The 56,941-nt window shown below is 63.1% G+C and carries 52 protein-coding genes (1 of these 52 cut by a window edge); 24 read left to right on the top strand and 28 right to left on the bottom strand.

Annotated features, from left to right (window positions below):
- Positions 1-377, top strand: partial view of a haloacid dehalogenase type II gene (locus JQ574_RS30860; protein ID WP_212209585.1) — the 3' portion only. 370 nt of this gene lie to the left of the window's left edge; only the last 377 of its 747 coding nucleotides appear in the window; its start codon lies beyond the left edge, outside the window; its stop codon occupies positions 375-377.
- Between the two features lies 1 nt (position 378).
- Complete coding sequence (locus tag JQ574_RS30855) at positions 379-864, top strand: YbaK/EbsC family protein (protein WP_212209584.1); 486 nt, start codon at positions 379-381, stop codon at positions 862-864.
- Here the strand turns inward: JQ574_RS30855 and JQ574_RS30850 are convergent.
- The 4 genes from JQ574_RS30850 to JQ574_RS30835 all read right to left on the bottom strand — a co-directional run bounded on the left by JQ574_RS30850 (position 861) and on the right by JQ574_RS30835 (position 4,264).
- Positions 861-1,250, bottom strand: a complete 390-nt coding sequence (locus tag JQ574_RS30850; protein ID WP_212384143.1) for a hypothetical protein — start codon at positions 1,248-1,250, stop codon at positions 861-863. The two genes, JQ574_RS30855 and JQ574_RS30850, sit on opposite strands and share 4 nt — an antisense overlap.
- A 121-nt stretch (positions 1,251-1,371) precedes the next feature.
- The gene (locus tag JQ574_RS30845; protein WP_212209582.1) at positions 1,372-2,361 is read right to left on the bottom strand and encodes a tripartite tricarboxylate transporter substrate binding protein; all 990 of its coding nucleotides are present in this window, start codon (positions 2,359-2,361) and stop codon (positions 1,372-1,374) included.
- A gap of 92 nt (positions 2,362-2,453) precedes the next feature.
- A complete protein-coding gene (locus tag JQ574_RS30840; protein ID WP_212209581.1) occupies positions 2,454-3,368 on the bottom strand; it encodes a LysR family transcriptional regulator in 915 nt (304 codons plus the stop codon).
- 41 nt (positions 3,369-3,409) lie between these two features.
- Entirely contained in the window at positions 3,410-4,264 is an 855-nt protein-coding gene (locus tag JQ574_RS30835) for a hypothetical protein (RefSeq protein WP_212209580.1), read from the bottom strand.
- Positions 4,265-4,538: 274 nt separating this feature from the next.
- On the opposite strand from JQ574_RS30835, the gene JQ574_RS30830 reads away from it, so the two are divergent.
- The 4 genes from JQ574_RS30830 (at position 4,539) to JQ574_RS30815 (ending at position 8,055) form a co-directional block, all read left to right on the top strand.
- Positions 4,539-5,291 (top strand): SDR family NAD(P)-dependent oxidoreductase, encoded by a 753-nt coding sequence (locus JQ574_RS30830; protein WP_212209579.1) that lies wholly within the window; start codon positions 4,539-4,541, stop codon positions 5,289-5,291.
- Positions 5,292-5,364: 73 nt separating this feature from the next.
- Positions 5,365-6,063 (top strand): pirin family protein, encoded by a 699-nt coding sequence (locus JQ574_RS30825; protein WP_212209578.1) that lies wholly within the window; start codon positions 5,365-5,367, stop codon positions 6,061-6,063.
- 149 nt (positions 6,064-6,212) lie between these two features.
- Positions 6,213-6,812: an NAD(P)H:quinone oxidoreductase gene (wrbA, locus tag JQ574_RS30820; protein ID WP_212384142.1), complete on the top strand. Its 600-nt coding sequence runs from the start codon at positions 6,213-6,215 to the stop codon at positions 6,810-6,812.
- Positions 6,813-7,107: 295 nt separating this feature from the next.
- Entirely contained in the window at positions 7,108-8,055 is a 948-nt protein-coding gene (locus tag JQ574_RS30815; protein WP_212209576.1) for a DUF5996 family protein, read from the top strand.
- Between the two features lie 7 nt (positions 8,056-8,062).
- Here JQ574_RS30815 and JQ574_RS30810 read toward each other — a convergent pair whose 3' ends face one another.
- From JQ574_RS30810 to JQ574_RS30795, 4 genes are all read right to left on the bottom strand, one after another.
- Positions 8,063-8,917: a protein-L-isoaspartate O-methyltransferase gene (locus JQ574_RS30810; protein ID WP_212209575.1), complete on the bottom strand. Its 855-nt coding sequence runs from the start codon at positions 8,915-8,917 to the stop codon at positions 8,063-8,065.
- 150 nt (positions 8,918-9,067) lie between these two features.
- The gene (locus JQ574_RS30805; protein WP_212209574.1) at positions 9,068-9,262 is read right to left on the bottom strand and encodes a hypothetical protein; all 195 of its coding nucleotides are present in this window, start codon (positions 9,260-9,262) and stop codon (positions 9,068-9,070) included.
- A 167-nt stretch (positions 9,263-9,429) separates the two neighbouring features.
- Positions 9,430-10,626 carry a GNAT family N-acetyltransferase gene (locus JQ574_RS30800; RefSeq protein WP_212209573.1) on the bottom strand — a complete coding sequence of 399 codons (1,197 nt, stop codon included), beginning with the start codon at positions 10,624-10,626 and terminating at the stop codon, positions 9,430-9,432.
- A gap of 13 nt (positions 10,627-10,639) precedes the next feature.
- A complete protein-coding gene (locus tag JQ574_RS30795; protein ID WP_212209572.1) occupies positions 10,640-11,590 on the bottom strand; it encodes a hypothetical protein in 951 nt (316 codons plus the stop codon).
- 256 nt (positions 11,591-11,846) lie between these two features.
- Between JQ574_RS30795 and JQ574_RS30790 the strand changes: the two genes are divergently transcribed.
- A complete protein-coding gene (locus tag JQ574_RS30790) occupies positions 11,847-12,938 on the top strand; it encodes a glycosyltransferase (protein ID WP_212209571.1) in 1,092 nt (363 codons plus the stop codon).
- 3 nt (positions 12,939-12,941) lie between these two features.
- Here the strand turns inward: JQ574_RS30790 and JQ574_RS35765 are convergent, their stop codons facing one another.
- The 4 genes from JQ574_RS35765 to JQ574_RS30770 form a co-directional block, all read right to left on the bottom strand.
- Positions 12,942-14,255: an O-antigen ligase gene (locus JQ574_RS35765; protein ID WP_212209570.1), complete on the bottom strand. Its 1,314-nt coding sequence runs from the start codon at positions 14,253-14,255 to the stop codon at positions 12,942-12,944.
- A complete protein-coding gene (locus JQ574_RS30780) occupies positions 14,252-15,253 on the bottom strand; it encodes a glycosyltransferase family 2 protein (RefSeq protein ID WP_212209569.1) in 1,002 nt (333 codons plus the stop codon). Before JQ574_RS30780 ends, JQ574_RS35765 begins: the two co-directional genes overlap by 4 nt.
- A gap of 169 nt (positions 15,254-15,422) precedes the next feature.
- Positions 15,423-16,346, bottom strand: a complete 924-nt coding sequence (locus JQ574_RS30775; RefSeq protein ID WP_212209568.1) for a glycoside hydrolase family 26 protein — start codon at positions 16,344-16,346, stop codon at positions 15,423-15,425.
- Positions 16,347-16,398: 52 nt separating this feature from the next.
- Positions 16,399-18,294, bottom strand: coding sequence for an acyltransferase family protein (locus tag JQ574_RS30770; RefSeq protein ID WP_212384141.1), 1,896 nt, complete (start codon positions 18,292-18,294; stop codon positions 16,399-16,401).
- Positions 18,295-18,806: 512 nt separating this feature from the next.
- Between JQ574_RS30770 and JQ574_RS30765 the strand changes: the two genes are divergently transcribed.
- From JQ574_RS30765 to galE, 6 genes are all read left to right on the top strand, one after another.
- On the top strand, positions 18,807-20,246 hold the full coding sequence (locus JQ574_RS30765) for a lipopolysaccharide biosynthesis protein (RefSeq protein WP_212209566.1): 1,440 nt from the start codon (positions 18,807-18,809) through the stop codon (positions 20,244-20,246).
- Positions 20,247-20,252: 6 nt separating this feature from the next.
- Positions 20,253-21,059: a bifunctional 2-polyprenyl-6-hydroxyphenol methylase/3-demethylubiquinol 3-O-methyltransferase UbiG gene (locus JQ574_RS30760; RefSeq protein ID WP_212209565.1), complete on the top strand. Its 807-nt coding sequence runs from the start codon at positions 20,253-20,255 to the stop codon at positions 21,057-21,059.
- Between the two features lie 2 nt (positions 21,060-21,061).
- A complete protein-coding gene (locus tag JQ574_RS30755) occupies positions 21,062-21,814 on the top strand; it encodes a polysaccharide deacetylase family protein (RefSeq protein WP_249119705.1) in 753 nt (250 codons plus the stop codon).
- Positions 21,815-21,970: 156 nt separating this feature from the next.
- Positions 21,971-24,274: an exopolysaccharide transport family protein gene (locus JQ574_RS30750; protein WP_212209564.1), complete on the top strand. Its 2,304-nt coding sequence runs from the start codon at positions 21,971-21,973 to the stop codon at positions 24,272-24,274.
- Entirely contained in the window at positions 24,267-25,088 is an 822-nt protein-coding gene (locus tag JQ574_RS30745; RefSeq protein WP_212209563.1) for a WecB/TagA/CpsF family glycosyltransferase, read from the top strand. Before JQ574_RS30750 ends, JQ574_RS30745 begins: the two co-directional genes overlap by 8 nt.
- The gene (gene galE / locus JQ574_RS30740) at positions 25,088-26,098 is read left to right on the top strand and encodes a UDP-glucose 4-epimerase GalE (RefSeq protein ID WP_212209562.1); all 1,011 of its coding nucleotides are present in this window, start codon (positions 25,088-25,090) and stop codon (positions 26,096-26,098) included. The genes JQ574_RS30745 and galE overlap by 1 nt, the downstream gene beginning before the upstream one ends.
- 101 nt (positions 26,099-26,199) lie before the next feature.
- Here the strand turns inward: galE and JQ574_RS30735 are convergent, their stop codons facing one another.
- Positions 26,200-27,150, bottom strand: coding sequence for a DUF6492 family protein (locus tag JQ574_RS30735; RefSeq protein ID WP_312014742.1), 951 nt, complete (start codon positions 27,148-27,150; stop codon positions 26,200-26,202).
- Positions 27,151-27,501: 351 nt separating this feature from the next.
- On the opposite strand from JQ574_RS30735, the gene JQ574_RS30730 reads away from it, so the two are divergent.
- Positions 27,502-27,741: a DUF2171 domain-containing protein gene (locus JQ574_RS30730; protein ID WP_212209560.1), complete on the top strand. Its 240-nt coding sequence runs from the start codon at positions 27,502-27,504 to the stop codon at positions 27,739-27,741.
- A 64-nt stretch (positions 27,742-27,805) separates the two neighbouring features.
- Positions 27,806-28,147, top strand: a complete 342-nt coding sequence (locus tag JQ574_RS30725) for a hypothetical protein (protein ID WP_212209559.1) — start codon at positions 27,806-27,808, stop codon at positions 28,145-28,147.
- Here the strand turns inward: JQ574_RS30725 and JQ574_RS30720 are convergent.
- Positions 28,121-32,224: a GAF domain-containing protein gene (locus tag JQ574_RS30720; protein ID WP_212209558.1), complete on the bottom strand. Its 4,104-nt coding sequence runs from the start codon at positions 32,222-32,224 to the stop codon at positions 28,121-28,123. The genes JQ574_RS30725 and JQ574_RS30720 overlap by 27 nt on opposite strands.
- A gap of 378 nt (positions 32,225-32,602) precedes the next feature.
- Here JQ574_RS30720 and JQ574_RS30715 point away from each other — a divergent pair, with 378 nt between their 5' ends.
- Genes JQ574_RS30715 through JQ574_RS30705 form a run of 3 tightly spaced genes read left to right on the top strand, consistent with a single transcriptional unit; the run spans position 32,603 to position 35,855 of the window.
- On the top strand, positions 32,603-33,655 hold the full coding sequence (locus JQ574_RS30715; protein ID WP_212209557.1) for an Ldh family oxidoreductase: 1,053 nt from the start codon (positions 32,603-32,605) through the stop codon (positions 33,653-33,655).
- 31 nt (positions 33,656-33,686) lie between these two features.
- Positions 33,687-35,054, top strand: a complete 1,368-nt coding sequence (locus JQ574_RS30710) for an LLM class flavin-dependent oxidoreductase (protein WP_212209556.1) — start codon at positions 33,687-33,689, stop codon at positions 35,052-35,054.
- Between the two features lie 15 nt (positions 35,055-35,069).
- Complete coding sequence (locus tag JQ574_RS30705; RefSeq protein WP_212209555.1) at positions 35,070-35,855, top strand: fumarylacetoacetate hydrolase family protein; 786 nt, start codon at positions 35,070-35,072, stop codon at positions 35,853-35,855.
- Positions 35,856-35,860: 5 nt separating this feature from the next.
- Here the strand turns inward: JQ574_RS30705 and JQ574_RS30700 are convergent, their stop codons facing one another.
- From JQ574_RS30700 to JQ574_RS30670, 7 genes are all read right to left on the bottom strand, one after another.
- Positions 35,861-36,844 (bottom strand): tripartite tricarboxylate transporter substrate binding protein, encoded by a 984-nt coding sequence (locus JQ574_RS30700; RefSeq protein ID WP_212209554.1) that lies wholly within the window; start codon positions 36,842-36,844, stop codon positions 35,861-35,863.
- Between the two features lie 95 nt (positions 36,845-36,939).
- A complete protein-coding gene (locus JQ574_RS30695) occupies positions 36,940-37,797 on the bottom strand; it encodes a D-amino-acid transaminase (protein ID WP_212209553.1) in 858 nt (285 codons plus the stop codon).
- Between the two features lie 180 nt (positions 37,798-37,977).
- Positions 37,978-38,709, bottom strand: a complete 732-nt coding sequence (locus tag JQ574_RS30690; RefSeq protein ID WP_212209552.1) for an amino acid ABC transporter ATP-binding protein — start codon at positions 38,707-38,709, stop codon at positions 37,978-37,980.
- A gap of 9 nt (positions 38,710-38,718) precedes the next feature.
- Positions 38,719-39,411, bottom strand: a complete 693-nt coding sequence (locus JQ574_RS30685; protein ID WP_212209551.1) for an amino acid ABC transporter permease — start codon at positions 39,409-39,411, stop codon at positions 38,719-38,721.
- A 3-nt stretch (positions 39,412-39,414) separates the two neighbouring features.
- A complete protein-coding gene (locus JQ574_RS30680) occupies positions 39,415-40,146 on the bottom strand; it encodes an amino acid ABC transporter permease (RefSeq protein ID WP_212209550.1) in 732 nt (243 codons plus the stop codon).
- An 80-nt stretch (positions 40,147-40,226) separates the two neighbouring features.
- Positions 40,227-41,078, bottom strand: coding sequence for an amino acid ABC transporter substrate-binding protein (locus tag JQ574_RS30675; protein ID WP_212209662.1), 852 nt, complete (start codon positions 41,076-41,078; stop codon positions 40,227-40,229).
- A 91-nt stretch (positions 41,079-41,169) separates the two neighbouring features.
- Positions 41,170-42,144: a LysR family transcriptional regulator gene (locus JQ574_RS30670; protein ID WP_212275742.1), complete on the bottom strand. Its 975-nt coding sequence runs from the start codon at positions 42,142-42,144 to the stop codon at positions 41,170-41,172.
- Positions 42,145-42,568: 424 nt separating this feature from the next.
- On the opposite strand from JQ574_RS30670, the gene JQ574_RS30665 reads away from it, so the two are divergent.
- Entirely contained in the window at positions 42,569-43,834 is a 1,266-nt protein-coding gene (locus JQ574_RS30665) for a D-amino acid dehydrogenase (protein WP_212209549.1), read from the top strand.
- 14 nt (positions 43,835-43,848) lie between these two features.
- Here JQ574_RS30665 and JQ574_RS30660 read toward each other — a convergent pair whose 3' ends face one another.
- The gene (locus tag JQ574_RS30660) at positions 43,849-44,712 is read right to left on the bottom strand and encodes an alpha/beta fold hydrolase (protein ID WP_212209548.1); all 864 of its coding nucleotides are present in this window, start codon (positions 44,710-44,712) and stop codon (positions 43,849-43,851) included.
- Entirely contained in the window at positions 44,709-45,125 is a 417-nt protein-coding gene (locus JQ574_RS30655) for a hypothetical protein (protein WP_212209547.1), read from the bottom strand. Before JQ574_RS30655 ends, JQ574_RS30660 begins: the two co-directional genes overlap by 4 nt.
- Before the next feature lie 344 nt (positions 45,126-45,469).
- On the opposite strand from JQ574_RS30655, the gene JQ574_RS30650 reads away from it, so the two are divergent.
- From JQ574_RS30650 to JQ574_RS30640, 3 genes are all read left to right on the top strand, one after another.
- Positions 45,470-46,435, top strand: a complete 966-nt coding sequence (locus tag JQ574_RS30650) for a tripartite tricarboxylate transporter substrate binding protein (RefSeq protein WP_212209546.1) — start codon at positions 45,470-45,472, stop codon at positions 46,433-46,435.
- A gap of 179 nt (positions 46,436-46,614) precedes the next feature.
- The gene (locus JQ574_RS30645) at positions 46,615-47,100 is read left to right on the top strand and encodes a tripartite tricarboxylate transporter TctB family protein (RefSeq protein WP_212209545.1); all 486 of its coding nucleotides are present in this window, start codon (positions 46,615-46,617) and stop codon (positions 47,098-47,100) included.
- A gap of 7 nt (positions 47,101-47,107) precedes the next feature.
- Positions 47,108-48,616, top strand: coding sequence for a tripartite tricarboxylate transporter permease (locus tag JQ574_RS30640; protein ID WP_212209544.1), 1,509 nt, complete (start codon positions 47,108-47,110; stop codon positions 48,614-48,616).
- A 13-nt stretch (positions 48,617-48,629) separates the two neighbouring features.
- Here the strand turns inward: JQ574_RS30640 and JQ574_RS30635 are convergent, their stop codons facing one another.
- Entirely contained in the window at positions 48,630-49,466 is an 837-nt protein-coding gene (locus JQ574_RS30635) for an IclR family transcriptional regulator (protein WP_212209543.1), read from the bottom strand.
- A 166-nt stretch (positions 49,467-49,632) separates the two neighbouring features.
- Positions 49,633-51,018: a M20 family metallopeptidase gene (locus JQ574_RS30630; protein ID WP_212209542.1), complete on the bottom strand. Its 1,386-nt coding sequence runs from the start codon at positions 51,016-51,018 to the stop codon at positions 49,633-49,635.
- Positions 51,019-51,201: 183 nt separating this feature from the next.
- Here JQ574_RS30630 and JQ574_RS30625 point away from each other — a divergent pair, with 183 nt between their 5' ends.
- Complete coding sequence (locus JQ574_RS30625) at positions 51,202-52,590, top strand: LLM class flavin-dependent oxidoreductase (RefSeq protein WP_212209541.1); 1,389 nt, start codon at positions 51,202-51,204, stop codon at positions 52,588-52,590.
- Between the two features lie 184 nt (positions 52,591-52,774).
- Here the strand turns inward: JQ574_RS30625 and JQ574_RS30620 are convergent, their stop codons facing one another.
- The 3 genes from JQ574_RS30620 to JQ574_RS30610 all read right to left on the bottom strand — a co-directional run bounded on the left by JQ574_RS30620 (position 52,775) and on the right by JQ574_RS30610 (position 56,311).
- Positions 52,775-54,439: a thiamine pyrophosphate-binding protein gene (locus tag JQ574_RS30620; protein WP_212209540.1), complete on the bottom strand. Its 1,665-nt coding sequence runs from the start codon at positions 54,437-54,439 to the stop codon at positions 52,775-52,777.
- Between the two features lie 124 nt (positions 54,440-54,563).
- Positions 54,564-55,079 carry a GFA family protein gene (locus JQ574_RS30615; RefSeq protein WP_212384140.1) on the bottom strand — a complete coding sequence of 172 codons (516 nt, stop codon included), beginning with the start codon at positions 55,077-55,079 and terminating at the stop codon, positions 54,564-54,566.
- A gap of 104 nt (positions 55,080-55,183) precedes the next feature.
- Positions 55,184-56,311, bottom strand: coding sequence for an alkene reductase (locus JQ574_RS30610; RefSeq protein ID WP_212209538.1), 1,128 nt, complete (start codon positions 56,309-56,311; stop codon positions 55,184-55,186).
- Positions 56,312-56,449: 138 nt separating this feature from the next.
- Here JQ574_RS30610 and JQ574_RS30605 point away from each other — a divergent pair, with 138 nt between their 5' ends.
- Positions 56,450-56,827 carry a winged helix-turn-helix domain-containing protein gene (locus tag JQ574_RS30605; RefSeq protein WP_212209537.1) on the top strand — a complete coding sequence of 126 codons (378 nt, stop codon included), beginning with the start codon at positions 56,450-56,452 and terminating at the stop codon, positions 56,825-56,827.
- Positions 56,828-56,941 lie beyond the last annotated feature (114 nt).

Genomic DNA, 56,941 nt, shown 5'->3' with positions numbered 1-56,941 from the left:
CGCTGGTGAAGAACAGTGGCCTCGACCGCGTGCTCGATGCCACCATCAGCATCGACGCCAATAAGATATTCAAACCGAGCCCGGACGCCTACGCCTTGATCGAAAGCACCCTTCATATCTCGCCGCACGAGGTCCTGTTCATCTCCTCGAACCCGTGGGACGCCTGCGGCGCCAAGGCGTTCGGGCTCAACGTCGCCTGGATCGAGCGGGTGACGCCGGAAGCGATGGCGCTGGCCTGTCTTGAAAGCGAGACGATGCCGCCCTTGACGATGTTCAAGATATTGCGCACCCAGATGGACGAGCTCGGCGTTGCGCCCGATCATCGCATCCATGGTCTCGCCGAGCTTCCCGCCTTGGTGTCTGCCCAAAGGTCCTGAAATGAGTCTTGCCTCCGTTCGCGCCTTCTTCGCCGAGAAGGCGCCCGACATTGCGGTGATCGAATCATCGATGAGTTCAGCGACCGTGGCGCTGGCGGCCGAGGCCTATGGTGTCGAGCCGGCGCGGATCGCCAAAACGCTTTCCTTGCGGATCGGCGAACGCGTGGTGCTGATCGTGGCGGCCGGCACCTCGCGGATGGACAACAAGAAGGTGAAGGCGCTGTTCGGGGGCAAGCCGAAGATGCTGGGGCTCGACGAGGTCGCGGAGATCACCGGCCATGAAGTCGGCGGCGTCTGTCCGTTCGGACTGAAGACGCCGCTGCCGGTCTATTGCGATGTGTCGCTAAAGGCGTTCGATATCGTGGTTCCGGCGGCGGGCTCGACGCACAGCGCGGTGCGCATCACACCCGCGCGCATGGCCGAACTGACCTCGGCCGAATGGGTCGATGTCTGTGAGGTCAGAACCGAAAGCGAAGCGACGGCCTAATCGTCGTCGTCTTGATAGTAGGGTCTCTCATGATAGGGCCTCGGCGGCAGCGGCTGGGGCTGTACCAGTGGTGCTGCACGGCCGCGCGGCGCCATTTGCGGTTGCGGCCCCCGTCCGCCTGGTTGCGCATTCGCCTGCGATTCGAATACGGCGCGGCAGTTGTTCGAGAGCTGCGGCGTATTCTGCCGCAAACACGCCACGATCCGGCTGACATCCGGAACCTGATCGCTGCAGAGACGCCAGACGTCTGGCGTGCAGGCCATCTGTTGTTCCCAGGTTCCCCTGTATTCCTGGGCGAATGCGGTTGATTGCAGGGCGCCAACGCTTCCGATCGCGAGGGCAAGGCTGAGCACGATGCGTGGCGCGGCCGGGTCCGCTCGTTTCATGTCCGGTCCTTTCATTCGAGTGGTGTGGCGATGCGGGTTCCAACTCGCACCGCTCCCAAAACTCTCCAATGAATGCGGCCACCCAACGTTCGCTCAGACAAGAAAATGTGAATAGAGTTCCCTACTCCACCTTGCCGATCTTCTTCACCGCGGCGACCAGCCGCGCGCTGTCCTCAGTGACGAATTTCGCAAATTCCGGCGCGTCCATGTACGCGACCGGGCTGCCGGCGGTCTCGAAAGTCTTGATCACCTCGGGGGCTTTGACCGCCTGCGCCATCGCGCCGCGCAGCTGCGTCATGATCGGCGCCGGCAGCGCGCTCTGCGCGAACAATCCCGCCCAGATGTAGAACTCGACATCCTTGTAGCCGAGCTCCTGGAAGGTGGGCAGATCGGGAAAGCTTGCGATGCGCGCGGCGCCCCAGTTCGCGAGCACGCGCATCTTGCCGTCATCGACCTGCTGCTTCAGCGTACCCGGCGCCGAGGCCACCGCCTGCACCGTGCCGCCGAGCAGCGCGGTCAACGCGGGCGCTGCGCCGCGAAACGGCACGTGCAGCAGTTTGATGCCGGCGCTGGCGGCAAACATTTCCATCGCGATATGGAGCGTGCCATAGGGGCCCGACGAGCCGTAAGGGATCTGGCCGGGGCGCTTTTTGGCGTCATCGACGAAATCCTGCAGCGTCTTCCATGGCGCGGAGGCCGGCACCGCCAGCAGCGTGGGGTCGGCCAGCACGCGCGCAACCGGCGCGAATTGCGAGACTTCGTAGGCCACCGGGCGGTCGAACAGCCGGTCGGCTTCCGGCAGCACGGCCAGCGACGACAGCGTCATCAACAATGTGTAGCCGTCGGGTTCGGCGCGCGCCGCCGCCGCATTGCCGACCGAACCACCGCCGCCACCGGCGCGGTTGTCGACGAGCACAGGCTTGCCGAGGATTCTTTCAAGCGCCTGCGCCACCGGCCGCGCCGCCAGATCAGCCTGCCCGCCCGGCGGAAACGGCACGATCATGGTGATGTTGCGTGACGGATAGGCAGCTTGCGCAAACGCCGCATGCGAGAGCGCGGTTTGCGCCAGCGGCAGCAGCGCGGCGGCTTTGAGGAGTTCGCGTCGGTTCATAGGCATTTCCCCCGGAGTTTTTGTTTTGGTTGTTGGGGGTAGCCTAGCCTAAACTCGATCCCATGGGCAAAGGCCCCGTTCGTCGCGCCGCCTCAGGACGCTTTCCTCTTCCCCTTGGCGAAATGCTTCATCAGAAACTCTGCCAGCACCTCGACGCGGGCGGGGCGCGGGCCGCCGGGGGGCGTCACCAGATGCACCGCGCCTTCCGGCTGCTTCCAGCCCTTGAGGATCACCTCGACTTCGCCGGAGGCGATCGCGTCGCCGACGATGAAGTCGGGCAGATCGGCGATACCGAGCCCGGCAATCACCGACGGCAGCACCGCCTCGCCATTGTTGACGCGCAGCTGGCCGGCCGGGCGCACGCTGGCCTGCTCGCCAGCGGCGTTGGTGTAGTGCCAGACGCCGGGCGTCGAGAGATAGGCGTAGCCGAAGCATTTGTGCTGGGACAGATGCATCGGATGCGTCGGCCGGCCGTGGCGCTTGAGATAGGACGGCGCGGCCACCGTGTAGCGCGGCATCGCGCACAGCCGCCGCGCGATCAGCGAGGAATCCGGCAACCGCGCGATGCGCAGGCCGGCATCAAAGCCCTCGCCGATCAGATCCACCGTCGCGTCGCTTAAGTGCAGGTCGATCGAGACTTCCGGATATCGCTCGAGGAATTCCGGCAATAGCGGCGCTACTGATTTCACGCCGAACGTCATCGGCACCGCGAGCCGCACCAGCCCGCGCGGCGCCGTCGATTGTGACAGCGCCTCGTTCTCGGCCGCCTCGCCGTCGACCAGGAGCTGCGTCGCACGCTCGGCCAGCTTTTGTCCGGCGTCGGTGAGCGCCAGCCGCCGAGAGGTGCGGTTGAACAGCCGCGCGCCGAGCCGTTGTTCGAGCCGGCTTACCGCCTTCGATACCGTGGCCTTGGACAGCGCGAGCTCGGTTGCCGCTGATGCAAACGACCGCAGTTCCACGACCTTCGCAAAAATCGCGAGCGCTTCGAAATCCGGGAGTTTCGGCATTCGGCCGCCTGTCGGATGTGATTGGTCGGGCCTCGCCCAACTCAGGATGCAAGCTTGACGATACCATAGGGATTGAATTTGAAATCGCCTTCCGCGTAATCGGACTCGAAGGACAGTTTGGCGCGGCGCGACTTGAGCGTTGCCTCCAGTCCTTGCCGCGCGATCTCGTCAGCGACCGCATCCATGGTCGCGACGGCTTGCCGTTCACTGCCATGGGATTTCGGCACGAACACTTCGGGCAATCCCGCCAGGTGAAAACCGACGCTTTCCAGGTATTCGTCCGAGGCCAGCGGCCGTTTGGCGAATGCCAGGCGGCAAACGCGGCGCAACGCGAAGTCATCATCGGATTTCAGCGCGGCACTGGCCTGAAGGATGAGTTCGTTCCACCTGACGAGGCCGTGCGCGACACCGGCGCTCTCGCCCTTGACGGCGGTCGCCCCCGCCTTGATGACCTGATGGACGAGCATCAGGGCACCGGTGGAAACGACCATGGCGGTTTCCGACGTCATGGGCGGGCCGAGCACGTACAGCACCGATTGGTGATTTTCCACCGCGTCCTCATCGGCGCTGGAGCGGGCATTGGGATGCACGCGATCCCAGGAAACCCCAAACGAGCGGCTCATGCGCGGATCCGGTTTGTCCTGGGAATAGGTCTGATCGATGCCAAAGCCGGTGGCAAAATCGCGGATAGCCATTGAAGCCGCGTCCGACAGCTTCGTCAGGCCGTTCGCACCGCCAAGGAAGCAAACAACGTGGCGTGGTTTCACCGCCAATCGCCGCGCTTTCGCAGCGGCATCCTGACCGGACGAGGCCGGCGTCCGGCCGCCAGCGTCTGACGGCCCCGCCACCAGCAGCGCTCCCATCAATCCCAATACTCCGCGGCGAACGGCGTTCATGCGCAACTCCTCCATACGGCGCCGAATGACGGCGCCATGCCCCTCCCCGGCGCCGCGCGCCCGAGTGACTGGCATCAGTCTGGGCAAGCCGCCCGGCGGTTCGGTCCAGGAGGCCGATTCCGTTTGTTTGGACGGTCGAAATTGCGGATGTCCGGCACGGGCCGTCTTCCATTAGATCATAAATAGAAACAATGTGTTTCGATAGTTTCTATTTATATACCACGTCGGGAGGCATATCCAATGGCCATCGGAATTCAAGCAACGGAGAAATCCAATGGCCAGGAAACTTTCGGGCAAGGTAGCCCTCGTCACCGGCGGCTCCCGCGGTATCGGCGCAGCCAGCGCCCGCGCCCTCGCGGATCACGGCGCCAACGTCGCCATCAGCTATGTCGCCTCCCCTGACAAGGCCGAAGCCGTCGTCAAGGAGTTGAAGGCCAAGGGTGTCGAAGCCCGCGCCTTCAAGGCCGACCAGGCTTCATCTCTCGAGGTCGAGCAATTGGTCAATGACGTCGCCAAGCACTTTGGCCGGCTCGACATTCTCGTCAACAATGCCGGCGTCGCCGTCAGCGGCGCAGTCGATGATGCCAACGCCGACACCGCGGCACTGGCGCGCCAGAACGCGATCAATGTGCATGGCGTCGTCACCGCGATCCGCGCCGCCGCGAAGCTGATGGGCGAAGGCGGCCGCATCGTCACCATCGGTTCGGGCATTGCGACCCGCGCCTCGTTCCCGGGCCTTGCCGATTACGCCGCCACCAAGGCGGCGATCGTCGGCTACAGCAAGGGCGCATCGCGCGACCTCGGCCCCCGCGGCATCACTGTGAACGTGCTGCAGCCGGGCTCGATCGATACCGACATGAACCCGAAGGACGGCGGCGATTTCGCCGAAGCCCAGCGTACGCAGCACGCGCTGCAACGCTACGGCACCGCCGAAGAGATCGCAGCCGGCGTCGTGTTCCTCACCAGCCCGGACGCCTCGTTCGTTACCGGCACCGTGCTCAACGTCGATGGCGGCTTCGGCGCCTAGTTCAATTCATCCAGGCGAGGCCGGGCGCGTGGCGCCTGGCACCTCGCACAAAACTTAACAAGGAGTATTTCCCATGATCGAACTCAGACCTTTTGCAGAACTCGGCGGCGCCGACCACGGCTGGCTGAAGGCAAAGCATCACTTCTCCTTCGGCAGCCATTATGACCCCGACAATATGGGTCACGGCTCGCTGCGGGTGTGGAACGACGACGAGATCGCCCCCAATACCGGCTTTCCCGCCCATCCCCACGCCAACATGGAAATCATCACCTATGTGCGCGAAGGCGCGATCACGCATCAAGATTCACTTGGCAACAAGGGCCGCACTGAAGCCGGCGACGTGCAGGTGATGAGCGCGGGATCCGGCATCCGTCACGCCGAGTACAATCTCGAACCGACCAATACACGGATCTTCCAGATCTGGATCGAGCCGACCACGCAAGGCGGCCAGCCGACCTGGGGCGCCAAGCCGTTTCCGAAGTCGGACCGTTCCGGCAAGCTCGTCACCATCGCCAGCGGCATTGCCGGCGACAAGGATGCGCTGCCGATCCGCGCCGATGCCCGCGTGCTCGCCACCACGCTGAAGGCCGGCGAGAGCGCGGAATACGAAGCCGGCAAGGCGCGGCACCTCTATCTGGTGCCGGCGGCCGGCAGCGTCGAAGTCAACGGCGTGCGCGTCAACGCCCGCGACGGCGCCGCGATCCGTGACGAGGCCAGGCTGACCATTACGGCGCTGGAAGACAGCGAACTGGTGCTGGTCGACGCGGCGTAGCCCCCACACTCACTCCTCGTCATGCCCGGGCTTGACCCGGGCATCCATCCCGCTCCGCGAGAATCTTCGAAGCCGATGGATTGCCGGGTTAAGCCCGGCAATGACAGCTCCCAATTAACAACCACCTACAACCTCAAAGGAAAGCCATCATGCCCAAAGTACTCGTGCTCTATTATTCCGCTTACGGTCACATCGAGGCGATGGCGAACGCCATCGCCGAGGGCGCGCGCGAAGCCGGCGCTACCGTCGACATCAAGCGCGTGCCCGAACTGGTGCCCGCCGAGGTCGCCAAGGCTTCGTATTACAAGGTCGATCAGGCGGCCCCCGTCGCCAAGGTCGAAGAGCTTGCCAATTACGACGCCATCATCGTCGGCACCGGCACCCGCTTCGGGCGGATGGCGTCGCAGATGGCGAACTTCCTCGATCAGGCCGGCGGCCTCTGGGCCAAGGGCGCGTTGCACGGCAAGGTCGGCGGCGCTTTCACCGCGACTGCGACCCAACATGGCGGCCAGGAGACCACGCTGTTCTCGATCATCACCAACCTGCTGCACTTCGGCATGACCATCGTCGGCCTCAACTACGGCTTTGCCGGTCAGATGAAGCTCGATGAAGTCACCGGCGGCGCACCCTATGGGGCGACCACGATCACCGGCGGCGACGGCAGCCGCCAGCTGAGCGACAACGAGCTCGCCGGCGCGCGCTATCAAGGACGCGTGATCGCGGAGACCGCCAGGAAACTCCATAGCTAACTGCATGGCTGATGCGAGACGGGCGGCATTCTCATTTGAGATTGCCGCCCCATTTATCCATTGGGGACGATGGATTCAGCATGGTCGAACTTCTCTTTATGGCTCAACTGGTGCGCCGTCCGCTGCAGGCGATTGCACGGCGGTGGTGGTGCCGCAGTCTCTACCGCGCCTCGCGCGGCCAGCGGCGATGCCCGGAATGCACCAGATTGTGAAATCGGTCTGACGGTTTCGTGGTACGAAACGGATTCGTGATACGGAATCCACCACTCGCTTTTCACCGATACGGGGTTTAGGCATGAGCAATTTTTCGCAACCCCCGTGGCCGGAATTGCCGACCGCGGCGTGGCGTGACACCTATGCGACGCTGCATCTCTGGACCCAGATCGTCGGCAAGATCAGGTTGAGCAAGACCCCCTGGCTGAACCATTCCTGGCATGTGGCGCTCTATGTTACTCCGCGCGGGCTGACGACGTCGCCAGTCCCGGACGGCACGCGAACGTTCCAGATCGATCTTGATTTCATCGATCACGTCCTGCGCATCTCGACCAGCGATGGCGCGAAGCGGCAGTTTGCGCTTCCGGGAAAATCGGTTGCCAGCTTCTACGCCGCCACCATGATGACGCTGACCGAGCTGGACATTTCCGTCACCATCGACGAAATGCCGAACGAACTACCGGACCCGGTCCGGTTTTCGGAAGATAACGTCCACGCTTCCTACGATCCCGAAGCGATCAAGAGGTTTCTGCAGATTCTCGTAAACTGCGATCGCGTCTTCAAACAATTCCGCACCGGCTTCCTCGGCAAGGCCAGCCCGGTGCATTTCTTCTGGGGCAGCTTTGATCTGGCGGTGACCCGCTTCTCCGGCCGTCGCGCGCCACGTCATCCCGGTGGCGTACCGTATCTGTCCGACGACGTCGCCTGCGAGGCCTATTCGCACGAAGTCAGCAGCGCCGGCTTCTGGCCGGGAAGCGGCGCGATCGATTATCCCGCGTTCTACTGCTATGCCTATCCGGAGCCTGCGGGCTTTCGCGCGACGAAGGTGCGGCCCGACGCGGCGTTCTTCAGCGAAGCGCTCGGCGAATTCATCCTGTCTTATGATGCCGTGCGCACGGCTGATGATCCCGACCAGGCGTTGCTGGATTTCCTGCAAAGCACCTATGAAGCCGCGGCGATTTCAGCGAAATGGGATCGCGACGCGCTGGAATGCGACTTGGGCCAACCCGGCGTGGTGCGGCAGGTCTAGGCGCGGATCAATTCTCGTGGACAGCGTCGGCTTCTGCCGTTGAAAGCCACCAGCCATCGCCGGCAAACCAGCAGGTGTCGTCGACGGCGCCATCGAGCCGGAGCGACCGCACGTCTTCCCACCCCCGCAGAAACGCCTCCGTCAGGCGGCGGCCGGCATCCTCGTCCTGAAGACCGATGCAGCCAATAAACTGTGCCCGGCCACGGAACCTTGCCGGCCAAACCGCACCCTGATCGGGACGTGTGACCAGCAGCATCCCGCCATGCACACCCGCGGGCGCAAGCGGAAACAACAGCCGGCCACCGCGACGCAACGCATCGAGCCACTGTTGGGCTGGCTGGGCCGCACCGGCACACACGTAGATCAAATCCGCTTTCGGCAGATCCGCCGCAATGCCCGATTTTGACTGAACATTCACCTGTGGCAGGTCTTTCAGGTTGTCGCGCGCGCGATCCGCCAGGCCTCCGTCAATCTCATAGGCGTGCACCTGCCCGCGCGGCCCGACGAGTTGTGCGAGGATCGCGGTGTAATATCCCGTGCCCACGCCAACTTGTAGAACCGTCTCACCTTCCTTCAATTCGCAGCCATCGAGCCAATAAGCATGCGCGCTGGGCATTCCGATATTGAGATGTTGCGCGCTATCCAGCGCGACCAGCGTATTTTGATAGATAAACGCCGGATCATCGTTCGGGGTCGTTACGTAATCATGCGCGCCGAGCGCAATCAGCCAGGGCCCCGGGCCCACAAACGGTTCGCGCTTGACTACACGAAAGGCCTGTTCAATCCGGGAATCGCGGACCTTGGCGGCGGCGCAGACAAGGCTGGCATAGAATGAATGCAGATTTTTCGACCGCTCTTGCATGATCAACTTCCCGCATTGCGATGCTCGATCCTATTCGAGGCTGTCGCCTGCAGGAAGCTTCGCACGATGGGCAAAAACCGGGAAGCGCCGCCATCACGGCGAAACGGGATCGCGATATGCGTTCCAAGTCCAATCGGAAATGATGCGGCGCTAATGCTGCAATTGCGGCTTCACGACCGTCTGCCGAACTTCGGCACCGCAGTCGGCGCATTCAAAGGTGAAGTCGATCTTCGCCATGCTCCAATGCGGCTCGACGTCCCTTACAAACATCGGAATCCCGATGCAGCTCGGACAAATGACGAAAGCCGGCTCGATGTCGTCGTGATGGTGGATATAGGCTGGCATGTCGGCACTCCCCACGGAAGCATTCAGCTGTAGCCCTTGACCCGACCATCAGCATACGCCGCTGCCCTAAAGGCGATCATGAACTCTTGCGAACACAGGTAGAACAGCCGCACAATCCTGCCCAGTGTGACAGATTTGCACAACCGTGTCGTCTCTGCCACAGCGCGTCAGTTCTCTTCGCGCGGCAAGGGTTTACCGGGCGCCCGCTTCAAATAGGCGCTGAGCTTCGGATAGTTGCGCAGCTCGCGCGCGGCGCGGTCGCGCAATGCGTAGGGCAACCCGCGCAGGCTCAAGGCGGCGCTGATGTCGACCAGCGGCAGCGGTGTCACGCCAAAACGCCGCTTATAGTCATAATCGCCCACGCTGAAGTCGAACTCGCGCACGCCGTCGCTGTGCAAGGCGGCCATGGTGCGTTCGATGACCAGCCGGCCCGGCGAACAACTCGACCATTTGTCGCCGGCATTGCTAACCCGCAGCATGACGTAGCGGGGCCCACAGCGAACGCCGAGCAAGGTCGCGACGACTTCCTCGCCGACCGTCAGCGCCGACAACACGGCATAGCCCTCGCCGACGCCCTCACGCACGAGGTTTCGATAGAAATCGGCACAGGCCCCGTCGCCGAGGATGAAGTTCACCCCGAGATGCTGCATCCGGGCGCTCTGTTGCGCATCCAGGGCGGCAAGAACGTGCAAGGCTTCGTCGTTCTCTCCTGCGATCTTGAATGCAGCGCCGGGATACGCCGTAAACGCGCGCCAGCACCGTTCGAGAACCTTGCGCACGTCGCGCTTCAGCGAACGCTTGTACTTCTCGAAATCCTCGCCTGTGGTGACGAGATTACCGTTCAGCGAGCACGGCCCGGCTCCATCCAGCATCGCCAGCGGATTGGACCGACCCTGCAGATCGAGCGGCATTTTCTTGAAGCGAATGAGATCAGCGCCGCCAGGCAGCTGGCGCAGCGCCAGCCGCAGCTCGCGCCACAGGATGGCTGCCGCCTTAGGTTCGCGCGGCGCGGCCGGACCGAGCAGCGGCGCATTGTAATCGGTGAGTTCGAGGTCGGCGAACTCCACGACGCAGACGCGCTTCAGCTTGCGCCTGATCAGCGGCAGAAGCAGTGCGACTTCGCCTGTCGCACGATCCCTGACGGTTGCAACGAGTGGCTCGATATCCGGCTGTCCGGCGAACGCGCCATACCATGCCGCGAGCCACTTCTCGTGCTGGAAGATGGTCGCCTGTCCACGACGATACGTACCGTCCCAATTGCCTGCGACGGTATCCCAATTGTCGAACTCCACGGAGAACGCCGCAACCTGCGACGTGCGGTTCCGCCCCACGTGCCGTGCTGCGTCGTTTGTCAGTGTTGTCACAATCAAGCCGCCTTCATGCCGCCCTGGAAAGATTGTTGGAAAGATCGACCACCTGCTCCGGATGGTCGTGGTCGAGCCGGAATTCGATCTCGTTCCGCGCCTTGCGCTCGCGCTTGATCCAGGACGTGTTGCGCAGCGCCTTCTGCATCACCGCCTTGCCCCAGAACGCCGGCCCCTTGAGCGAACGGCTCTTGGGCGTATATCCGAAGCGATTGCGCAACAGACCGTTGGCCAGATTGACGATCCGGGTCCGCCTGATCTCTTCATTCTCGTAACCCACCGTCATGGAGATGTTGACGGTGCCGAGATTGTCGACGCGATGCGGCGCGTTCAGCGGCCAGTTCAGCATTTGCCCAGGCTCGAGATCGAGCACGGTCGCATAGCGATCGTACCATTCGTGATAGGGCATATCGAGTTCGAGCTCGAACAGCTGGATGTCCTCGAGGTTCTTCGGAGTCACGAAGGGAGGGTTCGACGGATAGATATGGACGCGCTTGCGGCCGGCGATTTGAATCAGGCTCTGGCCGGGAAGATCGGCGTGGTAGTGAACCTGCGCCTTCGGCGCCGAGAGCAGAATGCCGGCGTTGTACTGGTGCGGCAGCGCGAAGTGCGGGACCTTCTCGCCGATTTCGGCGAACATCTGAGCCAGCAGGTCGCTGTAGCGGGAGTCGATATCCGAAACCATGCGCAGGTTGAGCCATAGGTCGCCCCTGGAAATCGCGTCGATGACCTGATGGCCGCTGAAATTGCCGATATCGCCGTGCCGCCAGATACGCTTGTCGCCCTTCACGCCGGTCTGCATCAGGCTGTAATGCTCGCGCGGATAATTCTCAATCAATGCGGCAAGCTGATCCATCGAGAACAACGGCGACTTGTGCATGTTGTGCGCAAGCCGGATTGGTTGGTGTCCCCACAGCACCGAATGGGTGTCGTCCCAATTACTGAAAATGCGATCTGCCGCCATCGTCCAGCTCCTTTTGACCAATTTTTTTCGCCCGGATGACGACCGATTTCGGCTGCGTCCTGCACGCTGTCCCGAAATCTCAGATGGCTGCCACGCCGTCGGTCATCCGATGTCCCGTTATGAGACGGCCGAATCACCTTCACGCTCTAACTGGCAAGAAGGATGCCGCAGGGGTGTCGCACCCACTTACCGGACGATAAGGTCTGGGATGTATGGCTAACGCTGGCATAACCGAGAGAGCGCCGGCGACCCCACGATGGCTTCAGAACCGCAATATCGGGCGCTGTTTCTCGGCGCGGGACCGCAAATGCAGTGCGGCGTCGGGCAATTCACGCGATTGCTGGGCGAGTGGATCGAAAAGGCCGAACCCGGCAGTTGCACGACGTTAACCCTGACGCGATCGGAAGGGTCATTCACCGAAATCTGGGGCGCCGTCGGCTCCGCACGGAGCGTGGTCTGCAACTTTCCGATCGTGGCCTGGAAGCGCGTGATGTTCACACCGCTGCTGGCGATGGCCATGGCGCGGCTGCGGCGGCGCAAAACTGTCCTGATTCAGCACGAATGGGCCGGGCTGCATTGGCTGCGCCGGATCACCTATATCCCGGCCCTCCTGCTCGCCAACACCATCGTCATGTTCTCGCCGCTGGTGCGGCGGGAACTCGCCGAGGATTCCCTGGTGGGCTGGACCGCGAAGAAATGCGTGCTGGCCCCGCTGCCGCCGAACATAGAGGCGCCTGCAGGGATGGCGGCTTCGGACTTGCGCCGGCGTCTCGTTGCAGCAAGGCAAGACGGCCGGCTGGTGATCGGTCATTTCGGCTCGATCTATCCGGCCAAGCAACCCAATGCGCTGCTGGAGATCGGCGCGATCCTCAAGCAGCGTGGGCTGCGGCCACTGATCGTCTATGTCGGCTCCTTCATCCGCGGCACCGACAATGTCGAGGAGGAATTCCACGCCCGCGCCGCAGAGCTCGGGATCGCCGATGATGTGATCGTATCCGGCTTCGTCGCCTCCGATCACGAGGTGTTCGGGCTGTTCGGCGCGGTCGACGGGTTTTGTTATCCGCTCGACGAAGGGCTCACCGCGCGCCGCTCCAGCGTTCTTGCCTGCGTGCAGGCCGGCCGGCCGCTGATCGTGACCGGCCCTGCGCTGCCTGACGAATTCGACCATCATGTGCGCTTCAAGGAATTGATCGATCGCGGCGCCATCGTGCTCGTGCCGCGCGGATCGAGCGCGGACGCCTACGCCGATGGCATCGTTGCCGCGCTGAGACGGCCCCCGGTGCAGGCCGCGTTCGACTTCGATGGGTGGTGGCAGGACGTCGCGAACGCGGTTCGCGCCCAGCTCTAAGCCTCACTCCCGGACGCGAAATCGCGCCAGATAGTGCAAGCCGAACACCGCCACCAGGAAGGTGAACCACAGGGGATCGGCGCGGTCGAGGAAGAAGCTCTCCATCGCCGACAGATAGAGTCCGAACAGCCAGATGCGCAACAGCGCCATCGCCAGCGGACCATTGTTGCCGCCCTGATCGGCTTGCTGGAAATTCCGTAGCGGCACGATCACCAGCACGACGATGAGCAGGATCAGTCCGGGCAGGCCCATGCCGAGCGCGGTATCGAGATAACCATTGTGGCTGTGCGCCGCGAACGCGGCCCATTCCTTGCCCGCCGGCAACTCCTCGAACGCCTTGCTGCCCCAAAACGCCACGAAGCCGTAGCCGGTTGCCAGCCGCTGCCGCAGCGCGTCCAGCGCAAAATTCCAGATGTCGGTACGGCCGGTGAAGGTCGAATCCAGCGGCAGCAGCTTGGCGACCGCAGCCAGACCTTCGCTCATGACGGTGCCGACGCTGAGCATGTTCAGCAATAGCAGCGGCGTCAGGAGCAGGATCGCCCGCACCCAGAACGAGCGAAACACCGAGGTAAGCGAGGTCAGCAGCAGCACGGCGAAGCACAGCGTCAGCGAACTCTTGCCGGCGGCATGAAACAGAAACAAGGAACTAAGGCCGATGATGACCGCGCCGGACAGAAGTGCGCCGGAGCGCACGATGTAGATACCCAGGAACAGCAGCATCGCCATCACGCCGGCTGCCACGTTCTTGTGACCGAAGGCGCCGCGCCAGTCGCCGGCAAGAAGCGGCTCCTGCGGATCGGTTGCCTGATGGATCGCAAACTGCGGCGCCAGCAGGATTCCGAGGTAACAGACCGCGAGCAGGATCAGCGCTGCGATGCTGAGCAAACGCATCAGTTCGCTTTGCGATTTCGGCAACAAAAACATGGTCGACGTGACGGCGATAACACACGCCGTCAAAACAAACCGCCGCATCGATGTGGCGGGATCGACCGACAGAACCACCGTCACACAGACCCATCCGGCAAACAGCAAGAACGATGGCGTCAGCAAAGTCGCCAGCCCGCGCATGTTGTTGCGCGCCGCGAGCGCAATCATCAGCACCGCGAGGGCGCCGAACACCAGATAGGTCGGCGCCTCATTGCCGGTACTGACTTCGCCGATTTGTATGTCGCCGAGATCGGCGAACGGCCGCAATGAAATCCATGCCAGCACCAACGCTCCGACGAACGCGGCGCAGCGAACGACATCCAGCACTTGCTGCCGCCAAACCCCTCCTGCGACGATACGAAGCTGAGACGTGATGGCGAGTTGGCTCACGTGATCTTCGAGGCCTTGTAGGGTTGAGGTTCGATGCCGATTGCGGCCAGCACGCTCCCGATTGCCACCGTCATCGGATGCATCGCTATGATGCGGTCGCGCTCCGTCAGGGCCGCCCGCGCGGCCTGGAGAAACGACAGCGGAAACGCCGCCAGCAATTTCAGCGTCAGCCTGGCGCGCAGCCAGAGTGTCGGTGTCGCCTTGCGCTGGACGTGATAATTGATCGCGCCGATCCGCAAGCCGCGGCTGATCAGCCAGCTGAGCCTGGTTCGGCTCGGTGGCACCGTCTCGCTGATCGTGGCCTCCGCCACCCAGTGAAACCGCATGCCCAGACGCAGGCAGCGGTAGAAGAAATCGGTATCGCCGCCGCCGAGGAAATTGAAACGCAGATCGAACGCCGGGGCGTCGACGCGCTCGAACACCGAGCGCCTGATCAGGCAATTGCCGCAGCCATAGATCACCGGAACCGGTCCGGACGTGTCGTAGGCCGGGGCGAAGGCCGGATGACGACGCAGCCCGCGCTTTCGCGCGTCATCGAAGTCAGGCATGACCGGCCCGCCGACGATGTCAGCCCCGGTGGCTGCGGCCGTCAATATCATGCGCTCCAGCCAGTCCGGCGAGGCAATTTCGTCATCGTCGATCATCAGGAAACTTGACGCTGCCGGGAAGGTTGCCAGCGCCGTCTCGAACGCCGCGTTGATCGCATGGCAATTGCCCTGCCGTGGTTCGACCACGCAGAGACCGGGGAACTTGTTCGATGCCAGGAACTCGGTCGCAACCGGAACGCTCTCGCTCCGCAGCGCATCGTTCTCGACCATGACAACCGCAAAGCGGTGACCAGTACGCTGGCCGGCGAGCGATTCCAGGGTCTGCCGCAGATGCTGCGGCCGGCGAAAGCAGGGAATGCAGACGACGATCCCGATCGAAGCAGGATCGAGGGCCGGCGAGATCGCCGCCAAGGCGCGGGCGGCGTTCGGCATGGTGTCAGCGGTTTCCATCGGCGGGCAATCCGTTCAAACTCTGGCGCATGACGTTTGCTATGGGTCCAGACGATACAAGAGCATTGCTGCGATATCCGGTCCGACAGGATGCCTGGTGGTGGCGAATTGTTCCCGACGGTTAATGGACGGGGTTAAGTTTGAATTAAATCAGGTTCAGGCTCGGGGCTCAGCGGCTGAACAGCTTGCCGAACAGCTTCTGGGATTTGGGAAACTGCCCGTTGGAGATCCGCGTGGGCCACAATCCGTCGACGTCGAAATAAGCGGCGTAGGCGATGTTGTTCCTGTTCTTCACGAACCAGTCATGCATCTGCTGAATGAAGTACGGATTGTCGCCGAAATTGCCGACGCCCCATTCCGGATAGCTCATCGGCTTGCCGTGCCTGGCGGCAAAGTCGCGGTGCCATTCCAGGCCGAACGGCGCCTTGAGATAGAAGGTGTTCCACCGCTCTTCCGGCGAGCCCTCATGTTTGAAATCGTAGATATCCAGACCGATGTAGTCGACGACATCGTCACCCGGATAGGCCAGGTCCGCCGGCGTGTCCTGCGTTCCCCATCCCGGACACCAATCATATTTGAATGTGTCGGAGTGGCGACGGAAGATCCCGACCACGCGCCGGAACGCCGCGATGTAATCGGCTTCATGATCCTTGGCGAACCACGCCATCTGCGACAGATTCATCTCCCAGCCGAGACGGATGATCGCCCTTGGCTGCGCATCGGCAATCGCACGGGCAGCCGCCTCGAATTCGCCGTCGTGCAAGCCATTGGCGACGTCGACGAGCGGCGTCCCCGGAACGGTCAGCGGCACCGACCAGACGACATTCCGCGACGGGTTGAGCTTCTTCCAGATGCCGGGAACCCAGGTCAGCTTGTGGAAATCCTCCCAATTCGCCTGGCCGTAGAAATCGACGCCCACCACCGACGATGGCGGCTGTTTCAACCATTTTTCCCAGGCCTGCAGGGTACGCTCGCGCCCAACGGGGCCCCAATCGACGAAGGCTCCGGCGAATTTTGCAGGACTGGAGTTGACGCGCGGAGCGGCGTTGCTGTCGACGCGGGCGAGCAACAGCAGGCTCAACACAAGGGCCACCAGGAAAAATACCAGGCGCCTGAGGCCAACCCGGCGGCGAGGCGCGGGACGCTCAGTTCGAAACATTAGACGTCCTCGTCAATTTGTTACCGAAGACAGCAGACAGCCTTCGGCCGACTTCGGCTGCGCCCTTGTCAGTGAGATGCCCCTCGTCGAACTGCATCGGAATATCGGCTTCGACAAACTCGTCGCAATGACCATCTCGGCAGACCGCGTCGTAGACGGATGAATAGCTCGCGCCGTGCGCCTTTACCAAGGCGCTCATGACGTGATCACGCTCCCGAATTCCGGGTGTGCGCTTCGTGCTGGCAAGGGCTGGATGGTCGCGAAGAATCCCGTCGATCAGGAGGCGTGGAAGAGCGGCGGCGTATTCGACGATCGGTCCAAGTACGACGACGTCGATTCCCCTGGATTTCAGGGTATCCAGCGTGGCCGACAGGTTCGGCAGATCCTCATCCTTCCATGAGGCAGCGAGTATGACCTTGTCGACACGGTTGTTGACGAGGAAGTCGTTGAACGCCAGTTCCATCACATCGCGACAGGCCTTCAATCCGCCTCTCCGTTCCGCCGGAACGGCCGGGCGGCATTCGCTTGCCGTCGCCTGCATGATGTTCACCTGCGGCATGGCGGCGGATAGCCCGGACCAGAGGTGCGCGGCATGGCTGTCGCCAATGAGCAGATAGTTCGGCCGCGCCGGATCCAGTTTCAGGCAGGTTTCGGCGTCGAATCGCTGGCGGTTGGCCGATATGAAGCAGCGCCCGGTCCGGAACGCGGCGGACGAATCGTAGGCAAGATAGGTGCCGATATCCACGACGCGTTGTGGAAAGCGGTATGGCGCGCCGCTCGCGAAGAACACCAATGCGCACAGCGCGAATGTCGAGCCCATCGCGGCTGATGCGGCGCCGAAGACGGCACCCTTCGATGTTTCCCGCGCCATCGAACGGAACGGCAATTCGACCAGCTTCCACGACAGATAGGCGAGCCCCACCGCCAGCGTGATCAACGTCAGTTTGGTCGACGCTGCGGATTCTGCGCCGAACAGCAAATCGGTGCGCTGGAATACGATCAGCGGCCAGTGCCACAAATAGAGCGAATAGGATATCAACCCGATCGCGACCAGAGGCGGCAGTGACAGCAATCGTCCGGCCATCGATACCCCGCTCTCGCTGGACGCGATTACCAGCACCGCACCGAGGCAGGCGAGTGACGTCATCAGCAGAAGCGGCACTGATGCCGATCCAAGCAGGATCACGCCAATCAGCAGCAGCAACCCGGCTCCGCCACAAATGTTCTTCCAGAACGTGGTTTCCGGCACCGGAATGAATTTGATCGCCAGCATCGCGCCCAGCGCCAGCTCCCAGGCGCGGAACGGCGTGAGATAGAATGTAAAGTTCGCATTTCTCATGCTCATGGCGATGGCTGCAGCAAACGAAATCGCAGCGATAACCGCAAACAGCAATCTGGCGCGCTTCGGAAACCGCCGATAGACAAAAAGCATCAGCAGCGGGGCGATGAAGTAGAACTGCTCCTCGACGCTGAGCGACCAGGTATGCAGCAGCGGTTTTGTTTCGGCCGGCGCATCGAAGTATCCAGAGGTCTGCGCAAAATAGGCATTGGAAACCGAGCCGATCGCGCTGGCAAGGCTCTTTGCATAGCCAATCAATTCGGCCGGCAAGAAATAGATATAGGCGAAGACGCTCGTCACCAGGAACATGACGAACAGCGCCGGCAGGATTCGCAAGATTCGTCGCTTGTAGAAATTGCCAAGCGAGAACGATCCGTTGCGGATGTCCGCATCGATCATGCCGCAGATCAGGTAGCCCGAGATGACAAAGAAGATGTCGACGCCGACGAAGCCGCCTGCGAAACCGGGCACACCGACATGGTAAAGAACCACCGGAACAACAGCGAGGGCCCGCAGCCCGTCAATATCCGCACGATACTTCATTGCAGGAACCTCGCGACGCTGCCGCAACCGCGACCGGCCTTCACCGTTTCAAAAGCAGACACTCTGGACAATCCAGGTGTGCCGAAACGGGCTGATGCCACCGCGACCTCCGCGGGCAACGGGAAATTGGCTTGGAATGGCGGACAATCTGTCATGGGGCACACTTCTGGCGATGAACATCGGCGATGCGGAGTAGCCTTCTGCAATATCCGGGCAACCTCGCCAAAAGCGCCGCTTCGCGCACGTATTGCGTTTCCATCGTGGTTACCGGGCGCGGTTAACCGGCTTGCGACGGTGAGACAAACACAGAATTAACCACATCAAATCGCGGCGACCGTTAGCGGAACCGTCCGGCACCGATCTTGCTCAAGGGTCTGGCAAAGGGATTCCGAGTCCAGAAAGCAGCCCGCCTTGAACGTCATCGTCAACGAGATTTCCGAGATCGACCGAGTAGCGTCGTGCGACGCCGTGCTCGGGCGCGGAGTCTCGGGCAATTCCGCGGGGCTCGCAGCATGCTGATCGGACAAGCCAGCATCAATTTGACCGCCAACATCATCTCGGCCTTGCTGGGCCTGTTGAGCGTGTTCGTTTTCACGCGGCTGTTCTCGCCGCATGATTATGGCGTCTATCTGCTGGGCATCGGTTTTGCGTCCGTCATTAGCGTTTTCCTCGTCGGCTGGTTCCGTAATCTCATCCTGAGCGGTCACGCCCGCGACGACGGCCCCGACGTGCGCGGCCGCGTCATCTCGGGCTACCTGATCTGCTGTCTCACCGCGCCGATCGCCTATGTGCTTGGACGATTGGTTGGATTGGACACGCATGCGGCGCTGGCGGCAGTCGTGCTTTCGGTCGCGATCGGCCTGTTCGAACTGACCCAGGATCTGGTTCGCGCCCGGCTGATGGCATTTTCGGTCATGAAGGCGACGCTGGTCCGCGCCGGCGCCGTGCTCGCCCTCGGCATGATCGTGGCACTGGTCAGCCCGTCTGGCTTCCTGCTGCTGCTGTCGTCCGCGCTCGCCTACCTGCTTGCGGTGCTGGTGCAGTCGCGCACCGCCTGGCGCGGCACCAAGGTCAAGTTCGACGGCACCGGCCTTGCGGCGCTGGCGAAGACCGGCCTTCCCCTTACCCTCTCTCTCACTCTGCTCGCGATTTCCAGCGTCACCGATCGCTTCATGATCGCCAATCTGGTGGGTGCGGCGGACGCCGGCAAATATGTCGCCGCGCTCGATCTGGTCCGGCAGACCCTGATGATGCCGGCCATGAGCGCCGCCGCGGCGTTCTTCCCGATGGCGGTGCAGATTCACGCCAGCAAGGGCGACGCGGCAGTGCGGTCGCATCTGTCCGAATGCGTCGAGTTGCTGCTCAGCATCACGCTGCCGGCCTGCCTCGGCTTTGCGGTGATTTCCACCCATGTCGCCAATATCATTCTCGGGCCGGATTTCCGCGAACTGGCGGCGCAGACCATGCCGATCATCGCGGTGGCCGTGGTCTTCCAGATCCTGACCCAGCAATATCTGCACGCCAGCTTCCTGCTCTCCGGACGCAACTCGTTCTATCTGATCAACACGGCTTCGATCATCGCGGCCAATGTGATCCTGTCCTACATCTTGGTCAGCCTTTACGGCACGGTCGGCGCGGCCTGGGCGCGGCTCGGCGCCGACGTGGTCGGATTTTCCTGCGCGCTGATCCTCAGCCGCTTTGCCTTCAAGGTCCCGCTGCCGCTCGGCCGGCTGGCGCTGATCATGATCGCCGGACTGGCGATGGCGCTGACCGTCGCGGCGCTCGACAGACACCTGCACGTCGCCGATCTCGCCGCCTGCGCCGTGCTGGCCAGTGCCGGACTCGTCACCTACGCGGCCCTGTGCTGGCTGTTCGACATCTCCCGGATTCGCGGCCGTCTGAAAACCGGCTTCGCGATGTTCCGGGCCAAATTCGCAAACATCAACGGATAAGAACAAATGACCAAGACATTTGCCCTCGATCCCCTTCATTCGGCTTTCACTGACGCCGCCGACCGGCCGGCCGCGCAGCATCCGCAGTCGCTGCTCGACCTGCCGCCCGGCGAGGCCCGGCAGAGTCTGCTGACCGTTCACAGCATTCTCGAGGCCAAACTGCCCGCGACCGATCTCAAGATCTATGAGGCCGGCGGCGGCTCGACCAGCTTCCTGCCGCTCAGCGTGCTCCGACGCGCTCATGTCACCGTGGTCGATATCGACGAAGACCAGATCCGCAACAATGATTACGCGCAGGAGACGATCCTCGGCGACATCCAGATCCATCGCTTCGCGCCCGACAGTTTCGATCTCGTGATCTGCTACAACGTGATCGAGCATGTGCCCGACGTGGAAGCGGCGCTGCTTGGCTTCTGCCAGGCGCTAAAAGAAAACGGACTGATCCTGATCGGCGCGCCGAATCCAAGGTCGCTGTCCGGCGTCGTCACCAAATATTCGCCGCACTGGTTCCATGTCTGGTTCTACCGCCATATCCGCGGCGACAAGAACGCCGGCTTGCCCGGCTGCGCGCCGTTCCCGACTCATTTTCATCCGCTTGTCACGCTGGCGAACCTGGAAACCTTCGCCGACCGGCACGGACTGCAGATGATTTATTGCAAGCAGTATGAGAGCCCGCGCTATCCGGAGATGCGCCGGCGCAAGCCGCTGTTCGCAAGCCTGATCGACGCCGCCGCCAAGGTGATGAACGTCTTCCTGCCCGGCAAGACCGACGTGCGGCACGGCGACTATCACGTGATCTTGAGGAAGCGCTGAGAATGAACGCGATGTTCTCAGAGGCGCGAGTAAAAGTCAGCCACCGGCTGGCGATGCACCTGCACGCCAATTTCTTCCGGATGCGCAATGCCACGCCGATGGTCAGCTTTACCTTTGACGATCTGCCGAAAAGCGCGGCGACAACCGGCGCGGATCTGCTCGAGGCGCACGGCGCGCGCGGCACATTCTATGTGTCGGGAGGCCTAGTTGGCGTCGAAAAGCGCGAATGGCCGGCCGGCGACGCCGACGACCTGCTTTCGCTCTACCGCCGCGGCCACGAGATCGGCTGTCATACGTTCTCGCACCTGCGCGCCAGCGATCTCGATGTGGCCTCCCTCGCCAGCGAGATCATGCGCAACCGGGGTTACCTCCGCGCGCTGGACGCCTCTATCGAGACTGAGACCTTTGCCTATCCCTACGGCTTGGGATCGTTCGGCCGGAAGAACCAGCTCAAGGACCAGTTCCAGACCTGCCGCAGCATCGTACCGGGTATCAACAGCGGCGAAATCGATCTGCAGTTCCTTCGCGCCGTGCCGCTGATCGACGGCCAGATGAACCGCGCCGGGATCGAGCGCGCGTTCGACGATGCCGAAACCAATAACGGATGGTTAATTTTCTACGGCCACGACGTTGCTGAACGGCCGAGCCCCTGGGGCTGCTCGCCAGCCCTGCTCAACCATGCCCTGGAGGTGGCAGCGCGCCGGAAAATTCCGGCTTTGACGATGGCGGAGGCATTGCGATGCGCCCGCGCATAAACGCTTTGTTTGCCATTTCGGTGAATAGTCCCTCAATGAGTATGGTTAATTTTCCCTGTTGCGTTTTTGGCGCGTTGAAGTCCCGCGCGCGTGGCGTAAGGCGAAGAGTAACCCCTCAGCCGATGTGTGCGGCAGTTGGAATGGAAGCTGGGGTCGATGCTTATCTATGACGAGCCGATAAATCAGGCCAAACCTGACCCCCGGCCCGCCGCAACGCCGGCATTGGGTGGCTTCAGCGTGCTCGATCTGGTTCAACTGCTGTGGCGGCGGAAGATCGCGATCGCCTCGGCGGCGCTGCTCTGCGCCTGCGTCGCGGTGGCGATCGGCAAGAGCCTGACACCGAAATATACCGCAACGGCCCAGCTCTACGTCGATCCCCGCGAATTGCAGCTGGTCGATCGCGAACTCACGCCGCGCGCGCCGGACCTGTCCGGCCTTGCGATGGTGGTCGAGAGCCAGGGGCGCGTCATCACATCGAACAACGTGCTGTTGCAGGTGATCCGCGAGACCCATCTCGAGAAGGACCCTGAGTTCGGCGGCGGCAGCGGCAAGGGCCTGTTCGGATCGCTGCTCGGCCTGTTCGGGATCGAACTGCGCCCGACCGCCGAGCAGCGCAAGCTCGTCGAGATGGCGGCGCTGGAAACCCTGATCCGCCACATCAATGTGAAAAAGACCGACAAGACCTTCATCGTCGACATCGAGGTCTGGTCGATCGACCCGGTGAAGGCGGCGATGCTCTCGAATGCGATCGCCAAGGCCTATTTGACCGAGAATACCCAATCGCAGGCCGCGCGGGTCCGTCGCGCCACCAGCGATCTTTCCAGCCGGCTCACGGAATTGCAGGATCGGCTTCGCACCGCCGAGAACACGCTCGCGGTCTACAAGGCGCAGAACAATTTCGTCGGCACGCAGGACACGCTGATCAGCGACCAGCAGCTCTCCGCCAGCAACCAGCGGCTTGCCGCGGCGCGGGCGCTGACGCTCGACGCGCAGGCCAAATACGATCAGATCGCGGCCAGCCGCAAGACGTCGGCGGACGCCGGCGCCATTCCGGAGGCGCTGCAATCGCCGACCATCGCCAATCTGCGTTCGCAATATGCCGAAGCCAGGAAGCGCCAGGCCGAATTGCAGAGCGAATTGGGGCCGCGCCATCCCGCCCTGCGCCAGATGGAGAAGCAGGTCGAGGATCTGCGCCGGACCATCGGCGAGGAAACCGATCGCTTTTTGCAGGCGGCGAAGAATGACCTGACCCGCGCCCGGGATTACGAAGCTTCCCTGAACAAGGCGCTCGAGACCCAAAAGCGCCAGAGCGTCCAGATGAGCCAGGCCGCGGTCAAGCTGCGCGAACTCGAACGCGACGTCGAAGCCAGCCGCGACGTCTACCAGTCGTTCCTCAAGCGATCGCGCGAGACCGAGGAGCAGGAGACGCTGAACACCTCGAGCGCCCGCATCATCGGCGACGCCACCGTGCCGCAGCGGCGCACCTTCCCGCCGGGAATGGCCTTGTTCGCCATGATCGGCTTTATGCTGGGCGGGCTCGCCTCGGCTGCGTGGATCATCGCTGTCGACCAGCTGGCGCCCGGCGCCAACCCGGTTCGACCCAACACACCGGTCAGGACATCGGCCTCGTCCGCCGCGCAAAATCCGACGCCTGCCGCGGCCACGAGGCAACCGTCGGCCACCCCGCAGCCCGCCGTCAGCCTGATCGCGAAGCCGTCGATCACCCGGCTGCAGGAATCGGACGTGGTACGCACGCTCGGCGGAATCCTGGCGACGGGCGGCACCCCCGATGTCGTCAGCCTCGGCTGGCCGACGCTCCGGGCCGGCTTCCCGCTGATGACATTCCTCAACACCATGCGCGAAATCCGGACCGCACTGGCGACGCGCGTCGCCAAGGACACCGCGCCCGTCATGGCCGTGATCGGCGCCGGCAATGGCGAGGACCGCAGCATTGCCGCGCTCAATGTCGCGCTCTCGGCCGCCCGCGATGGCGCCAGGGTGCTGCTGATCGATGCCGATCAAAAGAACTATACGCTGTCGAACAAGGTGGCCCACCTGGCTAAGGAAGAGACCGGCCGTCTCGGCTGGCTCAATATTGCCGCCAAGGCTGCGCGCGCCGTCAGGACCGCGAACGGGATTTCGATCCTGCCGGCCCTCAAGGCCTCGGATATCAAGGCAAGCGACACCATCCGCAACGCGATTGCGCAGGCGCGCATCGGCGGCGACTACGATCTGGTGGTCCTCGACGGGCCCGCCATGCCGTGGAGCCCGGCCGACCACGCGCTGTTCGACGCCACCGACGGGCTGGTCGCAATCCTGCCGGTCAAGCTCGACATCAACGAGAACATGGAAGACATCATCACCGCGCTCGGCGAGACCGAACGCAAGCTGGTCGGTGTCGTCATCAACGAACTCAACCCCACGGCCGTCAACCGTCAGCGAGACAAACAGTATGCGTGAGCGTCGCTTGAATCCCCTCGGGAGAGCCGCTACTGCCGGCGTTCCCCGAATCACACTGGGCGGGCTGCGGCTTGCCGTGCTCGACCTTGAGCAGACCGCGGACTTCATGATCGAGATGGTGTTCCCGCAACGCCGGCTCGCTCGTCCGCTGTATCTCACCTCGGCCAATGGCGAGGTGCTGGCGCGCTGCTCCACCGAACCGATGACCGACCGGCTGTTTCGCTCCGCCGATCTGATCAATGCCGACGGCCAGCCGCTCGTGACGGTGTCGCGGTTGAAATCGTCGACGCCGCTCCCCGAGCGGGTCGCAACCACCGACCTGTTCCACGTCGTCGCCCGCAAGGCGCAGGCGGCCGGATTGACCTTCTACATGTTCGGCGCCGATGAGGCGGAGAACGCCGCTGCCGTCGCCAATGTTCGCAAGCGCTATCCGGACCTGAAGATCATCGGACATTCGCACGGCTTCCTCCGCGGCGACGCGCTGCGGGCCAAGGTCGACGAAATCAACGAGCTGGCGCCCGATTACCTCTGGCTTGCGCTTGGCGTTCCCTATGAGCAGGCCTTTGTCGAGGAATACACCTCGCGCCTGTTCAAGGTCGGCGTGATCAAGACCTCTGGCGGACTGTTCAACTTCCTGTCGGGCAGCCGGGCCCGCGCTCCGTATTGGATGCAGGCGGTAGGGCTCGAATGGGCCTGGCGCATCTGGCTGGAGCCGCGCCGGCTGTTCTGGCGCTATTTCACCACCAATCCGCGCGCGCTCTATCTGCTGTTCAACAAGAGCCGGCCTTCGGCCACCGAACGGGCCCGGGACTGATGGGCGCCGGTCTGGCGAGCGATCGTCCGGCCATCCTGGTCACGGGCGGCGCGGGCTATATCGGCTCGCATTGCTGCCGGGCGCTTGATGCGGCTGGTTATCTCCCCGTTTGCTACGACAATTTCTCGACCGGCCATCACAGCTTCGTCGCGGGTGCGCTGGTTACCGGCGACATCGCCGACAAGGCCACGCTGGCGCGCGCCTTCGCCGAGCACGACATCGTCGCGGTCATGCATTTCGCCGCGTCCAGCCTGGTCGGCGAATCCGTGGTCGACCCGCAGAAATACTACGTCAACAACCTCGCCGGCACGCTGGCGCTGCTGGATGCGATGCGCGAGGCCGGCTGCAGCCGCCTGGTATTCTCGTCGACCGGCGCCGTCTATGGCAATGCCGACAGCAAGGCGCTGCCCGAAAACTATCCCTGCGCGCCGATCAATCCCTATGGCGCCTCGAAATGGATGATCGAGCGCGTGCTATCAGATTATCGCGGGGCCTACGGGCTCGGCTCGTTCGCGCTGCGCTATTTCAACGCCAGCGGCGCCGATCCCGCCGGCGGCATCGGCGAGCAGCGCGAGGTGGAAACCCATCTCATTCCGCGCGCGATGATGGCGCTGCAGGGACACGTGCCGGATTTTGCGGTATTCGGCGACGATTACGCGACGCCGGACGGCACCGCGATCCGCGACTACATCCATGTCACCGACCTTGCCGCCGCCCATGTGCTGGCGCTGAAGCTCCTGCTCGATGGGCATTCCGGCGGCGTCTTCAATCTCGGCACCGGCAAGGGATTTTCGGTGCGGGAGATCCTCGCGGCGATCGCGAGCGAGACCGGGCGCGAGGTGCCGCACGTCGTCAAGCCACGCCGCGCCGGCGACCCGACCTATCTGGTCGCGGACGCTTCCGCCGCGCGCGAAACATTGCACTTTCGCCCCGCTTATTCGGATCTAGCGACCATCATCCGCACCGCCTGGGCCTGGCACAAGACAGCTCACCCGCTCAAGACCGGCTGAGTTCGCACAAAAGCGGTCCACCGGCGGCAATGCCGCCCGGCTGTTGGGCTAAGCGGCGAAGGTCTAGGTGGAAACTGTTGCAGGCACGGCCGTCCGACGCCTCAGACGGCTTCCCTGGTCATGACCGCGTTCGCGCCCTGCGCCGAAGCGGGACCTTGCGGCTGCAACGGCGCGTCGTTATTCGACAAACCCGCGACCTTGCGGATAAGCGATACCGGGGTTGCCGAGAACGACTCGATGCAAAGTGCGACGACGTCAGGCGGCGACTTCTCGATCATGGCGACCACCGCTTTTTCATCCAGCTGATCCGGCTCCCAGTAGGAAGTCGCCAGGCTTTGCGTGGTCAGCCGGTGCGTCGCCCGGTGGGTCGGCGACTGGTTCACAAAGTACCCATAGAGGATGTACTCGGAGAACGAGCGCGTCTTGCCGAGCGCCACCGCCCACGGCATTCCGGTGACCGCTTCGATCGTGGCGGTCATGTCGCGCAAGGTCGATCTGTCCCAGACGAGCACGTTGCCGATATAGTCGTCGGCCGGGAACGCGGTGGGGCTGCCGCCCAAAAGGCGATCGCTGTTTCGGACCCAGACATTATGCGACGGCTTATCGGCCGGAATCGCCAGACGATCGACATAGAGCGGGGTCAAGTCCGCGCCGGCATAGGCGGCGACATCGAACGGACGAAAGAACGTGTTATCGGAATCGACGATGCAATAGCGCTGATGCGGCAGGTGCAAGGCGCCCGCGATCTTGAGAAGCTGCTGGATATGCCAGCCGTGCAGCGGGCCCGACCGGAACGACCACCACGTCCTGCGCCCCTTGCGCGAGACAAACGGCGGCAATGCCCTCAGCCAGGACGGCAAGAAGCGCGAGCTCGGCAGCACGGTGCGGCGGCTATTTTCGAACCGGGCAAAATACGGCAGGTCGTCGTCATTGACGATGACGTAATGCCGTTCGTATCCGCTGACGAACCGATCGAGACTCTCGCAGAGCAATTCGAAGCGATCGAGATCGCCGCGATAGGTCGGGGTCATCAATGCTACGCTTTTAGTCACGCCACTTCCCGTCATGATGTCTTGTGTGACCGGCGATCGGGGTCGATCCCGATCAGATTGATATAATAGATGATCGCTTGAGGGCTTCAAACAACGCTTCGCTGTTAAGATAAACAGTGATTGATGAAACCCGCGCTCGATCCCATGACGAAGCCATGAAACGGCAGCGGCATTCCGGCGATCAATTTCGTGCAAGTGATGCCTGTGCTCCCGTGGAACCATGGATAAGCGAAGCTATGGTTACCGAACGGTTAAGGTGGCTTGGGAACATTTGTTCAAGAGCCACGGGCATCAGCAACCTTTCCGGAATTGGCGCGTTTCAAATGCCTGTTCATTCAACGGAGACGCAACATGGCGGTCGCTTCGCAGATCAAGGAACATATGGATGTCATCTCGTCCGACAAGAAGACCGTCGGAAAGGTCGATCACCTCGAGGGACCCGACAAGATCAAGCTGACCAAGCAGAGTTCGCCGGACGGCCAGCACCATCACTTCATTCCGGTGGATTGGGTCGATCACGTCGACCAGCACGTTCACCTCAACAAATCAGGCGCGGATGTGACGTCACACTGGCAACACGGCAGGCAGTAACCCTGACCATGTATTGTGCCGGCTGCGGATGAAGTTATCATCGGCAAGATAACAGGGCCTTCCGATGCATCCGGCGGCAAAACTGCAATTTGAGCGCGTTGTCGTCGAATTTGGGCGATGGCGCGCCCTCGCTGAGGATGACCGGCCGCCCGCTCCAGCCTGGTGGTGGGGACCGGCGGTCGAGGTACGGGATATCGCCCAGGCGCTGCCGGCGCGTTGGAGCGCCAGATTGGGTTTGCCCGATGGCGCGACTTACGCCGACGGCGCGGGCGTCCTGTTCCATTCCCTGGCTGGGCAGGTCATCCAGCCCTGGCCCTATGACTTTTCGCGCAAGGTGAGGTCCACGGACTCCGACGTGCGCGATTTGCATGCGCAGCCGTCAGATGACAGTGCTTTCCAGCCTTGAGGGCGAAGCCGATTGACGCGCATCGCCGGCGTCGGGTTGCAGCGGCGGCGAGGCCAGCAGCGGCTCGGCTCGAAGCATATCCGCCATCTGCTGCGGCGGCAGCGGTTTTGAGAACAGGAAGCCTTGCATTTCATCGCAGGCATGATTGCGCAGGAACGTCTGCTGCTCGATGGTCTCGACGCCCTCGGCGATGACGGTCATCCCCAGCGCCTTGCCCATGCTGATGATCGCCTGCGTGATGGCCTGGTCCTCTGAATCAACAGGCAGATCGCGCACGAAGGAACGGTCGATCTTGATGGTGTCGATCGGGAATTGCTTCATCAGCGACATCGACGAATAGCCGGTGCCGAAATCGTCGATTGCAAGCCGGATGCCGCGGTTCTGGATCGCGTCGAGCACCTTGATCGCCCGCGAAACGTTGCGCATCACCATGCTTTCGGTGACCTCGAGCTGCAGCAGCACCGGCGACATGCCGCTTGCCAGCAACGCCTCGTCGACATCATGCAACAAATTGGCGTCGGCGAACTGCCGCGGCGACAGGTTGACGGCCATCGTCACCGGCCGCAGGCCGCGGCGTTGCCAGGCCATGTTCTGCGCGCAGGCTTCCGTCAGCACCCAGCGGCCGATCGGCACGATCAGCCCGGTCTCTTCCGCCAGCGGAATGAATTGCCCCGGCGATACCAGGCCGAGATCGGGATGGTTCCAGCGCAACAAAGCCTCGACGCCGGTGATCTGACCGCTCGCCATATCGACCTTCGGCTGGTAGTGCAGCGAGAACTGGTCACGCTCCAGCGCGCGGCGCAGGGCGCTCTCCAGCGTCAGACGCTCGATCGACTGCGCCTTGATCTCCCTGGTGAAGAAGCGGAAGCTGTTCTTGCCGTCCTCCTTGGCAAGATACATCGCCATGTCGGCGTTCTTGGTCAGCGTCTGCATGTCGGCGCCGTCAGACGGATACATCGCGATGCCGATCGAGGCCGTGGTGTGGCACTCGTGGCCGCTGAGCTGCAGCGGCTGGCTCAGCACGGACAGGAGTTCGCCGGCGATGCGTTCGACTTCGTGACGTTCGGCGGCTTCCTCCAGGATCACGACGAATTCGTCGCCGCCGAGCCGCGCCACCACGTCGCTCGAACGCAATGCGTTGCGCAGCCGGCCGCCGATTTCCACCAGCAGCATGTCGCCGGCGTCATGGCCCAGCGAGTCGTTGATGACCTTGAACCGGTCGAGATCGATGAACAGGACCGCAAACGACCGCTGATAGCGCTCCGCGGCATCGATCGCCCGGCGCAGCATCCCGTTGAACATCTCGCGGTTAGGAAGGTTGGTCAGGCTGTCATGCGAGGCCAGATACTCGATCCGCTCGTCCGCTCGCATCTTTTCGTCGGCGCGGTCAAAATTCTCCAGCGCCAGCGATACATTGTCGATGAGCCGCTGCAGCAGTTCGGAGAACTCCGGCGTGAACGTATCCTTCTCGATCGCAACGAAGATCATGACGCCGGCGACCCGCCCCCGCACCAGCAGCGGGTAGGCGGCACTCGCACGGGTCCCATCCCTGCGGGCGCGCGCATGGAACACCTGGCTGCGCGGGTCGGCCAGGTAGTCGTTGATGATGCAGGGCTTGCCCGAGCGGATCGCCATGCCGGCGGACCCGCGTCCTTCCGGATGGGCCTTGTTGGCGGACACCCGCACCTCGCGCGAACTGGCAGCGGTCGGTCCGGCGGCTGCGACAATGTCCAGATAATCGCTGTCCGTTCTCGTCAGGGCAATGGAAGTAGCGGTAAACTTGCCGCCGTTTGCGGTGGCCTGGCACACCAGATCGAACAACTCAGCGCGGGTCGTCGCCCGCACGATCGCTTCATTGGTCGCGCTGAGTGCCGCGAGCATGCGCGTCAGGCGTTCTTTCTGCTCCTCGGTCCTCGCCTTTTCGTCGGCCCGCTCGAACGTCTCCAGCGAGAACGATACGTTGTCGGCGAGCCGTTGCAGGAGCTCGGTAAATTCAGGCGTGAACGCGTCCTTGTGCAAGGAGACGTAGAGCATGACGCCGACCACCTGCCCTCGCACCAACAGCGGAAAACCGGCGCCCGATCTGGAGCCCTCCCGGCGGGCCTTGGCGTGGAATGCCGCGGCCCTCGGATCCGCAAGATAGTCGTTGAAGATGCAGGCCTGGCCGGTGCGGAACGTGATGCCGCAGACACCGCGCCCTTCCGGATGCGCTTCATTGATCGACAGGGTGACCTGACGCGCGCTCTGGCCGGTCGGACCGGCGCCGGCCACGATTTCCATGAAATCGCTGCCCGGCCTTGCCAGCGCGATGGTGGTGGAGGTGAACCTGCCGCCTGTTGCCGCCGCCTCGCAAACCAGTTGATACAGTTCGTCGCGCGATCCCGCCCGAACGATCGCTTCATTGGTCGCGCTCAGCGCCGCGAGCATGCGTGTCAGGCTCTCCTTCTGCTGCTCGGTCTTCGCCTTCTCGTCGGTGCGATCGAAACTTTCGAGCGCAAAAGACACATTGTCGGCCAGCCGCTGCAGCAGTTCGGCAAACTCCGCGGTAAACGTTTCCGTCTGCGAGGAAATGAAGAGCATCACACCGACGATCCGCCCGTCGACCAGCAACGGGAACGCGGCGCCCGACCTTGCACCGTCGCTGTTGATGACCTGATCGAATGCATCGTTCCGCGGGCCAGCCAGGAAATCGTTATTGATGCAGGCCTGCCGGGAACGGAACGCCGTCCCGCAGACCCCGCGGCCTCCCGGCACAGCCGCGCTGGTCGAGACCTTCAGACGGCGGGCGTTTTCCGCCGTCGGCCCGGCCGAGGCAACCATGTTGAAGGAATCGCTGTCAGGCCTGACGAGAAGGATGCTGGTCGAATTGAACCGGCCACCGTGTGCCGCGGCCGTGCATACCAATTCGAACATTTCGGTGCGCGACCTGGCCCGCATGATCGCTTCATTGGTCGCGCTGAGCGCCGCGAACATCCGCGTCAACCGTTCTTTCTGTTCGTCGGCTTTCGCCTTGGCGTTGGCGCGTTCAAAGTTTTCGAGGGCGAACGAGACGTTTTCCCCGATCCGCGCCAGCAGCGCGATGATCTCCTCATCCGCCGCCCATGCCTTGCCGACAAAGAACATCACGACGCCGACGCTCTGTCCGGCCTTGATCAGGGGCACGGCGACGCAGGCGACGACGCCGGCCTCGCGTCCGGCCTGCTGCCACGGGCCACCCTGCGAGATGTCGTGGTTGACGCAAAGCCGCTGCGTCCGGTACGCCTGACCGGCAACGCCCTTACCGTAGTCATTGTCGGCATCGATCGAGAAGCGCGTCCGGGTCAGCAGATCCAGGCTCTCGCCGCTGCCGGCCGCAGGCTTCAGCCAGATTGAATCCGGCTCGGACAGCAGGACCACCGTCGCGACCGACTTTCCGCTGTAAACGGCGGCATCGCAAACGCGCTGGTAGAGCTCGTGTTCGGTCTTGGCGCGAAGGATCGCTTCATTGGTCGCGCTGATGGCGCCGAACATCCGGTTCAGACGCCGCATCGTCCGCTCGCCATCCTTGCGCGCCGCTTCATGATCGAAATTGTCGAGGGCGAATGAAATGTTCGCCGACATGCGTTCGAGCAATGCGACGACGGGGGCATCGATCGACCCGGCTTCGCGCCGCGTGACGAGGAAGACGCCGATGCTGCGGCCGTTGCGGGTCAGCGGCAACCCGACGGCCGCGCCGACCTGTCCGGCAGCGGCACCCTGGCGCCAGGCCAGCGAATGCGCGTCGTTGAGATAATCGTTGCTGACGCAGAGCTTCTGATCGCGAAAGGCCTGCCCGCAAACCCCGGAGCCCTCAGGCGTATCCGCCACGATCGAAATGTCGATGCCGCGCAGCCTTGCGGTGTCTTCGCCGAAACCGGCCGCAAACCGCAGCAGATTGGTATGAGGGTCCAGCAAAAAGACGGCCGTCGCCAGGAAGTCCCCGCTGGAGAAAGCGGCTTCACAGACCTTTTCGTACAGTTCTTCCGGCGATCTTGCGTACAGGATCGCTTCGTTAGTCGCATTCAACGCTGCAAATGTACGCGCGATACTGGTCTTCACGGCTCTCGAGCTCCCAGCAGACAATACGGGCCTGCTGCCCCACGGAAATTTATGCGCGAAAGACGCCTAAATGGTCGTTATTGGCGGCCGGAAGTTGCGATTCAGAGTAAATGACCGCCCAACATCGCAAGCCCGTTCTCCGAAGAACTACGGTTCCGTTCACGATTTGTCAGCCATGAGAGCGACGGCGCGTCCGCGAGTAACGCCCTCTGCGACGGTAGCCAATTTTCGTCAGATGAAATCCGAACCGCGCGAGCCCGCCTCACGGGCATGCCGGTACGGACATTCTGCCCTTGCTCTCATGCCACCGCTTTGAGACCATGCTTCGACAACAACAAGCAAGACCCGCTGCTCGCGGGCATTCGATGAGGAAAACCCATGCCGATCGTCCAGGCCGACCGTCTCACACGCATCGGCGCGGCACTGCTCAGGGCTGTCGGCGCATCGGACGAGGAAGCCAAAGCGGTCGCTGTCGGCTGCGTCAACGCGAACCTCGCCGGCCACGATTCCCACGGTATCATCGCGATCCCGACCTATATCGACCGCGTCAAGGCCGGCCACATCGTGCCCGGAGCGAAGTGGACCATCGTGCAGGAATCGCCGACCACGACCGTGATCGACGGCCACTGGGGTTTTGGGTTTCACATCAACGCCAAGGCGATGGCGCTGACGATCGAGAAGGCGAAGACCGCGAACGTCGCCGCCTGCACGGTGTTTCGCCAAAGCCATGTCGGTCGGCTCGCCGCCTATCCATTGATGGCGATGCAGGAGGGCATGATCGGCATTGCGACCGCCGACTCCGGCCGCTCGCCGAAGATCGTGGCGCCCTTCGGCGGCCGCGAGGCACGGCTCGGCACCAACCCGATCTCGATTGCCGTTCCCTCTGATCTCGACGCGCCGTTTTATCTTGACATGGCAACCTCCGCCGTCGCCGCTGGCAAGATTGCGCTGGCCGTGTCGCGCAACGAGGAAATCCCGAAGGGTTGGATCGTCGATGCCGAGGGACGGCACACCACCGACCCCAGGGAGTACAGGAAGGGCGGCGCCCTGCTGCCGCTCGGCGGCAGCGAGGGTTACAAGGGCAGCGGCCTTGCCGCGATGGTCGAGGTGTTGTGCGGGCTGCTCACCGGGCTGGGCTTCGGCGTCGAGCCGACCGGCCGCCACAATGACGGATGCTTCATGGCGGTGTTCAACGTCGCGGCGTTCCGCCCGCTGAAGGATTTCAAGAAGGAAGTCGCCGAATTCGCGCGCTATCTGAAAGAGACGCCAACGTCCGAAGGTTCCACCGGCGTGTTCTATCCGGGTGAGGTCGAGTATATCCGCGAGCAGCAGCGCAAGGTTTCCGGCATCGAAATCGAGGACGCGACCTGGGACAAATTGCGCGCGCTGGCCGGCGAGTACAAGCTCGCAGCCGAACTCGATCTGACATGAAGCGACGCTTGGCCGATACAGGGAGAACGATATGACACGGCAAATGGCGATGGTCGGCTTCCTGCAGGCGCAGAACTGCACCAATTTGCCGAGTTCGTGGCGGCACCCGGAATCGCGCGACGATTCGATGTCGGCCGATTACTATCAGGAGATCGCCCGGATTCTGGAAGCCGGTAAATTCCACATGGCGTTCTTCGACGATCGCCTGGCGATGCCGGACCGCTACGGCAACGACCACGCCCACACGGTCGAATACGGCATCCGCTGCGTGAAGATGGATCCGATCGTGGTGCTGACCACGATGGGCATGGTCACCGAGAAACTCGGATTGGCCTCGACCTGCTCGACCACCTATTTCGAGCCGTTCGACGTCGCGCGCCGCTTCGCCACGCTCGATTTGATGACAGGCGGACGCGCGGGGTGGAACGTCGTCACCTCGCTCAATGACGGCGAGGCTCACAACATGGGCAAGGATGCCCATCTCGAGCATGACTACCGCTACGACCGCGCCGACGAATTCATGGAAGTCGTGCTCGGCCATTGGGACACCTGGGAAGACGGCTCGCTGATCATGGACAAGAACAGCGGCCGCTTCGCCGATCCGGCCAAGGTCAGGCGGCTCGACCACAAGGGCCAATTCTTCAAGTCGCGCGGTCCATTCACCGTGCCGCGCTCGGCGCAGGGCCATCCCGTCATCATCCAGGCCGGCGCGTCCGGCCGCGGCCAGCGCTTTGCGGGACGATGGGGCGAGGTGATTTTCACCGCCGCGCGCAACGTGGCCGCCGCCAAGGAGGGCTATGCCGCGGTCCGCAACGAAGCGGCGAAGGCCGGCCGCGATCCCGACCAGATGTTCCTCTGCAACCTCACCACACCCGTCTGCGGCGCGACCAGGAGCGAGGCCGAGGACAAGATGGCGGTCATCAACAAGCTGCCGCTGCAGATCGACGCGCTGTCGCTGCTCGCGGAAGCCTTGAATTACGACTTCGCCTCCAAGCCGCTCGACGAGCCCCTGACAACAGAAGAGCTCAAGAGCATGCAGGGCATCCTGGGCATTCGCGACGGCGTGCTCAAGAATTCAGGCAAGGCCAATCCCAGCGCGCGCGACTTCGTCACCTTCTCCGGCCGCGGCCAGGTGCAGGACGCGATCGTGGGCGGCCCGAAGGAGATTGCGGACAAGTTGGAGGAGATGTTCGTCGAGCGCGGCTGCGACGGCTTTGTCATCGCGGCCACCATCGTGCCCGGCTCATACGCCGACTTCGTCAAGCATATCGTGCCGGAATTGCAGCGCCGCGGCCTGTTTCACAAGGATTATGCCGGCAAGACGTTGCGCGAGAATCTCGGCCTGCCGCGCACCAAAGCCGGCGCCTGGAAAACCAGGCCTCAGGCCGCAGCCGAATAAAACAAAGGACACTTCATGCGTTGGCTCAAATTCACCGCCGCCGGCAACACATCCTGGGGCCTCGTCGAGGGCGACAAGGTCGTATCAGTCAGCGGCGACCCCTTCGGCGAATGGCAGCGCGGCGCGCAAACCCATGCACTCAGCGAAGTGAAGATCGAACTGCCGCTGATCCCGCGCACGTTCTATTGCGTCGGGCTGAACTATCTGAAGCATCTGAAGGAAGCCGCCGACAAGGCCGGCACGGTTCCGAACGTGCCTGATCGTCCCGAGATCGGCTACCGCGCGCAGAACGCCCTGATCGCCCATGATGAAGACGTGGTGATCCCGGCAACCGCGACCGAGAAAATCCACTACGAAGGAGAACTGGTCGTCGTCATCGGCAAGAAGGCAAAACACCTGACCGAAGCCGACGCGATGTCCTGCGTGTTCGGCTACACCATCGGCAACGACGTCAGCGAACGCACCTGGCAGAAGGCCGATCGCTCGCTGTGGCGATCCAAGAACGCCGACACCTTCAAGCCGATGGGGCCCTGGATCGAAACCGACGTCGACCTCGACCGGATGGAGACCGCGATCCGGGTCAACGGCAAGGAAACCGGCCGCTTCCGCACCAACGAGATGATCTTCAGCATCGTGCCGTTCATCGTCGAGCTGACGAAATATTTCACGCTGTGGCCGGGCGACGTGATCTGGATGGGCACCGACGGCGCCTCGCCGGATCTGAAGGCCGGCGACGTGGTCGAGATCGACATCACCGGCATCGGCACCCTGCGCAACAGGTTCGTGGCGGATAAACGTTAGCGCGCCTACTCGATCTTGATCCCGGCGTCCTGAATCACCTTGCGCCAGCGCGTTTCCTCGACGCTGAAATAGCGGTCGAGTGCTTCGGGCGGCTCCGCCACCATGACAAGCCCTTCGTTGACGCCGAGCTTCTTGAATGCCTCCGACTGGACGGCCTTGGCGGCCGATTTGTTCAGGAGGCCGATGATGTCAGGCGGAGTTTTGGCGGGCGCGTACACGCCATACCAGGCCTCGGCCGCGTAGCCGGGAACGCCGGCTTCCGACACCGTCGGCAATTCCGGGAAGGCCGGCGAGCGCTCGGCCGACGTCACCGCGATTGCGCGCAACTGGCCGGCCGCGACCAGCGAGGCGGCGCTGGCGACTGTGGTGAAGATCACCTGGATCTGTCCGCCGAGCAGGTCGGTGATCGCGGGCGCCGCGCCCTTGTACGGCACGGCGGTCAGGTTGACCTTGGCCATGTGCTTGAACAGTTCGCCGGCCAGATGCGCCGAGGTGCCGGTGCCATAGGTTCCGTACGACAATTTATTGGGCTCGGCCTTGGCCACCGCAATCAGGTCGGCAATCGATTTGATCGGCGACGCCGGATTGACCACGACGAGGTTGAAGGAACGCGCGATCAACGCAACCGCCGCAAAATCCTTATGCGCATCGTAAGGCAGCTTCGCGTTCAGGCTTGGATTGACCGCGTTGGCAAAGGTTGCCATCAACAGCGTGTAACCGTCAGGCGCGCTGGCCGCGACCGACTGCGTGCCGATGATGGTGCCCGCGCCCGGCTTGTTCTCGATGATGATGGAAGCGCCAAGATCTTTTGCCATCTCCTGCGCCAGCGTCCGCGCGATCACGTCAGTGCCGCCGCCCGGTGCAAACGGCACGACGATCCTGATGGTCCGGTCAGGATAGGCTGCGAAGGCCTTCGCGCTCGACGCGACGGAAACCGCGACTAGCGCGAGCAACGCAACAAGGCTTTTCGTGTGGCGCCGAATTCTCATGTTCGCATCCACCAAAGTTCGTGGTCGATCAGGGCCGCATACCCATAAACCTGGCGGCGCCCCACATCGATATTGAAGCCGAAGACCGGTAGCGCCTAAACCGCGGTCGCCTTGGCGAACTCGACATAGATTTCGCGCAGCCGATCGGTCATCGGGCCGGGCTTGCCGGTCGCGACTTTCTTGCCGTCGATCGATACCACCGCCTGCACGAACACGGAGGCGCTGGTGATGAAAGCTTCCTTCGCGGCCAGCGCTTCTTCCACCGTAAAGGCGCGCTCCTCGATCCGGAGCTGGCGTTCTTCGGCCAGCTTGACCACCGCCTTGCGGGTGCAGCCCGGCAAGATCTCGCTGCCGTTCTGCCGCGTCACCAGCACATCGTCCTGCGTCAGGATGAACGCTGAAGACGAGCCGCCCTCGGTGACCTTGCCGTCCTCGATCATCCAGGCTTCGCCGGCGCCGGCCGCGGCCGCCGCCTGCTTGGCCAGCACCTGCGCCAGCAGCGCCACGCTCTTGATGTCGCGGCGGGTCCAGCGCAGATCGGGCACGGTGATGACGGCAATGCCGGTCTTGGCCGACGGTGCGTTGATGATGTCTTTCACGGAGGTAAACATGACCAGCGTCGGCTTGACGCCCTTTGGAAACGCAAAATCGCGGCCGGTGTCGGCGCCACGTGTCACTTCCAGATAGACCATGCCGTTGACGAGATTGTTGCGCGACACCAGTTCCTTCTGGATCTCCTGAATCCGTTCGATGGTCTCCGGCAGCGCCAGCTCGATCTCGCCGACCGAACGCTCCAGCCGCGCCAAATGCGAGGCATTGTCGATCAGCTTGCCGTCGAGCACGGCCGCGACCTCATAGATGCCATCGGCGAACAGGAATCCGCGGTCGAGAATCGACACCTTGGCGTCGGCCATGGGCACGAATGAACCGTTGACGTAGGCGATCTGTTCCAAGCGGAGTCTCCTGAGAGCGCGAAGAGGGATTGAGGACTCATATACGCAAATTGCTAATGCGGATAAACCCTCAACGTCATTCCGGGGCGCGCCCTTTGGCGCGAGCCCGGAATCCATACTCCCGATCGTGGTTATGGATTTCGGGCTCGCGCTTCGCGCGCCCCGGAATGACGGTCAGGCTTAATGCGACAGAATCTTCGACAAAAATTTCTGCGCGCGGTCGCTGCGCGGCTTGCCGAAGAAGTCGTCCTTCAGCGCATCCTCGACGATCTCGCCCTGGTCCATGAAGATCACGCGATGCGCCACCTTGCGGGCAAAGCCCATTTCGTGGGTCACGACCATCATGGTCATGCCCTCGCGGGCCAGATCGACCATCACGTCGAGCACTTCGCTGATCATTTCGGGGTCGAGCGCCGAGGTCGGCTCGTCGAACAGCATGGCGATCGGATCCATCGCCAGCGCGCGTGCAATCGCCACGCGCTGCTGCTGTCCGCCGGACAGTTCGGCCGGGTATTTGTTGGCATGAACCTTCAATCCGACGCGGTCGAGCAGCTTGGCGGCCTTGGCCATCGCCTCGTCGTGGGACCGGCCCAGTACCTTCTCCTGCGCCAGGCACAGATTCTCGATGATCTTCAGGTGCGGGAACAGTTCAAAATGCTGGAACACCATGCCGACGCGGGCGCGCAGCTTGGGCAGGTCGGTCTTCGGATCATTGACCTTGATGCCGTCGAGGATGATGTCGCCCTCCTGGATCGGCTCCAGCGCGTTGACGCATTTGATCAGCGTCGACTTGCCCGAGCCCGACGGGCCGCACACCACGACCACTTCGCCCTTGGCGACCTTGGTCGTGCAGTCCTTCAGCGCCTGGAAGGTCGACCCGTACCATTTACTGACGTGATTGATCTCGATCATGCGCGTTCCCTAACGAACAATACTGATACGCGCCTGCAGGCGCCGGACGCCAAACGAGGCGACGCAGGAAATCGTGAAATAGACCACCGCCGCGAACAGGTACATCTCGACCAGCCGGCCGTCGCGCTGCGCAACCTTGCTCGCAGCGCCGAGGAAATCCGGCATCGACAGCACGTAGACCAGCGAAGTGTCCTGGAACAGCACGATGGTCTGGGTCAGCAGCACCGGCAACATGTTGCGGAACGCCTGCGGCAGCACGACGTAGCGCATGGTCTGGGCGTAGGTCATGCCGAGCGCATTGGCTGCGGCAGGCTGGCCCTTGGAGATCGACTGGATGCCGGCGCGCATGATCTCGGAAAAATACGCCGCCTCGAACATGATGAAGGTGACGAGCGCGGAGGTGAAGGCGCCGACGCTGATCGGACGCGACGCGCCGGTCAGCCATTGCCCGAGATAGGGCACCAGAAAATAGAACCAGAAGATCACCAGCACCAGCGGCAGTGACCGCATGAAGTCGACGTAAAGCCCGGCGATCCGGCCGAGCACCTTGAAACCGGACAGCCGCATCAGCGCGATCAGCGTACCGAAGATGATCCCGCCGAGCGCAGAGAGCGCGGTCAGGGTCAGCGTAAACGCCATGCCGTCGAGAAACAGGTAGCCGAGCGAACGGCGGATGACGTCGAAATCGAAACTGGCGAACATGCGCTATTTCCCCGTGATATAGCCGGGGATCGCCAGGCTGCGTTCGAGGAAGCGCATGCCGGTGACGACGACGATGTTGATCAAGAGATACATCACGGTCGCGGCGGTGAAAGCCTCGAACACCTGGAACGAGAATTCCTGCATCGATCGCGCCTGGCCGGTCAGCTCGATCAGGCCGATGGTGATCGCGACCGCCGTGTTCTTGATGGTGTTGAGGAACTCCGAGGTCAGCGGCGGCATGATGATTCGAAATGCAATCGGCAGCAATACGTAGCGATAACCTTGAAACGTCGTCAGCCCGAGCGCAGTCGCGGCCTGTTTTTGTCCGCGCGGCAGCGAGGCGATGCCGGCGGCCAGTTGCACGGCGACGCGCGCCGACATGAACAGGCCGACCCCGATCGCCGCGGTATAGAACGGCGCGTTAGGCATCTGCTTCAGCCACAGCCCCCAGCTCCGCGGCAGCAGTTCCGGCAGCACGAAGAACCAGAGGAAAAGCTGCACCAGAAGCGGCATGTTGCGGAAGAATTCGACCCAGGCGAAGCCGATCCAGTAGGCGGTCTTCGATGGCAGCGTCCGCAACACGCCGACGATCGAGCCGAATATCAGCGCGATGATCCAGGCGAAGATCCCGGTCTGGATGGTCAGCCACAGCCCCGACAGCAGCATATCGAAATAGGTGCCGGTCCCGCCCGGGGCCGGTTCGAAGAAGATGCTCCAGTTCCAATTGTAATTCACGAAGGCCTACCGTCCGCTACGTCGCCGAAACGTGCCCATGCAATGGTTGGGCCATTGCATGGGCAGAAGCATCTGTTTGCTTATTTGTAGGCGTCCGGATCCGGCGAGTCCGACGGCTTGGCGTACTGGTTCTTCAGCTCCGCGCTCATCGGCGAGTTCAGATTCAGACCCTTCGGCGGGATCTTCTGGGTGAACCACTTGTCGTAGATCTTCTGGCCCTCGCCGCCCTTATAGAGCGCGGATGTGGCGGCATCGACCACCTTCTTGAAGGCCGGGTCGTCCTTGCGCAGCATGATGCCGTAGGGCTCCGGCTTCGAGAACGCGTCCTTGGAGATCACGTAATCATCCGGCGCTTTTGAGCCGGCAACCAGGCTCGCCAGCAGGATGTCGTCCATCACGAACGCCACCGCGCGGTCGGTCTCGACCATCAGGAAGGCTTCGGCGTGGTCCTTGGCCGGAATGATGTTGGCGCCGAGCTTCTTTTCCGCATTGGCTTCGGTCAGCTGCTTGATGTTGGTGGTGCCCGATGTCGAAACCACCGCCTTGCCCTTCAGATCGTCGATCGAGTTGATCTTGCTCGACTTCTTCGAGACGTAGCGGCTCGCGGTCAGGAAGTGGGTATTGGTGTAGGCGATCTGCTTCTGGCGCTCGGCGTTGTTGGTGGTCGAGCCGCATTCCAGATCGATGGTGCCGTTGGCCAGCAGCGGAATCCGGGTCGACGACGTCACCGGATTGAGCTTGACCTCGAGCTTGTCGAGCTTGAGCTCCTTCTTCACGGCATCGACGATCTTGTAGCAGATGTCCATGGCGTAGCCGACCGGCTTCTGGCTGTCATCGAGATAGGAGAAGGGAATCGACGAATCCCGGAAGCCGAGCGTGATGGCCCCGGTATCCTTGATGTTCTTCAACGTTCCGGTGAGTTCCTGCGCCATCGCCGGCGTGGCGCACAACGCGCCGGCCAGCAGACAGCCGATAATATGACGGTGTTTCACGTAACTTCTCCCTCTATTGGTTTGAAATTCATCATCCACTCGATCTCGACGACCTGGAAGGTGATTTGGCCGACGATCTCGAGGCGGTCCTTTCCTGATTGCCCCCATCGTGTCCGGCACTATACCTGCATAACTCGGACCAAAACAGATTTAGCGACCGCTGGCTATTCGTCCTATCTCTAAAGGCGACCATTGACAAAGGCAGCGCCCATTTGTCACCGCCGACCGCCGTCAGCCCCTTGCGGCCGGAGGCTGCCACCGTGCTCTCGCAAAGCCAGGCGACGCCGCGGCCGGCGAGCGCCATTTCGCACAGCACGTCCGACATGTCGCTTTCGATCACCCGGGTGCCAGAAACCGGGGCATTTTCCAGGATGAGATCAACCAAGCGCGCAAAATACACGCCCGGCGAGTACATCAGAAGCGGCACCGGATGCGTCGGCCGGCCGGGCAGCGAGGCACTCCCCTTCGTCACCAGCGCCTGGCTGGCATAGGGCCGCAGGAATTCGGTGCCGAGGATCGCACGTTCATAGCGGTCCGGATCGAGATGGATCGGCTGCTGGGCGTGGTGGTAGCAGATCATCAGGTCGACATTGTTCGAGACCAGCGAGGTGACGAGGTCGTGGATATTGCCGACCACGACCGAGCAGCTCAGGCGCCGCTCCTGCGACCAGAGCTGCCACCAATGCGGCAGGCGGGAAGTCGCCATCGCAAACGGCAACGCGATCCTGATATGTTCGTGACGCCGAACCGGCTTGCCGCCAAGCTCCACCCGCGCGTCCAGCATCTGCCGCAGCAGCTCGCCGGCATGTTCGCGAAAGCGCTCGCCCTGCGGCGTCAATTGGGTCGGATAGACGCTGCGGTCGATCAGGTCGAAGCCGAGCCAGGCCTCCAGCGATTTGATCCGGCGGCTGAACGCGGCCTGCGAGGTATTTCGTCGCTCGGCCGCCCGCGTAAAGTTGCCGGTCTCGGCCACCATCAGAAAATCCTGCAGCCAGCGCAGCTCCATCACGCACCTTGCCTGGACGCGTGGCGCCGCCGCGCCGGCCTGCGGCGCCTCTCCAGGCGGCGCAAGGCAGCGAACAGCGTCGGGTGCTCGTTGCCGGTCAAGAATGTGATCCCCCATGCGCGGAACCTAGCCAATCGGCATGCGCCTTGACCAATGCAAGCTTTGCATCGCGGCGCCCGGCCGTCGCCGAAAGGTCCATCCCGATCAGTCGGCGCCCTGTCATAACCCGGCCCGCAACCCGCCCAAAACCGCCACCCATCGCTAGCGTGCTACGCCGCGGCCGATGATGCAAGTTTTGCATTATGCGACCTTCGCATCAGTGGCGGCGAGTGAACGCCCTAGTCTGGCGGTGCCCACACCATCCAGTTCGTCCCCGGTCAAGTTACGTTTCGATCGGGCGGCCGTTTCAAAAAGAGACATCGAAATGAAAATTTGCGTACTCGGCGCCGGCGTCATCGGCCTCACCACAGCATGGCGCCTCGCCGAAGCCGGACATGATGTCACCGTCGTCGACCGCAACGTTTCCACCGGAGCAGACGCCAGCGCTGCGAATGGCGGCCAGCTCAGCTACGCCTTCGTGGCGCCGCTGGCCTCGCCGGCGCTGCTGATGAAGCTTCCATCGCTATTGATGTCGAAGGGCTCGCCCATTCGCATTCGGCCCGGATTGGACCCTGCTTTGGTGGCGTGGGGCGCGCGTTTCCTGCTGGCCTGCCGCTCGAACGCCGTGCAAGAGACCATTGGCGCCCAACTTGCGCTCGCCGCCTTGAGCCGGAGCGAGTTGGCGCAGCTGTCCGAGGCCCTTGGGCTCGCGTTCGGATTGAGGACCGCGGGCAAGCTCGTCGTATTCCGGACAGGCAAGGAATTCGACACGGCGCGAGGCGCAATTGCCAGGATGGGCACCGGTGATGATCAGCAACAGGTTCTGACACCTGCCGAGTGCCTGGCGCTGGAGCCTGGGCTCAAACTCGACGTGCGCGAGCTCGCGGGCGGGGTCTACACGGCCTCCGAGCAGGTCGGCGATTGTGCGGCATTCTGCGCCGCACTCACGGCCCGCATGAAGCAGCGCAGCAACATCGAATGGCTGCTGGGCGCGCCGGTGGTTGGGCCGGTCAGGTCCGGCGGCCGCCTCTGCGCGGTCGAGACCACGAAAGGGCGTGTGCAGGCGGACCGCTTTGTGCTGTGCATGGGCGCGGCATCGCGTGCCTTTGCGCGCGCTTGCGGATTCTATCTGCCGATCTATCCGGTCAAAGGATACAGCATCACCCTGACACCCCCTGACGATACCCACGCGCTTCGCCACAGCGTCACCGATATGGAACGCAAGCTGGTGTTCGCGCCGCTCTCGTCCGGCGAACGGACGACGATACGGGTCGCGGGCATCGCCGACATCGAGAGTGATGATGCCAGGATCGATGTCGGGCGCATCGACACGCTGCGCCGCGCTTCAGCCGAGTTGCTCGGTATCGACGCCGGCGGCGACGTCCAGCCCTGGTGCGGGCTGCGCCCGATGACGCCCGACAGCCGGCCGATCATCGGCTGGTCGCCGCTTGATGGCCTGTTCATCAATTCAGGCCACGGCATGCTCGGTTGGACGCTTGCCTGCGGCAGCGCGCGGCTGACGGCGGATTTGATTGATCGCAAGCGGCCGGCGATCGAAGGCGGACCCTTCGCCTTGCACCGCGCGGCTTGAAGCGGCAACGGCTGCTAGGCGGTGACTTTAGCCGACGCGACGATCTGGGCCAGCACCGGCGCAATGTAGCGACGAAACTGTTCGGGATTCTCGCTCATTGGAAAATGGCCGAGCTGCTCCATGATGGTGACATGGGCGCCCCTGATCGCCGCCGCCGTGCGCTTGGTGTCTTCCGGCGTGCAGGAGAAGTCATATTCGCCGGTGAGCAGAAACAGCGGGCAGACATCGGTGTCGATGTTCTCGACCCGGCCGCGCAGATCGCCGTCGACCCGATAGAAATAAAGATCGCCCTTGAAGACGCCGGGTCCGCCCTGCTTGTACCCCCACAGCGTCTCGGTCCGCGCCGCTTGCGGGCCCTGCGGCGCAATCAGACCCGACACCAGCGCCGCGCAGACTTCGCCGCCATGGACGTCGGGGCGGTTGAGCCATGTGGTATCGTACCACGGCGCCTGGAAATCAGCCGCTTCCAGGCCAATCAACGCCCGGAATTCGGCGGCGTGATCGATCGCCAGATTGAGCACGATGCGGCCGCCGATCGAGCAGCCCATCACCACCGGCTTGTCGAGCTTCAGCGCCTTGCAGAAGGCGCGGATGGTTTCGGTGTAGCGCGCCGTGGTGAGCTGATATTCGTCGCCGTTCCAGCTGGCCGGCGGATTGGATTTGCCGTGCCAGGGCATGTCGAACGCGATGATCCGAAAATGCTTCGCGAACTCCGCGTCGGCCAGCAGATGCCGCCATTGCCGCGCATCGGAACCCGCGGTGTGCAGGCACACCAGCGGAATGCCGGTGCCGTTTTCCTCGAAATAGATGCGATGCATTTCGGCGCCGATGTCGACATGGACATAGCGGCCGATCATCGGCTCGACATAGCCGCTCATGATGCCGCTACCGCGAAATGCTGCCGCGGTAACGCCAGCACATCCTTGAAATATTGCAGATGCGTCATGAAGGGATGCAGATCGCCCTCGATAGCGGCCTCGCCGCGCTTGGTCAGGGCGAGCAGATCATGCCAGCCCGGCCGCGGCGCGGGCTGCCAGTACGCCGCCCAGGCGGCCGGTGAAGCGCGATAGGCAAACCGCCAGGAGCGCATCAGCACCGGCGCCGATGTCAAATCGACGATACGGCCGGCACGGATCGAGGCGTGAAGAGGATGGCCGGTCGGTCCGAGCAGACACTCGCAGTCGAGAAACCGGCCGCGAACGATCAGCTCCGGCGCCTGTTCGAGCAGCGCGGGGATTGTCGCGAATGCTTTGAGGACCGCATTGTCGGTCGCGTTCGAAGCTGAACTCATGCGCTCCAGGGGGTTTTCGGCAATAACGGCATCGGGAGAACGGAACCCTGCCGTCATATCGTGATATGATGGCCCGAACGTTCCATGGTCGCAAGGTTGGCGGCACGGCGTTGACGCCGTGCAACCATGCTTGCCGCACACGTGCGACCCGGTAAATTCCGTATCTCGGGATGCCGCGGCAGACCAATTGTCGCAGATGTCAATTCCAGCCAATTGCTGAGCCGATTGGATAGGTTAGCGCGGTCAATGCGCTTTTCTTCGCCTGCGTTTTCAGAGAAGATTGAAGGCATCAAAGAGCAACAAAGCGGCCTCGCTTCCAACGGGGCCGCAAGGGAGAGTTTGAGATGTCGAGACCAAGCCGTTTGATGTTCGCTGTCGCCGCCGTCGGCATGCTGATTTCCGCCGCCGCCGGCGCGCAGGAATATCCCACCAAGCCGATCACCCTGATCGTGCCGTGGCCCGCGGGCGGATCGACCGACCTTACGATGCGCGCAATCGCCGAAAGCGCCTCCAAGATTCTCGGCCAGCCGATCGCGATCGACAACAAGGCGGGCGGCGGCGGCACCGTCGGTCCGGCCACCATGGCGGCCGGAGCCAAGCCCGATGGCTACACCATCGCGCAGCTACCGATCACCGTGTTCCGCCTGCCGCTGATGCAGGAAGTATCCTGGGATCCGTCCAAGGATTTCTCCTACATCATCCACCTCACCGGTTATACCTTCGGTGTCACCACCAATGCCGAGTCGCAGTTCAAGACCTGGAAGGACGTCGTCGACTTCGCCAAACAGAATCCCGGCAAGGTGACCTACGCGACCCCGGGCGCCGGAACCTCGCTGCATATCGGCATGGAACAAATCGCGACGCTCGCCGGCATCAAGCTGACGCAGGTGCCGTTCAAGGGCGGCGCGGAGACCAACGCCGCCGTGCTCGGACAGCACACCATGCTGCAGGCGGATTCGACCGGATGGCGTCCGCTGGTCGACGCCGGCAAGTTGCGGCTGCTGATGGTGTGGACCTCGGCGCGCTCGCCGAATTTTCCCAACGTGCCGACGCTGAAGGAACTCGGCTATCCCATGGTCTATGACTCGCCGTTCGGCATCGCCGGACCGAAGGGCATGGACCCGAAGATCGTCGCCAAGCTGCACGACGCCTTCAAGAAGGCCCTCGAGGACCCGGCCGTGATCGCAACGCTCGCGAAATACGACATGGTGCCGAATTACAAGAATACCGAGGACTACAAGAAGTTCGTCGTCGAGGTCACCAATTCCGAACGCAAGGTGATCGACTCACTCGGGCTGGCGAAGAAGTAGCATAGACCATCCTCGTGTCCGGACGCGGTGCGGCGCAAAGCGCTGCTCCGCAGAGCCGGGACCCACAACACAGCAAGACCGACCCCGGCTCTGCAGCGCCGTCGCCATAGCGTGTGGAAGACACACGTAAACGCGCTTATGGTGCTGCGCAGTCCGGGGAACGGCTGAGAGAACAATCCATGAGCAATAACAGCAACGTCAAATTCCGCTTCAACAATTCCGAATTGTGGGGTGGATTGATCGGGCTCGGGCTCGGCCTTTTCGTCATCCGGTCCGGGCTCAATCTGAAACTGGGCACCATCAACGATCCCGGCTCCGGCTACGTGCTGTTCTACACCGGCATCCTGATGTGCCTGTTCGCGGCATCGATCATCATTGCGTCGCTCACCGAGGGCGGACCGACTTTCGGTTCGCGCTGGGAGAATGCGCGCTGGACCAAACCGCTGATCGTCATCGCCTCCCTCACCGCGTTCGCCTTCTCGCTCGATACGTTCGGCTTTCTGCTGTCGTCGATCCCGTTGATGGTGCTGCTGTTGCGGCTGATAGATCCGGTGCGCTGGTCGCTGGCGATCCCGATCGCCGTCATCGCCCCCCTCGGCATGTGGTGGATTCTGAAACGTTTGCTTTTGATCCAGCTGCCTTCGGGCATCTTCGAAATCGGTTGACCGCGACATGGACACGATCATCAACGTCGCGCACGGTTTCGGCATCGCTCTGTTGCCGGTCAACCTGGTCTATTGCTTCATCGGCGTCTTCATCGGCACGCTGGTCGGCGTGCTCCCCGGCATCGGGCCGATCTCGGCCATGTCGCTGTTGCTGCCGGTCACGCTGTCGGGAACGCCGGAATCCGGCATCATCATGATGGCCGGCATCTATTACGGGTCGATGTATGGCGGCTCGACCACGTCGATCCTGGTCAACATCCCCGGGGAAGCGGCTTCCGTCGTCACCTGCATCGACGGCCACCAGATGGCGAAACAAGGCCGCGCCGGGCCGGCGCTCGGCATCTCGGCGTTCGGCTCCTTTATCGCCGGCACCTTCGCGCTGATCGCCTTGATGCTGGTGGCGCCGTCCCTGGCCAGTGTCGCGATCGCGTTCGGACCGGCTGACTATTTCAGCCTGATGGCGCTGGGCCTCGTGGTGCTGACCTTCCTCACGCAGGGGTCGATGGCGAAGGCGCTGCTGATGGCCTGCATCGGCATCGTGCTTGGTCTGATCGGGCTGGACAGCATCACGGCGCAGCCCCGCCTGACCTTCGGCCGGATTGAATTGATCGATGGCATCGGCCTCGTCCCCGTGGTGATGGGCCTGTTCGGCGTCGCCGAGGTGCTGCTCAACACCGAGCACATCATCAAGCGCGACATCATCAACGCCAAGATCACGCAGCTGTTTCCCAGCAAGGAAGACTGGAAGGCCAGCACCGGGCCGGTCGCACGCGGAACCGTTCTCGGATTCTTCCTCGGCATCCTGCCGGGCGGCGGCGCTGTGATCTCGTCATTCGCGTCCTACGCGCTGGAGAAGCGGCTGTCGAAAACGCCGGAGCGTTTTGGCAATGGCGCGATCGAAGGCGTGGCGGGACCTGAAGCCGCCAACAACGCCGCGGCTGGCGGCGCCTTCATTCCGCTGATGACGCTGGGCATCCCGCCAAACGTGGTGATGGCGCTATTGCTAGGGGCGTTCGTGATCCACGGCCTGCAGCCCGGCCCGCTGCTGATCACCCAGAACCCGGGTCTGTTCTGGGGCATCGTCGCCAGCATGTATATCGGCAATTTGATGCTGCTGGTGCTCAATCTGCCGCTGATCGGGATGTGGGTTCAGCTGCTGAAGCTGCCGTACAACATCCTGTTCCCGCTGATCATTCTGTTCACGATTATCGGCGTCTATTGCTCCAGCAACAACGTGTTCGACGTCTACGTCATGATCGCGTTCGGCGTGATCGGCTATTTCATGCGCAAGCTCGGCTACGAGCCGGCACCGCTGGTGCTGGCCTTCGTGCTCGGACCGATGCTGGAAAACAACCTGCGCAAATCGCTGATCCTTTCCCAGGGCGACCTGATGACCTTCGTGACACGGCCGATCTCGGCTACCTGCCTGGCGCTCGCGGTGGTGCTGCTGGTCGGACCGCTGTTGCCGTCGCTGCGCAAGAAGCGCGAGCTGGTCGCACTGGATGAAGGGGTTTGATCCTTCAACCGCCCTAACCTGCCTTGATCACCTTCAGCGCACCCGGTTTCACCGGCTGCGCCATTGCCCGTGTCAGGATCAGCGCTTCCTTCTTCAGCATCTCCGCAAGCTCGGTTTCGCGCCGCCTGATCCGGTCGCTGGAGGCGCCGACGCTCAGCGCCGCAATCACCTGCCCGGCATCGTCGCGGATCGGGACGCCGACCCCGCCCATGCCGGGAAGGGCAACGTCGATCTGCACGGTATGGCCATGCTTGCGGGCAGCTATGATCCGCTCGCGCAGATATTTCGACGTGATGCGCGGCGATTTCGCCAGCCGCGGCATGATGACTTCGATGATGGCGTCGATCTCGGCGTCCGGCAGCCACACCATCAGCGCAAGGCTGCCGGCGCCGACGCCGAGCGGCCGGCGGCTGCCGATCTGCAGGTAATTGGGCTGCAAAGGATGGCTGCCGACGGAACGCGCCAGATACAGCGCCTCGACGCCGCTGCGCACCGACAACAGCGCGGTATCGGCGGATCGCTCCGAAAGCCGCAGCAGGCTCGGCTGCGCCAGTTCGGCGATGTCGACGGTGCGGCGCGCGCTGACCGCCATCACCCGCGCCTCCTGGCCGAGCTCGTAGGTTTTTGCGCCGGTCACGCGGGTGACGAAGCCCTCCTCGATCAGCGAGCCGAGGATGCGCAGCGCCGTCGCCTTGTTCAGCGAGGTGGCGTCGGCGATCTCGGTGAGCCGCAGCGGCGAGTTCTGCGCCAGCACGCGCAGGATCGCGCAGACCTTTTGGATGGCGTTGAAGTTGGCCGGCTGCCCGGCGACGGACAGCGCTGGCTTCTTCTTAGGTGACGTCGCGTTCATGCCGCCCTTCCCCGCATCGCGCTTCCCCCGATCCTAGAGAGCGCGGCGCGCGGGCGACAGAGCAATATTTCGCCTGACGATACGCAGAGCTAAATTTTTATAGCATGAAACGGCGTTTTCGCGCCGCAGCATCGTTCTTATTCCGTCACACGAACCATTAACGGCATCACGGTTTACGCGGCACCTCGCCGAGATCCCAGAACAGGCCCGCCATGATGGCCAGCGCTTCCTCGGTGACCGGCAGCAGGATGTGTTCATCCGGCGCGTGCTGCGAGCAGCCGGGATAGGAATGCGGAATCCAGATCGTCGGCAGGCCGAGCCCTTCTGCAAAGACGCCGTTGGGCAGCGAACCGCCGATATTCGGCAGGATCGCCGGCGCCTTGCCCGTGGTCTGCCGGATCGAGTTCGCCGCCCAGTTGACCCAGGGGCTGTCCAGATCGGTACGCGACGCGCCAAACCTCTGCTGCCCGCTGACATCAACCATCGCAAAGCCATTGGCGTGCAGATAGGTCCTGACAGCGTCGACCACCTTTTCGTATTCGGTGCCGACCACGAAGCGTAGCTGCAACACGGCGCGAGCCACGCCTGGAATCGCGTTCGCCGGCTCATCGATATTGCCCGATGACATCGCCAGCACTTCCAGCGTGTTCCAGGCATAGACGCGTTCGGCGGCGGAGAGGCCATCCTCGCCCCAGTTCTCGGAGACCTGCGGCTCATCCGCCGTAGGCTCGACCTCCACATCGGCAAGTGCCGTGCGGATCAGGTTCGAGATGCGCGGCGGCTTCATGATGTCGAGCTTCATCCGTCCCCGGTGATCGACCAGCGCGGCGATCGCGTTTGCCAGGATGGTCGCGGGGTTGGCGAGCAGGCCGCCCCAATTGCCGGAGTGATTGCCGCCTTCACGCAGGTTGACGTCGAGATGGATGCGCACGCCGCCGCGGCAGCCGAGGAAGATGGTGGGACGATCCGCCGACAGCCGTGGGCCGTCGGATGCGAGCAACAGGTCGGCCTTGAGTTCCTGCTGCAGCGCCTCGCAGACCTCAGCCAGGTCCGGCGAGCCGATCTCCTCGCTGGTCTCGATGATGAACTTGGCATTGAAGCCGAGCTTGCCGCCGCGGGCTTCGCGGACGGCGCGCAACGCCGCCATGTTGATACTGTGCTGCCCCTTGTTGTCGGCGGTGCCGCGGCCGTAGACGCGATCGCCCTTGGTCGTGGTTTGCCACGGATTGAGGTTGTCGCGCCATTCACCGACCATGCCACCCACAACGTCGCCATGACCGTAGGAGAGAACCGTCAACAATGACGGATCCTCGCGATAGTCCGCCAGCAGATACGGGCCCTTGCCGAGCGGCGACTCGATCAGCCGGGTCGAGAACCCGAGCTCTTCAAAGGCAGGCTGCAGTCCTTCCACCAGATAGGCGCGCAAGGGATCGCCCGGCAGCGGCTCCTGGCTCTGCGTAGGGAAACCGACCCGGCGGTTGAGCTCGGCGAGGAATTCGCCCGAATGAAACTGCTGACGGACATTTTCAATCGCATCGGCTCTCGTCGTCATGCTGTTTCCTTTTGCGTTCGCGAACGTATCACTGGTTAGTGTAGTTATACAACTCATCTACTGGAAGTAGTATCAGTCGGGGCGAATAAGGCCTTGCTAAGCCTCATGCAATGCAACAATTTCCGCCAACAGCCCGGCATCCGACCGGGCGGCGTATCCGGGAATAGCCAAGGTTCCACCACCATGAAAAAACAGATCCGGCTCAACGCCTTTGCCATGAACTGCGTGGCGCATCAATCGCCCGGGCTGTGGACCCATCCGCGCGACCGTACCCTTGACTATAACCGACTGCCCTATTGGCTGGATCTCGCCAGGACGCTGGAACGCGGGCGTTTCGACGGCTTGTTTCTCGCCGACGTGCTCGGCGTCTATGACGTGTTCGGCTCCAGCCCCGACGCGGCGCTGCGCAACGGCGCGCAGACCCCCTCGAATGAACCGCTGATGCTGATTCCCGCGATGGCGGCGGTGACGAAGCATCTCGGCTTCGGCGTCACCAGCAATCTGTCGTTCGAGCCGCCCTATCCGTTCGCGCGGCGGATGTCGACGCTCGATCACCTTACCGAGGGACGGGTCGGCTGGAACGTGGTGACCGGCTATCTCGACAGCGCCGCGCGCGGCGCCGGCAAGGACAAGCAGACCGCGCACGACGACCGCTACGAGATCGCCGATGAATATATGGAGCTGGTCTATAAGCTCTGGGAAGGCAGCTGGGAGGACGCCGCCGTGCTGCGCGATCGCGCGCGCGGCGTCTTCGCGGACCCGGCGAAGGTGCACCCCATCGCGCATGAGGGCAGTCATTACCGGCTCAATGCGATTCATCTGAGCGAGCCGTCGCCGCAGCGCACGCCGGTGCTGTACCAAGCCGGCACCTCGCCGCGCGGCCGGCAGTTCGCCGCCCGGCACGCCGAATGCGTGTTCATGTCGGGCCCGTCGGCCAAGATCATCGGTCCGCGCGTCGCGGCGATCCGTGACCTGGCACGCGAGATCGGGCGCAACCCGGCCGAGATCCTGATGTTCAGCATGATGACGATCATCCTCGGGCGCACCGAGGCGGAGGCGAAGGCGAAATACGCCGAGTATCGCGAGCACATCAATCCCGAGGGTGCGCTGGCGCTGATGTCGGGCTGGACCGGCGTCGATTTCTCCGGCTACGACCTCGACCAGCAGGTCCGCCACGTCCAGAACGACGCCGGCCGCACCGCGCTCGACAACGTCACCCGCGCCGATCCGGATCGGGTCTGGACCGTGCGCGAAGTCATCGAACATGTCGGCATCGGCGGCGCCGGCCCCGTCGTGGTCGGCACGCCCGAGAAGGTCGCCGACGATATCGAGGCCTGGTTCGAGCAGACCGACGTCGACGGCCTCAACGTCGCCTTCGCGACCTCGCCCGGCGATTTCGAGGACATCGCCGACATGCTGGTGCCCGAACTGACCCGTCGCGGGCGATACAAGAGCGCCTATGCCGAGGGCACGTTGCGCGAGAAGCTGTTCGGCGAGGGCCGCGCGCGGCTGACGGCGCAGCATCCGGCGAGCCAGTATCGGCCGGGTGTGCGGGTGAAGGCGGCGGAATGACAACGCTGCTACTTCCGTCATCCCCGCGCAACGGCTTCGCCGTTGTCGCTGGAGGTGCGAACCTGCGGTGCACTTGCACCGCTGGGCGAGCCTCGAGGGATGCATCGGCCACAGCCGGGCCGTCGTGCTTCGAGGCGCACAAGAGCGCGCACCTCAGCATGACGGGGATAGTTTGCATTACCTCTCAATTCACCGAATTGCTCACCACCACCTCGATCAGCTTGGTGCCGGGCCGACCAATAGCTGACGACAGCACCGACTTCAGTTGCCCCGGATCGGTGACACGCATAGCTTCCAGCCCGAGTGATTTGGCGACGCCGGTGAAATCCACCGGCGGATCGACGAAGTCCATGCCGACATAATGATCGTCGCCGTGGAAGGCGAGCAGGCGCTGCTTGATGATGCGATAGCCGCCATTGTTGACGATCACGAAGGTCAGCGGCAGCTTGTGGTTCGCCGCGGTCCACAGCGACTGGATCGAATACATCGAGCTGCCGTCGCCGGAATAGCACACCACCGGGCGCTCGGGATTGGCAAGGCTGACGCCGACGGAAGCCGGCAGGCCCCAGCCGATGCCGCCCGAGGCCAGCGCGTGATAGCCGTAGCGGTCGCGGTGCGGCCGCAATGCCAGGATCTGCCGCGACGACGTCAATCCTTCATCGACCAGGATCGCATTGTCGGGCATCGCCTCGACCACTTGCAGCGCCAGCCAGTCCGGATCGATCGGCGATTTGGTGCTGGCCTTCGATATCTGCTCGATCAGCGGTTTGCGCTTTGCGGTCCAGTTCTTTGAGGCCAGCGCGGCCACGCCCTGCTTGGCGCGCGTTTCGAGCGCGCCGCCGCCGGCCGCCTTCAGCGCCGGCACCAGCGCGCGCAGGGTTTCCTTCACGTCGGCCTTGAGCGCGATCTCGGCGCCGTAATTCTTGGCGAGATCCCAGTCGACCAGACCGATCTGCACGATGCCGAGCCCGTCGGGCAGCGGATCGACTTCGCTGTAGACCGACATCCGCAACGGATCGGCGCCGAGCACGATCATCAGATCGTAAGGCGACAGCACTTCGCGAACCTGCTTCTGCAGGCGCGACAGCGCGCCCATGAAGCACGGACTTTCCGACAGGAAGTGTGCGCCGTAGGGCGTCGAACACTGATAGGCCGGCGCGCCGATCGCTTCCGCGAACTGCGCGGCTTCCTTCAACGCGTCGCTCTTGACGATCTCGTCGCCGGTAATGATCACCGGCCGCTCCGCTTTGAGGATGCGCGCGACCAACGCCCCGAGCGCTTCGTCCGATGGTTTGACGCGGGTATCGACGCGGGTGGAGCGGCCGAGCTCGATGCCGGCTTCGGCGTTGAGGATGTCGCCCGGCAGCGAGATGAACACCGGCCCGGTCGGCGGCGTGGTTGCGATCTTGGCGGCGCGGCGCACGATCCGCGGCAGATCCTCCAGCCGCGTCACCTCGACGGCCCATTTCACCAGCGGCTCCGCCATCTGCACCAGCGGGCCATACAGCACCGGCTCCATCAGCCCGTGGCCCTGCTCCTGCTGGCCCGCAGTCAGGATCATCGGCGTGCCGGTGAAGGCCGCGTTGAACAGCGAGCCCATCGCATTGCCGAGCCCGGGCGCGACGTGGACGTTGCAGGCGACGAGCTTGCCCGAGGCGCGGCTGTAACCGTCGGCGATCGCGACCACCAGGCTCTCCTGCATCGCCATCACATAGGTGAGGTCAGGATGATCCTTCAGGGCGTGCATGATCGGCAGTTCGGTGGTGCCGGGGTTGCCGAACAGATGCGTGACGCCCTCGTCCTTCAGCAGCGCGAGAAAGGCCGAGCGCCCGGTAATGCGATTTTTCATACTTCCTCCTGCCCGAGGTTCGTTGACCTCTCGGGATCAGGCCATCATGACGATCGGCAATGGTGAGATCAAATGGAGCGCGGTCATGGCTGCCCTGCGTGATCAGGCATGAAGCTGGTTATGGCTAGAACATCCCCTCGCGATCACTGCGCTTCTTCTTTTTCGAGCGCGGCCAGACCACGCCGGGATAACCTTTCAGCGGCACCAGCGGTTCGCCGGTATAAGCCCATTCCTGCAGCTCCTCGATCGCGATGTGGTAGAGCGGCTGGCGGCCGGTGCGGCCGGTGAACAGCGCGCGCGGAATGTTGACCATGTGCGGCGAACGCGGGCGCTCGTAGGCGATCGGCGTGCCGCAGCTGCTGCAGAAGCTGCGCACGGTCTTGGTCGCCTTGTCTTCATAGCGGGTGATGGAGGTCTTGCCCTCGGTGATGCGGAAGCGCTTGCGCCAGCTTCCGACATAGGTCGCGTAGGCCGCGCCGTGGGCGCGGCGGCTCGACGGCGTATGATCGTGCCAGGCCCAGCGCGCCGGCACGTCGATTTCGAAGCAGACTTTGCCGCACAGGCATTGGCCGGCGGCGGGTTTTCCCACCGCCACCGGTTTTGCCTTTTTCTTTTCGGTTTCTTCGAGCTCGGGAAACATGCTCGGTCCTCACGTTTCGTCATTGCGAGCAAAGCGAAGCAATCCATTCTTTCTTTACGTTGTGAGATGGATTGCTTCGCTTCGCTCGCAATGACGGTGGAGTGCTATGCCTGCGCCAACTCGTCGTGCGCGGGGTAGTCCGTGTAGCCGGCGACGTCGCCGCCATAGAAGGTCGCGCGGTTATAGGGCGTCAGCGGGAAGCCGCGTTGCAGGCGGCGCGGCAGGTCCGGATTGGAGATGAAGATCCGTCCGAACGCGATCGCATCGGCATGGCCGGCCGCGATCGCGGCGTCAGCGGTCCCGCCGGTGAAGCCGCCGGCCGTGATCAGCACGCCTTTCCAAATGGGGCGGAACAGCACCATCGCCGAAGGGACGTTCTGATGGTTGACCTCGGCGCGGCCGGCCCCGCTGGAGCGCGGTTCGATGAAATGCAGATAGGCGAGCCCGAGCGGATTGAGCGATTGCACGACATGGCTATAGAGCGGCATCGGGTCCGGCTCGCCGCTGCCATTGGCGATGCCGTACGGCGACAGCCGCAGGCCGACGCGGCTCGCGCCCCAGACCTCGACCACGGCCTCTGTCACTTCCATCAGAAAGCGCGTGCGGTTTTCGATGGAGCCGCCATATTGATCGGTGCGCAGATTGGTGTGCGACTGCAGGAACTGCTCGATCAGATAGCCGTTGGCACCGTGGATCTCGACGCCGTCGAAGCCGGCGGCAAGCGCATTCTTCGCCGCCTGCCGGTAGGCATCGACCACGCCAGGGATTTCGGATGTCTCGAGCGCGCGCGGCGTCTCGTAGGTCACGGCTTTGCCGTCGGCCGTCCCGGTCTTCAGATCGGGCGGGATTGCAACCGCCGAGGGTGCCACCGGCAGCACGCCGCCGGGCTGGAACGAGGAATGCGAAACGCGGCCGACATGCCAGAGCTGCAGGAAGATCACGCCGCCCTTGGCGTGAACGGCATCGACGACCTTTCGCCAACCCGCGATCTGCTGCTCGGTATAAATTCCGGGGACGCCGGGGCTGCCAAAACCCGTCGCCATCACGGGCGAGGCTTCGGCAATCAGCAATCCGCCCGGCGTCGCGCGCTGGGCGTAATATTCCGCGTTCAGCGGCCGCGGCGCGAGGCTGGGCTTTTCCGCCCGCATCCGCGTCAGCGGCGCTAGGGCGAGACGATGTTTGAGCTGGTAGGGACCGATCTGCAGCGGGGAAAACAATGATGGATGATTCATGCCGGTGTGGAACTCCAACTTATCCGTATTCATACGAGTATGTAACCGGTTCCGCTTGCCCGTAAAAGACTGGAGCAGCTTTTGTTTTGAAAGCGAAGCGGTAGCCCGCTCGAACCGATGTAGTGAGCAAGTATTTTCATGCCGAAATCGAGTGCCAAATCGCTTCCTTCGCTCAGCGTTCGCATCGATCTGGATGCAAACGCCCGGATCGGGCCGGGCAAGATCCAGCTGTTGGAGAACATCCAGACCTGCGGCTCGATTTCGGCTGCCGGCCGCGCGATGGAGATGTCGTACAAGCGGGCATGGGATCTGGTCGATGAGATCAACCGCATCTGCCGGCAGGCCGCCGTCGAGCGGCAGACCGGCGGCAAGAACGGCGGCGGCGCGGTGCTGACGTCGTTCGGCATCTCGCTGGTCAAGCGCTACCGCAAGATCGAACGCAACGCCGCGAGCGCGGCGCGCAAGGAGTTGCAGGCGCTGCGCAGCGAGATCGGCCGGAAGAAGCGGGCGGGGTGACGACCGATTTTTAGTAGTCGTCGTCCCGGCGAACGCCCTAGGGCATGCACACATGTCTGAGGCTCCATCCTGCGGCGGCGGCGTGGAAGTATTCGAGGCCGTGCTTCATGGTGA

It is taken from the genome of Bradyrhizobium sp. AUGA SZCCT0158 (genome assembly GCF_018130065.1).
GTDB lineage: Bacteria > Pseudomonadota > Alphaproteobacteria > Rhizobiales > Xanthobacteraceae > Bradyrhizobium.
Note: the sequence above shows the minus strand (reverse complement) of the source record. Positions and strands in the feature narration are given on the sequence as shown.

Excerpts from the sequence above, each read along its gene's own strand:
- JQ574_RS30855 (WP_212209584.1), top strand. The coding sequence starts at position 379 with ATGAGTCTTGCCTCCGTTCGCGCCTTCTTCGCCGAGAAGGCGCCCGAC.
- JQ574_RS30850 (WP_212384143.1), bottom strand. The coding sequence starts at position 1,250 with ATGAAACGAGCGGACCCGGCCGCGCCACGCATCGTGCTCAGCCTTGCC.
- JQ574_RS30845 (WP_212209582.1), bottom strand. The coding sequence starts at position 2,361 with ATGAACCGACGCGAACTCCTCAAAGCCGCCGCGCTGCTGCCGCTGGCG.
- JQ574_RS30840 (WP_212209581.1), bottom strand. The coding sequence starts at position 3,368 with ATGCCGAAACTCCCGGATTTCGAAGCGCTCGCGATTTTTGCGAAGGTC.
- JQ574_RS30835 (WP_212209580.1), bottom strand. The coding sequence starts at position 4,264 with ATGAACGCCGTTCGCCGCGGAGTATTGGGATTGATGGGAGCGCTGCTG.
- JQ574_RS30830 (WP_212209579.1), top strand. The coding sequence starts at position 4,539 with ATGGCCAGGAAACTTTCGGGCAAGGTAGCCCTCGTCACCGGCGGCTCC.
- JQ574_RS30825 (WP_212209578.1), top strand. The coding sequence starts at position 5,365 with ATGATCGAACTCAGACCTTTTGCAGAACTCGGCGGCGCCGACCACGGC.
- wrbA (WP_212384142.1), top strand. The coding sequence starts at position 6,213 with ATGCCCAAAGTACTCGTGCTCTATTATTCCGCTTACGGTCACATCGAG.
- JQ574_RS30815 (WP_212209576.1), top strand. The coding sequence starts at position 7,108 with ATGAGCAATTTTTCGCAACCCCCGTGGCCGGAATTGCCGACCGCGGCG.
- JQ574_RS30810 (WP_212209575.1), bottom strand. The coding sequence starts at position 8,917 with ATGCAAGAGCGGTCGAAAAATCTGCATTCATTCTATGCCAGCCTTGTC.
- JQ574_RS30805 (WP_212209574.1), bottom strand. The coding sequence starts at position 9,262 with ATGCCAGCCTATATCCACCATCACGACGACATCGAGCCGGCTTTCGTC.
- JQ574_RS30795 (WP_212209572.1), bottom strand. The coding sequence starts at position 11,590 with ATGGCGGCAGATCGCATTTTCAGTAATTGGGACGACACCCATTCGGTG.
- JQ574_RS30790 (WP_212209571.1), top strand. The coding sequence starts at position 11,847 with ATGGCTTCAGAACCGCAATATCGGGCGCTGTTTCTCGGCGCGGGACCG.
- JQ574_RS30780 (WP_212209569.1), bottom strand. The coding sequence starts at position 15,253 with ATGGAAACCGCTGACACCATGCCGAACGCCGCCCGCGCCTTGGCGGCG.
- JQ574_RS30770 (WP_212384141.1), bottom strand. The coding sequence starts at position 18,294 with ATGAAGTATCGTGCGGATATTGACGGGCTGCGGGCCCTCGCTGTTGTT.
- JQ574_RS30765 (WP_212209566.1), top strand. The coding sequence starts at position 18,807 with ATGCTGATCGGACAAGCCAGCATCAATTTGACCGCCAACATCATCTCG.
- JQ574_RS30760 (WP_212209565.1), top strand. The coding sequence starts at position 20,253 with ATGACCAAGACATTTGCCCTCGATCCCCTTCATTCGGCTTTCACTGAC.
- JQ574_RS30755 (WP_249119705.1), top strand. The coding sequence starts at position 21,062 with ATGAACGCGATGTTCTCAGAGGCGCGAGTAAAAGTCAGCCACCGGCTG.
- JQ574_RS30750 (WP_212209564.1), top strand. The coding sequence starts at position 21,971 with ATGCTTATCTATGACGAGCCGATAAATCAGGCCAAACCTGACCCCCGG.
- JQ574_RS30745 (WP_212209563.1), top strand. The coding sequence starts at position 24,267 with ATGCGTGAGCGTCGCTTGAATCCCCTCGGGAGAGCCGCTACTGCCGGC.
- galE (WP_212209562.1), top strand. The coding sequence starts at position 25,088 with ATGGGCGCCGGTCTGGCGAGCGATCGTCCGGCCATCCTGGTCACGGGC.
- JQ574_RS30730 (WP_212209560.1), top strand. The coding sequence starts at position 27,502 with ATGGCGGTCGCTTCGCAGATCAAGGAACATATGGATGTCATCTCGTCC.
- JQ574_RS30725 (WP_212209559.1), top strand. The coding sequence starts at position 27,806 with ATGCATCCGGCGGCAAAACTGCAATTTGAGCGCGTTGTCGTCGAATTT.
- JQ574_RS30715 (WP_212209557.1), top strand. The coding sequence starts at position 32,603 with ATGCCGATCGTCCAGGCCGACCGTCTCACACGCATCGGCGCGGCACTG.
- JQ574_RS30710 (WP_212209556.1), top strand. The coding sequence starts at position 33,687 with ATGACACGGCAAATGGCGATGGTCGGCTTCCTGCAGGCGCAGAACTGC.
- JQ574_RS30705 (WP_212209555.1), top strand. The coding sequence starts at position 35,070 with ATGCGTTGGCTCAAATTCACCGCCGCCGGCAACACATCCTGGGGCCTC.
- JQ574_RS30700 (WP_212209554.1), bottom strand. The coding sequence starts at position 36,844 with ATGAGAATTCGGCGCCACACGAAAAGCCTTGTTGCGTTGCTCGCGCTA.
- JQ574_RS30690 (WP_212209552.1), bottom strand. The coding sequence starts at position 38,709 with ATGATCGAGATCAATCACGTCAGTAAATGGTACGGGTCGACCTTCCAG.
- JQ574_RS30685 (WP_212209551.1), bottom strand. The coding sequence starts at position 39,411 with ATGTTCGCCAGTTTCGATTTCGACGTCATCCGCCGTTCGCTCGGCTAC.
- JQ574_RS30675 (WP_212209662.1), bottom strand. The coding sequence starts at position 41,078 with ATGGCGCAGGAACTCACCGGAACGTTGAAGAACATCAAGGATACCGGG.
- JQ574_RS30670 (WP_212275742.1), bottom strand. The coding sequence starts at position 42,144 with ATGGAGCTGCGCTGGCTGCAGGATTTTCTGATGGTGGCCGAGACCGGC.
- JQ574_RS30665 (WP_212209549.1), top strand. The coding sequence starts at position 42,569 with ATGAAAATTTGCGTACTCGGCGCCGGCGTCATCGGCCTCACCACAGCA.
- JQ574_RS30660 (WP_212209548.1), bottom strand. The coding sequence starts at position 44,712 with ATGAGCGGCTATGTCGAGCCGATGATCGGCCGCTATGTCCATGTCGAC.
- JQ574_RS30655 (WP_212209547.1), bottom strand. The coding sequence starts at position 45,125 with ATGAGTTCAGCTTCGAACGCGACCGACAATGCGGTCCTCAAAGCATTC.
- JQ574_RS30650 (WP_212209546.1), top strand. The coding sequence starts at position 45,470 with ATGTCGAGACCAAGCCGTTTGATGTTCGCTGTCGCCGCCGTCGGCATG.
- JQ574_RS30645 (WP_212209545.1), top strand. The coding sequence starts at position 46,615 with ATGAGCAATAACAGCAACGTCAAATTCCGCTTCAACAATTCCGAATTG.
- JQ574_RS30640 (WP_212209544.1), top strand. The coding sequence starts at position 47,108 with ATGGACACGATCATCAACGTCGCGCACGGTTTCGGCATCGCTCTGTTG.
- JQ574_RS30635 (WP_212209543.1), bottom strand. The coding sequence starts at position 49,466 with ATGAACGCGACGTCACCTAAGAAGAAGCCAGCGCTGTCCGTCGCCGGG.
- JQ574_RS30630 (WP_212209542.1), bottom strand. The coding sequence starts at position 51,018 with ATGACGACGAGAGCCGATGCGATTGAAAATGTCCGTCAGCAGTTTCAT.
- JQ574_RS30625 (WP_212209541.1), top strand. The coding sequence starts at position 51,202 with ATGAAAAAACAGATCCGGCTCAACGCCTTTGCCATGAACTGCGTGGCG.
- JQ574_RS30620 (WP_212209540.1), bottom strand. The coding sequence starts at position 54,439 with ATGAAAAATCGCATTACCGGGCGCTCGGCCTTTCTCGCGCTGCTGAAG.
- JQ574_RS30615 (WP_212384140.1), bottom strand. The coding sequence starts at position 55,079 with ATGTTTCCCGAGCTCGAAGAAACCGAAAAGAAAAAGGCAAAACCGGTG.
- JQ574_RS30610 (WP_212209538.1), bottom strand. The coding sequence starts at position 56,311 with ATGAATCATCCATCATTGTTTTCCCCGCTGCAGATCGGTCCCTACCAG.
- JQ574_RS30605 (WP_212209537.1), top strand. The coding sequence starts at position 56,450 with ATGCCGAAATCGAGTGCCAAATCGCTTCCTTCGCTCAGCGTTCGCATC.